The organism is Rhizobium sp. BK650, from assembly GCF_014195325.1.
GTDB lineage: Bacteria > Pseudomonadota > Alphaproteobacteria > Rhizobiales > Rhizobiaceae > Rhizobium.
Window position 1 is genome coordinate 167,642 of sequence record NZ_JACIBK010000007.1, and the last position, 54,459, is coordinate 222,100.

Below are 54,459 nucleotides of genomic sequence, written 5' to 3' on the forward strand. Positions count from 1 at the left end.
ATGAGTGTTGCGTTGGCAAGACCGCAAGGTGGTCGCTTTTATATTGTCGCCGCGATCATCGTCGCCGGCTTGCAGACACTTATCCTTGGTTACAGCATCCAGAGCCGCGCGTCGATTTTGGCAAATGGTACCGAGGTGCAGCTCAAGACGGCGCCGGTCGATCCGCGCGATTTCCTGCGCGGCGATTATGTGGTGCTGAACTACGACATATCTTCTGTGCCGGTTTCGACAGTGACAGGCGGCATTCCGGCGGAGGCCGGCGAGCAGACCCTTTGGGTTCGCCTCAAACGCCAGCCAGACGGCTTCTGGAGTATTGTCGAATCGTCGTTCGAGGAATTGCCGGCGGTTGCGGATACGGTCGTTCTGCGCAGCCTGCCTTTCTACAGCTACGGTCCCAACAACGGTGAAACCATACGCGTCGAATACGGAATCGAGCGCTATTATGTCCCGGAGGGCGAGGGCAAGCCGCTGGAGGAGGCCCGCAATGATGGTACCGTTTCGATCGCCGTCAAGGTTTCACCCTCAGGTGCCGCGCAGATCCGCAGCCTGATGGTGGACGGCAAGCCGGCCTATGAGGAACCGCTCTACTGAGAGGCAAGGCAGGTGATGGGAGGGCCCCGCTTTGGCCCGCAAATCCCTGTCATTTACCGTTCATTTTTCCTTTGCCTGTTCTAAATCGGGTGATATAGAGACGCCGCGCTCCGGAAGGCCTCATGCGCAGGCATATGCATGCGGTTTTGGGAACGCGGGTATGGTGAAATTGGTAGACACGCCAGATTTAGGTTCTGGTGCCGCAAGGCGTGGGAGTTCAAGTCTCTCTACCCGCACCAGACTGCCTTGCAGGGCGGGAGGACTGGAACTTAGTTGTCCCTGATACCCGGAAGCGAGTGCGGTTCCGTCTCGGACGGAACGAAGAGGAATTGAGAAAAAGCCACGCGCGGCAGTTGGCCGGCGTCGTGCTCACGGAAACGAACGGCGTCTGGGCACGGCCGCCACGGAAATGAAGGTAGGAAGACATGCAGGTTATCGAAACGCTCGCTGAAGGGCTGAAGCGCGAAATCAAGGTCGTTATCCCGGCCAAAGACATGGAAAGCAAGCTGAACGAACGCCTTGCCGACGTAAAGGACAAGGTTCGCATCAACGGCTTCCGTCCAGGCAAGGTTCCGCCCGCTCACCTCAAGAAGGTCTATGGCAAGTCCATCATGGCCGATCTCGTCAACGAGATCGTTCGCGACCAGCCGACCCAGATCCTGTCCAGCCGTGGCGAAAAGTCTGCTACGCAGCCGGAAATCAACATGACGGAAGACAAGGACGAGGCGGAAAAGATCCTCGCCGCCCAGCAGGATTTCGAATTCACGCTGTCCTACGAAGTTCTCCCGCCGATCGAACTGAAGTCCAACAAGGGCATCAAGGTCACGCGCGAAGTCGTCGATATCTCCGACGACGAAGTCAACGAGCAGGTTCTGAAGGTCGCTGAAAGCGCCCGCGACTACGCCGAGAAGAAGGGCAAGGCTGCCAACGGCGACCGCGTCAAGATGGACTATGTCGGCAAGGTTGACGGCGTTGCCTTCGACGGCGGCACCGATCAGGACGCTGAACTGGTTCTCGGTTCCGGCCGTTTCATCCCGGGCTTCGAAGACCAGCTCGTCGGCGTCAAGGCCGGCGACGAGAAGACCATCACCGTGACCTTCCCAGCCGACTATCCGGCGAAGAACCTCGCCGGCAAGGAAGCCACCTTCGACGTCACCGTCAAGGAAGTTGCCGCTCCGACTAACGTCGAGATCAACGACGAACTTGCCAAGAAGCTCGGCCTCGAATCTGCCGATCGTCTGAAGGAAATCGTCCGCGGTCAGATCGAATCCCAATACGGTTCGCTGACGCGCCAGAAGCTGAAGCGCCAGATCCTCGACCAGCTCGACGAGATGTACAAGTTCGATACCCCGTCCAAGCTCGTCGAAGCCGAATATAACGGCATCTGGAACCAGGTCAGCAACGACCTCGCCCAGTCCGGCAAGACCTTCGAAGATGAAGACACGACCGAAGAACAGGCACGCGAAGAATACCAGAAGCTCGCCGAGCGCCGCGTTCGCCTCGGCCTCGTTCTCTCCGAAATCGGCGAAAAGGCCGGCGTCGAAGTGTCCGAGGACGAAATGCAGCGCGCGATTTATGAGCAACTGCGCCAGTACCCGGGCCAAGAAAAGCAGATCCTCGAGTTCTTCCGCAGCCAGCCGGGTGCCGCCGCTTCGATCCGCGCTCCGATCTTCGAAGAAAAGGTCATCGATCACCTGCTGACCGAAATCGACGTCACCGACAAGAAGGTAACGAAGGAGGAACTGCTCGCCGACGAGGAAGGCGAGTCTTCCGAAAAGGCCGGCACCAAGAAGGCTGCTCCGAAGAAGAAGCCTGCTGCCAAGACCGAAGCTTCAGCAGACGCCGCTGAAGGCGAAGAAGCTGCACCGAAGAAGAAGGCCGCTCCGAAGAAGAAGGCTTCCGAAGACAGCGCCGAATAATCGGCCTTCAGGATTGAATAAAAAGCCCTGTCGCTCGCGACAGGGCTTTTTTGTTGACCCTTTGAAATCAGACCGGCGATCTGCCGGTCAGATGGCTTTGCGGGCGTGAGTCAGTTCGGCAACTTTCTTGATATGGCTGACGGCAGCAGTACCGCCGGCGGTCTTGGTGAAGAGGTCGAGAACATCCTCATCATCGTCACCAACCGGCGTCAGGGCCTTGTCCATGTAGGACTTGGCATCGGCTTTGCGCGCAATCAAGAAGGCCGAAACGCTGAGATTGATGATCGTGCCGACAAGCGAGATGTGCTTGCGAATGGTGTCGAAGGCAAAACGTGGCCAGAACAGCAGCGGATGCTCGCTCTTCAGGCCAGGGCGCCGCTCCGAGGGATGCTTCAGGCGCAGAAGGCCGCTCTGCAACGGATGAACGTTTTCAAGCGGCACGGTGGTCGCAAACGAGACCAGAACCTTGACGAGACTGCTCAGCTTGATGCCGGTTGCCGCGCCGCGGCGCAGCAGTGTCTTCATATGCTCAGGCGAATAGTAGAGCGACCAGGCCTCTTGGTAGATACTCTCCCATTCATGCTTGCTCATCTTCGGATGCGCGGTGCAGACATGTTCGACGTCGTAGATATTGAGATCGGCATCCATCTCGACCCCCTTCCTCCAGAGAACCTGATGGTCCTCGGAGCCGGGAAGGGGCGTCAGAACGAAGAACTCGATGACGTCGAGCGGCAGCTCTTCCTGAATGATCTTGATATCGCGGCGGATCGATTCCGGTGTGTCGGACGGGAAACCGAGAATGTAACCGGCCAGCGTCATGATGCCCTGCGCTTTCCAGGCCAGCAGCATCTTGCGGTACTCGGTGATCTTGTTCTGGTTCTTCTTGGCAGCGGTCAGATTGTCCGGATTGACGTTTTCGAGGCCGATGAACACACGCGTGACGCCGGCTCGTTTCGATTTTTCAATGAAATTCGGGATTTTGTGGCAAAGCGTATCGACCTGGATCATCAGGCCGAGCGGAATACCGTCCTTTTCCCGGAGCTCGATCAGCCGGTCGAAGATCGCTTCCCAATCCTTGTTCCGGGCGAAATTATCGTCGGTGATGAAGAATTTATGGATGCCTTGTGCCCAGTTCATGCGCACCAGCTTCTCGACATCGTCGGCTGAGCGGAAGCGGGATTTGCGGCCCTGCACATTGATGATCGTGCAGAATGAGCACTGATAGGGACAACCGCGGCCTGCGTCGAAACTCGTGCTGAGGCCGAGCGTGCGCTGAATATTGTCCTTCGGCAAGAAGGGCACCGGCGTGCCGCCTATCCCCGGAAGATCGTTCATGAAATTATAGAGCGGTTTCAATTCACCGGCGGCCGCATCGCGCAGCACCAGTTCCAGCCGTCCCTCGGCTTCACCGGCAAACATCGAAACGCCCATCTTGCGGCATTCCTCGAGGCCGATCGCGTCGCCGTCGAGCATCGACAGGCAGCCCGAGATATGAAAACCACCCATCGAGACGGGCAATCCGGCATCTCGGAACGGGCGGGCAATATCGAGCGCGCGGGGGTACTGGTTGGACTGAACGCCGACGAGGGCGACCATCCCGAAGTCACCATGGCGCTTGAACTGCGAGAGCAGCGCTGCAAAATCGATGCGAGTATTGGTCTCGTCGATAACGGTGATGTCGATCGCAGTATCGGCGCCGAGGATTTGCCGCTCGGCACAATCGGCGGCAATCCCGTAGATGGCTGCCAGTGAATTGGAGGGAATCATCGCCCGCCACCAGCGGATCACATAGCCGTCATCGTCATAGTGCGATGGTTTTATCAGGATGAGCTGAAACCGCTTGCGAGCAGCCGCTGAAATATCGGACAAATATCCATCTTTCGTTATGGTCTGCGTACCGGGGCACTGCAGACCGGTCTAAGACATCGATCTCATGCTGTTGAAAGCGTGCACCCTACTTGGGAAGGCGATAAGGAAAACGCAATAGAACGAAACCGGATGCAGCCCGGCCGGAGCTTACCAATATCTTTTGACATAGGATATAGGTAGTTGACGCAGGGGGTACTCAACCGCCGGCAACACGCCGAGGGACTTGTTGCTTTCACATAAGCATTCAATATCAACAACTAAGTGTTTGAAAGCCGAAAGGAGAGGGGGCAATCCCCTCTCTTACTCAGAGTTCCGACTTTATGTCGCCCATGCGGTTCCATGCATCGAGGCCGGCTATCTTGTAGGCTTCGGCAAGCGTCGGATAGTTGAACGTATTCTCGACGAAATATTCGACGGTACCCTTGAGGTTAAGCACGGCCTGGCCGATGTGGACGAGCTCGGTTGCACCTTCGCCGACGATGTGCACGCCGAGAAGGCGGCGTGTCTTCAGCGAGAAGATCAGTTTCAGGAGACCGGTATCCAGGCCCATGATGTGACCGCGCGAGGTTTCGCGAAAACGGGCAATACCGCATTCATAGGGAATGCCGCGCTCCTTCATTTCCTCTTCCGTCAGTCCGCAGGTCGAAATTTCTGGCACGGCATAGATGCCGTAGGGGAAGTATTTCTGCGGCTCTTTGGCGACAGCGCCGATTGCGACGCGCGCGGCAATGCGGCCCTGTTCCATCGAGGTCGAGGCAAGGCTCGGGAAGCCGACGACGTCGCCGGCGGCATAGATATTGGGAACGGAGGTCTGGAAGGTTTCGGGATTGACCTTCAGTCGGCCTCGGCTGTCGGGTTCGATGCCGACTGCCTGCAAGTTCAGCATATCGGTGGCGCCCATTCGGCCGGCGGCGAAGAGCACCATGTCGGTCACTAAATGGCGGCCATTGTCGAGCGTCAACTGCACCTTGCCGCTATCAAGCCGTTCGACCTTCTCGGCCTTTGTGCCAAGCAGCAGCTTCATGTTGCGGTCGCGCAGCTGATAGGTGAAATCCTCGACGATTTCCTTGTCGATGAAGTCGAGCATGGTCGACTTCGGATCGATCACGGTCACGGCCGTATCGAGTGCGGAAAAGATCGTTGCATATTCGATGCCGATGACGCCGGCGCCGATGACCACCATCGTGCGGGGCAGTTCTTCGATATCGAGCAACTCGTCGCTGTCGAGCACGGTCTTGTTGTCGAAGGGCATGTAATCCGGCCGGAAGGGCTTGGTACCGACAGCAAGAAGAATGCTGACGCCGGTTACCGTCATCGTCTCGCCGTCATCCTTGATCACTTGCAGCGTATTGGCATCGACGAAACTTGCCTTGCCTCGGATGTGCTGGACGCGGTTCCGGGCGAACTGATGCTCCAGCACTTCGACTTCATGATTGAGCGTTATCAGCAGGCGGCGGCGCAGGTCTTCGGCGCTGATTTCCTGCTTCACGCGGTAGCTGCGTCCGTAGAAGCCACGTTCACGCCAGCCGGAAAGATTGAGTGCGGTTTCGCGCAGCGTCTTCGAAGGGATCGTGCCGGTATGGACGGACACACCGCCGACGCGTTTTCCTGCCTCGATAACCAGCACTTTCTTGCCGAGCTTTGCAGCCTGGATTGCGCCGCGGCGCCCTGCCGGGCCGCTGCCCACTACCACGAGATCGTACTGGAACATCCTTTAGCCCCGAGCTGGAATTGGAATCATATTGCGACGCGAAATGTCGCGCGTTCATCGGTAGCCGGTCAATGTTACAGTTTGTATTCCGATGAAGTTTTACGAGTTCGAAAAGCCAAATAGTGGCTCAAGTCTTTCGAAGGTCTCGTCCATTGCATAGGCGCCGATAAAGAACAGCGACAGATGGCCGTAGGTCAGCGAAATCTGCGATTCTGCGGCCATCTCGCCCTCTTTGGCAACGCCGGCGACGTAAATGGCGGAAGCGAGCCCCGTCCGGTCGGCGCCGGCTTTGCAATGGATGAGCAGCGGCTTCGGCGCTGCCGCCATGATCGCCATCAGCTGCCGACCTTCGTCGATGGAGAGTTCCTTGGTCGCCGACATGCGGAAATCGATATGCTGGACATTGAGGCCCTTCGCCGCCGCGACCTCGTTGTCGTACCAAGCCGCACCGGTATCGTCGCCACGCAGGTTCAGCACAGACTTGATGCCATACTCCTTGACGAGTTCGCCGAGCTTTGCGGGAGAGGGCTGGGCGGACCGGTAGACCTCGCCCTCGACGACAGCGTGTACGTTCGTTGAGAGCTGCAGATATCCAAGATAGGCGCCCGTCACCACAAGCAGCAGAAGCGTCAGCCGTATCAACGCTCGGAGGGTTGGCGGCCTGTATAAACGACCCGGAGAAGAGCCCATTATTTGTCCCGTACGATTGCCTGCTATTCAGCTTCGAGAACGCAAAAAATGGCTTTTTCAAGCCTTAGCCGGATTTCTTATATCAGACTTGGGCCGCCGAGGCTCCCTCATCTGCCGTCGTCGCCAAAAATGAGAGTCGACATACACGTTGAGGGGGAATAATACGTCGTAGATCTGCAACGATTGAGAGCTACTTTCACAAGGCATTCCTTGGGGGGGAACAAGTGGCGGCCATGTCGCGCAATCTGCAGGAGGCGGTCCGCAAAGCGGAATGGCGCGCACGCAATCTCGGCGGTGATCTTGCCATTCTAGCGGCCTCGGTTCGTTCTGCTCCGCCCAATGCTGTGGCCAGCGACGACGAGAAACACCAGCGCCGTGATTTCCTCGATGCCCTCTATGGCTCCGCCGGCGATGCCGAGAAGGCCTATGAACGCATCATCGTCGGCAACGAACTGCAGGACGCGAGCTATCTCGTGCGCGGCGCCATCGCAGCGCGCGCCGTCTTGCGCATCGTGCTCCGCGGACCGAGCGGTGCCCCGATCGGTTACGGCACCGGTTTCCTCATCGGCGATGGCGTGCTGCTTACCAATCATCATGTGATCGAGGGGCAGGAAACAGCCCGCAATGCAGAGGCAGAAGCGTTTTACGAGCGGTCGGCGATGGGCGACGACCTTACGCCGTGGCGCTTCAGGTTGCAGCCTGAGGTCCTGTTCTATACATCCGAAGCTCTCGATTTCACCCTGGTCGCAGTGTCCGAGCGCGACCGCAGCGGTGCCTTTTCCCGTTCCGCACTCGGATGGCTGCCGCTGCTCGGCCAGCCTGGCAAGGCGCTTGAGGGCGAATGGCTGACCATAATCCAGCACCCGGAGGGCGAGCGCAAACAGATCTGCGTCCGTGAGAACCAGCTGATCAAGCGCGACACGGATGTACTTTGGTACTCGACCGATACGCTCGGCGGCTCGTCCGGATCGCCGGTCTTCAACAACGACTGGCTGGTTGTGGCGCTGCATCACGCCGGTCAGCCCGAAACGCGCAACGGTAAATGGCAGACGGTCGATGCCCGGGATTATAACCCGGCGACCGACGGCGAGGATCGCATCAAATGGATCGCCAACGAAGGCATTCGGGCCTCTCGTATCGTCGAGACGCTGCGCGCGGATCCGAAGATTGCCACCCATCGCCTCGTCGCCCCCATCGTCGCTACCGAAGTGCAGGACGTCGACGTGCGCCTGCCGGTGCGCTTTACAGCGGGGCAGGTGCTTCCCAACCTGCTTGCCCCCGATGCGCCGGGCATGCCGACAGTGCCGCCATTGACAGCAATGGTTACAGCATCTGCGTCCTCCGGTGGCGGCCCACTTGCCGCCGCCGTCGCCATGCCAAGACAATTTCATCCGAACCAGCATCAGTCAGATCCCGGGGAGACCAGCATGGCCAAGCATCTCACGCTCAATCTGCTCGTCGATGACGACGGCACCGTTTCCCTCCTTCAGGGCGGAGCCACGGAGGCGGCGCTCCTGTCAGGCGAAAGCGCTGCCGCCAAGGTGAAAAAGAACGTGATCGACGCTCCCGTCAATCCTCAGGACGATTGGGCTAAGGCCAAGGGATATCGTCCGGATTTTCTGGGTACCGGCGATCTGAGGGTGAATTTGCCGAAGGTGAGCCAGACCCAGCTGATCGCACCGTTGCGCAACGCCTATGGCGAGACGTTCAGCGATGCTGAGCGTGCTGCTGGCGTCCTCAATTATGACGGCTACAGCGTGGTCATGAACAAGGAGCGCCGTTTCGCCATCTTCTCGGCCGCCAATGTCAGCTGGAACATGCGGCCCGGGATCACCGGACGCACGGACCAGTGGCTCTATGACGATCGTATTGACCGCGCCCACCAGATCGACAACAGCTACTATCGCAGCAACAAGTTTGACCGCGGCCACCTTACGCGCCGCGAGGACATGGAATGGGGTGACAATCCGATTGAGGCGGTACGCCGCGCGAACGGCACCTGCACCTGGACCAACTGCACGCCCCAGCACTCGATCTTCAATCAGGACAAGAGCCCCGATCCGGCTGTTCATCTCTGGCAGGGCTTGGAGCGCTACATTCTAGAGGAGCGGGTCGAGCAGGGGCAGTTCAGTGCGCAGGTGATTACCGGTCCTGTCTTCGGAGTCGGCGATCCCGTCTATCGCGACATTGCCTATCCGCTCGAATTCTGGAAGGTGGTCGTGGCGATCGCACAGGGAGGAACGCTCTTCGCGACGGCCTATGTGCTGAGCCAGAAGGCGGTGATCGACCAATTCGGGCTTGAGGTGGCGCCTGTCGAACCTTTTGGCGCCTACGCTACCTACCAGCGACCGATTTCTGCGATCGAAGATCTGGCCGGATTGCAGTTCACCTATGGCAACGACAAGCCGCTTCGTGACCTCGATCCGCTGGCGACCGCCCGAGGTCGCACACAGAGCGGCCGCCGGCGGGTTGCCACGACGGAGGCCTTCGGTTCGTCTGGGGACGATGCGCTGACCAGGTTCGAGGACATCGTTCTGTTCTGACGGATGACCGCTCCTTGCCAGGGGATCGCAATCCGGTCCCGAACACATCGGATAGAGCGGTTAGTGTAGCCGGGATGCCAATCAGATCAGACGCAGCCCTTTGAGGCTCGCCTGTCCGTCTTTGCCGATGATGATGTGGTCATGAATCGCAATGCCGAGTGGCTTTGCTGCCTCGATGATCATCTTTGTCATGTCGATATCGGCGCGCGACGGCGTCGGGTCACCCGATGGATGATTGTGCACCAGAATCAACGCCGTTGCCGAAAGTTCCAGCGCCCGCTTCACTACCTCGCGTGGGTAGACGGGTGTGTGATCGACTGTTCCACGCCCCTGCACCTCGTCAGCAATCAGCACGTTGCGCTTGTCGAGGAAGAGAATACGAAACTGCTCGCGCGTCTCATGCGCCATGGCGGCGTGGCAATATTGGATAACCGACGACCAGGAGGGAAGCACCTGCTTGTTCCTGAGCTCACTCTTCAATGTACGGTGAGAAATTGCCGATATCAGTTTCAGGTCGAGCGCCACTGCCTCCCCGACGCCCTTTACTTCCCGCAGCAGCGCCGTCGGTGCGCCGAACACGCCCGATAGCGACCCGAAGCGCTCGATCAGTGCCTTGGCAATCGGTTTCGTATCGCGGCGCGGGATCAGTCGGAAAAGCAGAAGTTCCAGAATTTCGTAATCGGCAAGCGCCGTATCGCCTTGTTCGCGAAAGCGATCGCGCAACCTCTCGCGGTGGCCGTGATAATGCTCTTCCTTCGCAGGTTGCGCGGGCAGAGCGCTCTTTTTGCCAGTGGCTGACTGTACGAAAAACGTGCGTTCGTCGATGATAACGTCATCATCCACGCCGAAAGGCAATTCGTCGCCGGTCTGTGGAACGGGACCTCTCGCCATTGATGATGTCACCCGTTGAGCGGCGGCAGGCCCGGTCGGTCGAGGCCGGCGGGCGAAAGGGTGAAGATCTCGCAGCCGTTGGCGGTGACACCGACCGTGTGTTCGTACTGTGCCGAGAGCGAGCGGTCGCGCGTTACGGCCGTCCAGCCATCCGCCAGCACTTTCACATGCGGGCGTCCGAGATTGATCATCGGCTCGATGGTGAAGATCATGCCTTCGCGCATTTCCGGCCCTTCATTAGCCCGGCCGTAATGCAGGATATTCGGCGAATCGTGGAAGAGGCGGCCGACACCATGGCCGCAGAAGTCGCGCACGACAGAGCAGCGCTCGGCTTCCGCATAGGTCTGGATCGCTTCGCCGATCGCGCCGGTACGTGCGCCGGGGTGGACGGCAGCAATGCCGCGCATCAGCGATTCGTAGGTCACTTCCAGCAGCCGTTCGGCAGCACGCTTGATCTGGCCGACCGGATACATCCGGCTCGAATCCCCATGCCAGCCGTCGACGACGAAGGTCACATCGATATTGACGATATCCCCCTCGCGCAGCGGTTTGTCATCGGGAATGCCGTGGCAGACCACATGGTTGATCGAGGTACACGTCGACTTTGTATAGCCCCGATAGTTCAGCGTCGCCGGATAGGCGCCATGATCCATGCCGAATTCGAAAACGAAGCGATCGATTTCGCTGGTCGCGAGGCCGGGCTCGACGACATCGGCAAGCGCATCAAGGCAGCGCGCCGTCAGCTGGCACGCATTGCGCATCCCCTCGAATGCTTCAGGACCATAAAGCCTGATGGCGCCGGTATTTTTCGGCGGCGCGGTTGCAGCTTCGATATAATTCACCATTGCAAGGCCTTAGCAGAAATTGTCGTCTCTTTTCATAATGCAGCTATGCCGGGTTCGTCCATCGCGATCAACCGCATGGGCAAGATTTCTCGGACGCGTTGTACCGGGTGAAGAAATGCCGCCGGGCCGCCCACCAGCGTCAGCAGAGTAGTGGACTATCAATATCCACAGTCTTCTCAATTAGATAGGATTGAAGGCGGAAAATTCCACTGTTACTCACCGATTGGTGACAGACCGGGGTTGACCGAATGCTGAATGAAACTGCCGTGGCCGTGCTCGAACAGTCGAGTGCCACCGAGCCTGAAAAGCGTATCCGTGACAGAAGCGCCACTGAGCGCGCCATCCTGAAGGCGGCCAAGAACCTGTTGGCCGAAGAGGGTTTCCAGAATTTCGGCATTAATGCCGTCGCCCGCCGGGCCGGCTGCGACAAGCAGCTCATCTATCGGTATTATGGCGGTCTCGACGGTCTCGTCGAGGCGATCGGCACCGATCTTGGCAACTGGGTCAAGGACCGCATCCCCGAGGATGCCGGTGGCATGTTCCTCTTGACCTACGGCGACCTGATGGAACGGCTGGCGCTGCTTTTCCTGGAAGCGCTACGCGACGATCCGCTGATGCGCCGGGTTGTTGCCTGGGAAGTTTCCGAAAATACCGAGCAGGTGAAGCGTCTTTCAGAAGCGCGTTCGAAGTCTCTCGGCCAATGGCTCGACCGCATGCGTGGGTCGCTGACGCCGCCGAAGGGAATCGATGTCGCGGCGGTCAATGCGCTGATCTTCGCATCTATCCAGCATCTCGTGCTTGCCGCTGCAGCCGGTGGCCAATGTGCAGGTCTGGTGCTGAAGAACAACAAGGACTGGGAAAAGGCAGCGATCGCGCTGAAGCGGCTAGTGCGCGGCGTCTACGGCTAAATCATCCACAGGCGACGTTCGGGTGTTAACCTTAACAATTGGTTTACGTTGCGTGACGCCGGTTAACTCGCCAGTGTGATCCACATTAGAAATGTAACGAGTGTGGATCCGAGTTCAGTCATGGGAACCAGAGCAGCCAGAGCCGCGGTGCTTGTCGCGGCGATGATGTTTTTCGCCGTTTTGGCACTGGATATTGCCGTGCCCACGCTCGTGCTCTGCATCATGGCGTCGTCCGTCTGGCTCGTGTCTTTTGATACGCCGGTCCTGCGTAAGCGCGAAGGAGAAGCCGCATGAAGTGGTTTCTGATCTTCTGGGCCGGTCCGATTGTCTTCCTGGCGGGATGGTACTGGCTTTCCTATTATGATCTGAACTTCGGCATCTTCATGCTGACCCGGCAGGTTCACGACCTGACCTTCCAGATTTACGGCAAGGTGCTCGGCCTGCCGCCTCAGGAAATCCCGCCGCTTGTCGCGCGCGCCATTGCCGTCGACAGCCTTGTCGTCTTCGCCATCATGGGCTTCCGCAAGCGCCATCAGATTTCGGCATGGTGGAAGGCGCGTCACGCTTCTGTGTCGTCAACCGATCTGGCGAGCAAGGAAAGCCTGTCAAGCACTCCCTGAAGAATGAAGCTCGCCGCTGCCGAATCGATGCGTTCTGCGCGTTTTGCCCGCGAAACATCCATCTCCAGCAGAGCCCGTTCGGCTGCGACCGTCGATAGCCGCTCATCCCAATAGATAAAAGGAAGAGCGGTCTTCTGCTCCATGTTGCGCACGAAGGCGCGTGTGGCCTGTACGCGTGGCCCTGCCGATCCATCCATATTCATCGGCAAACCGATCACGAAGGCCGCTACCTTTTCTTTCGTGGCGAAGGCCAGCAGGGTCTCGGCATCGATGGTGAATTTCTCGCGCCTGATCACCGGACGCGGCGTCGCGAAGCGGCGTCCGAGATCGGACATGGCGAGCCCGATCGTCTTCGTGCCAAGATCAAGGCCGGCAATTGCCTGTCCGGGCGCGAGCGTTCCGGCCAGTTCTTCGATCGTCAGCACCGTCATTGCCGTGTTATCCCGTCAAGAGAAATTGAAGCTTCCGCCGCTTTTCTTTGCAGCCATATCGGCTATTTCCTAGAGCAATTCCAGGAAAAGTGCGAAACGGTTTTCCGGTCACAATTGCCCAACGCTTTCCTGGCCTCCGACATCGCCTTTGCATCACGTAATAAAGGAGACTTTTCATGAAGATCACCTGGCTCGGCCATTCTGCTTTCCGCATCGAAACGAAAGCCGCCAAAATTCTGATCGATCCTTTCCTGACCTATAATTCTGCCTTTGCTGGTCAGGACATCAAGGACGTGACCAACGGCATCACCCACATCCTGCTGACGCACGGTCATGGCGATCATGTCGGTGATACGGTGCAGATCGCCAAGGACACCGGCGCCGTCGTTCTCGCCAATGCCGATCTCGCTTCCTGGCTCGGCACCAAGGGCGTGGAAAAGCTCGAAATGGGCAATACCGGAGGCACCGTCTCGCTCGGCAGCTTCACTGCGACCTTCACCAATGCACTGCATTCCTCCGCCCAGACCACGGAAGACGGCGTTTCCCATTCGCTCGGCAGCGCGAACGGCCTGATGCTGCATTTCGACGACGAGCCGAGCCTTTTCCATATGGGCGACACGGATATCTTCTCCGATATGGCACTGATCAACGAGCTGCATCAGCCGGATATCGGCATCGTGCCGATCGGCGACCGCTTCACCATGGGCGGTGCAGTGGCGGCTCTCGCTTGCCAGCGCTACTTCAACTTCAAGACGGCCATTCCCTGCCACTACGGCACCTTCCCGATCATCGACCAGACGCCGGAAAAATTCGTTGCCGGCATGGAAGCGTCGAAGACCGACGTGAAGGCGCCCAAGCCTGGCGAAAGCCTGTCGCTTTGATGCATAAGCGCTAAAATCCCGGTAAGTTTGAGGGCGGGAATTCTGCATTGCCGAAAAGGCAAACCCGTTGCACAGGACGGACATGGTCTTTATAGCGATAGGAAAATTCCTATCCGGAGAATGCCATGTCCGTCGACCTCGCCACCGTTAAGCGCGTTGCGCGCCTTGCCCGTATTGCCGTCTCGGAAGAAGAGGCAAATCGCATGGTTGGCGAATTGAATGGTATTCTCGGCTTCGTCGAGCAGCTTTCCGAGGTGAATATCGAGGGCGTCGAGGCGATGACCTCGGTAACGCCCATGGACATGAAGAAGCGCGCCGATGTCGTCGATGACGGCAACAAGGCAGCCGATATCGTTGCCAATGCCCCGGTGAGCGACCACAATTTCTTCCTGGTGCCGAAAGTCGTCGAATAAGGCTTTGACCGCCTCTTTCCGACACTGTTGCCATTTCCAGATTTGAAGCGAAAACACGATGAGCGAACTTACCAGCCTGACCATTGCCGAAGCCCGCCATAAGCTGCGCGCCAAGGAGATCACCGCGACAGAGCTGACCGAAGCCTACATTTCGGCGGTCGACGCGGCTAATGGCCATCTCAACGCCTATATCAAGGTCACGCCGGATCTCGCCCGTGTCATGGCGAAGAACTCCGACGAGCGCATTGCAGCCGGCAAGGCAGGCGATCTTGAAGGCATTCCACTGGGCATCAAGGACCTGTTTGCAACCGTCGGCGTGCACACCCAGGCCTGCAGCCATATTCTCGACGGTTTCGAGCCGCGATATGAATCGACGGTTACCCAGAACCTCTGGGACGACGGCGCAGTGATGCTCGGCAAGCTGAACATGGACGAGTTCGCGATGGGCTCTTCCAATGAGACCTCACACTACGGCGCCGTCATCAACCCCTGGCGTGCCGCAGGTTCCAACCAGCAACTCGTTCCCGGCGGTTCGTCCGGCGGTTCGGCTGCAGCCGTTGCCGCCCATCTCTGCGCCGGTGCGACCGCCACCGATACTGGTGGCTCGATCCGCCAGCCGGCCGCCTTCACCGGCACGGTCGGCATCAAGCCGACCTACGGCCGCTGCTCGCGCTGGGGCACGGTTGCCTTCGCTTCCTCGCTCGATCAGGCCGGTCCGATCGCTCGCGACGTTCGCGACGCCGCGATCCTCTTGAAGTCGATGGCAAGCGTCGACGCCAAGGATACGACCTCGGTCGATCTGCCGGTTCCGGATTATGAAGCTGCCATCGGCCAGTCGCTGAAGGGCATGAAGATCGGCATTCCGAACGAATACCGCGTCGATGGCATGCCGGATGAGATCGAAGCCATCTGGCAGCAGGGCATCGCCTGGCTGAAGGATGCGGGCGCAGAAATCGTCAATATATCGCTGCCGCACACGAAGTATGCGCTGCCGGCCTATTACATCGTGGCGCCCGCAGAAGCCTCCTCGAACCTCGCCCGCTATGACGGTGTGCGCTACGGACTGCGCGTCGACGGTAAGGACATCGTCGACATGTACGAGAAGACGCGTGCCGCCGGCTTCGGCAAGGAAGTCAAGCGCCGTATCATGATCGGCACCTATGTTCTGTCCGCCGGTTACTACGACGCCTATTACCTGCGCGCCCAGAAGGTTCGCACGCTGATCAAACGCGACTTCGAACTCGCCTTCGATGCCGGCGTCGACGCTATCCTGACGCCCGCCACACCGTCCTCGGCCTTCGGCGTAGCCGACGAGAACCTCGCTGCCGATCCAGTAAAGATGTATCTGAACGACATCTTCACGGTGACGGTCAACATGGCCGGCCTGCCGGGCATTGCCGTTCCCGCCGGCCTCGACCATAAGGGCTTGCCGCTCGGCCTGCAGCTCATCGGCAAGGCTTTCGACGAAGAAACCCTCTTCAAGACTGCCCACGTCATCGAACAGGCCGCGGGCAAATTCTCGCCGGCCAAGTGGTGGTAACAAGCCTAAGATCCGAAGATTGCCGACGCTGACCACAGGATGGTCGGCGTTGTCGGTTCTGCCGGTAAGGCGTCATCAATCTTCGCGATTGAAGAAAAGCAGCCGCCATCTCGGATTTCGAGGCGGCGCCTGTTATAGAAGGACGATTGCGGGGAGGGCCTTATGCCGAAACGGGATCTTGCGCGGTTGATCGAGGCTTTTGATCGCCTCGCTGCCAAAGGCTTCAAAATAGGTGCGGAGTGGGAGGCAGTTCATGATATCTGCCAGAACCACGAGGGTGAACAGCCTTTCGACTGGGGGCATGCACTCTGTCATCGTATCGAAGGCGACGACTGGAACGCCGGCTACTGGTATCGCCGTGCCGGTAAGACTATCGGCGCCGGCACGATCGCCGAGGAGTGGATGGCGACGCGCGCAGAGCTTTCGGAAAGGCTTTAATCCGTCACGGCCGCGCGACAACTTCGTCACGCGGCCATGGTCTTGTGAGGCTATCTGTTATCGAGCTGCGACCTGACCAGTTTCAGCCCTCTGTCCGTGATCCGATAAGGCTGGCCGGCGGAAGATTTGATCGCCTTCAGCCGTTTCAGCTTACGAAAAAGCTCCAGACCGAAGCCGGGATAGACCCAGCCGTCGCGGGTGAAGCAGTTCACAGTTTCGATCTTCTTATTGTCGTCGCGGGTAATTTCGACACGGCCGCCCTGGGCCATAAGGTGCAGGATGCGCTGCTCTGCGCGCGAGATGTCCATTGCTGTTGATCCGGAAACGCGCCTTCACGAAGGCGCACAAAAACGATCTGGCGTTCGGGCTTAGCCGATACGCCGCGGCTTCGTTTTTCGGGTCCATGCGCGCGAGCCTGTGCTTGCGGGCAGGGACCGTTACCGGGACTCAGACAGGTTAGACATAAAACACCTCTGGCGCGTCTTTTATCAGCAACCACAATCCGGTCAAGCCGGACGAGGCTTACGGCGAAAGGCCGATCGAAATGCTTTCCTCTTTTATCTCATTGGAGGGACTGGAAAATTACCCGACTCAATGGTCTACTCCCTGTTGTAGAGCGGAGGTGCCATTGATCCACATTCGCAATGCCCGCGAAGGCGAAACGGAACTCTTGAGCGAGATCGGCTTACGAGCGTGGCAACGAGCGATGGCATTGATCGGCGAATCGGACGCCATGACGGATGGAGCCCGCAACGCCTTCCGGACTTTTGTGGATAACAATTGGCTGACCATCACTGTCGTCGAACAGAACGGACAGGTTGCCGGTTGGGCGGCGCGCGAGGGGCTGGACGAGACGATTTCCGACTTCTGGATCGACCCGAGCTTCAACCGACAGGGGCTAGGCACCGCTTTGCTGGAGCGTATCGAGGCCGATATTTTTGAGCGGGGCTTCGAGGAGGCGGCAATGCAGACCCACTCGGGAAATTCCGAAGCAATCGCCTTCTTTCAGAAGCACGGCTACTCGATCCACTGGCTCTCGGTCGCCTATAATCCGAAGCTCGATCGTGACGTACCGTCCGTCGGGCTCACCAAACATCTCGGCCCGCAGGAGTCGGAAGGTTACGGCCCCGGTTTCTAGACCGCTGAAGCCTTGCACCGGCAGGCCATTTCCTTTACCTCACCAGTTGAAAAGAACAGCCTTCGAAGAGCATCTCATGACCATTGTCGACGTTCGCACGCCTGATCCGAAACGTTATATCCCCGGCGCCACCGGCGATTGGGAAGTCATCATCGGCATGGAAGTCCATGCCCAGGTGCTCTCCAATTCCAAGCTGTTTTCCGGCGCTTCGACGGAATTCGGTCGGCCGCAGAATTCGAACGTGTCGCTCGTCGATGCCGCCATGCCCGGCATGCTGCCTGTCATCAACGAGGAATGCGTCAAGCAAGCTGTGCGCACCGGTCTCGGCCTGAAGGCTCTGATCAACAAGCGCTCGGTCTTCGACCGCAAGAACTATTTCTACCCGGACCTGCCGCAGGGTTATCAGATCTCCCAGTTCAAGGATCCGATCGTCGGCGAGGGCAAGATCGTCATCTCGCTCGGTCCGGACCGTCAGGGCCAGTTCGAGGATATCGAGATCGGCATCGAGCGCCTGCACCTGGAGCAGGACGCCGGCAAGTCGCTGCACGACCAGCACGCAACCATGTCCTATGTGGATCTCAACCGTTCCGGCGTGGCGTTGATGGAGATCGTCTCCAAGCCGGATATGCGCACCTCCGATGAGGCCAAGGCTTACATGACGAAGCTGCGCTCGATCGTGCGCTACCTCGGCACCTGCGACGGCAACATGGACGAGGGCTCCATGCGCGCCGACGTCAACGTCTCGGTGCGCCGTCCGGGCGAGCCCTTCGGCACGCGCTGCGAAATAAAGAACGTCAACTCCATCCGCTTTATCGGCCAGGCAATCGAATATGAAGCCCGCCGGCAGATTGGTATTCTCGAAGATGGCGGCACGATCGATCAGGAAACCCGCCTGTTCGATGCGAACAAGGGTGAGACGCGTTCCATGCGCACGAAGGAAGATGCGCATGACTATCGCTATTTCCCTGATCCGGACCTGCTGCCGCTCGAATTTGACGATGCCTTCATCAGTGACCTGGCCAAGCATCTGCCGGAACTGCCGGACGACAAGAAAGAGCGTTTCGTTCGCGAGCTCGGTCTCTCGATCTACGACGCTTCCGTACTGGTTTCGGAAAAGGCGATTGCCGACTATTTCGAAGCCGTTGCCGAAGGCCGCGACGGCAAGGCGGCTGCCAACTGGGTTATCAACGATCTGCTCGGTGCGCTGAACCGCATCGGAAAGGGTATCGAAGAAACGCCGGTTTCCCCGGCTCAGCTTGGCGCCATCATCGACCTCATAAAGGCCGAAACCATCTCCGGCAAGATCGCCAAGGACGTCTTCGAAATCATCCTCAACGAGGGTGGCGATCCAAATGAGATCGTTGAAAGCCGCGGTCTGAAGCAGGTGACGGATACAGGCGCGATCGAAAAGGCCGTCGATGAGATCATCGCTGCCAACCCGGACCAAGTCGCCAAGGTTAAGGCCAAGCCGACGCTTGCCGGCTGGTTCGTCGGTCAGGTCATGAAGGCGACCGGCGGCAAGGCCAATCCGCAGGCCGTGCAGGCCCTCGTCAAGGCAAAGCTCGGCATTGAGGAATAAGCCAAAGGGCGCTGCCGAAACGTGCGAAGCGGTTTTCGGTAGTCGGATGCCGTAAGGAGAGGGTCTTGGTTTATTTCGTCCGTACGGCCAGCGAGCGGGATCTGGAGAAGGTCCGCTCGTTGCTGGTCGAGAGCTTCCACGCGGCCTATGACGCGAGCCACGGCGTTGCAAAGGTCAACGAACTCGTTGCCCATCTCTTTTCACCAGCTGCGCTGAAGGCGCGGCTGGTGAAGAAGAATGCCGAATTCCTGGTCGCCGATGACGGCCGGAATATTGGTGGCGTCGGTTATGCAGCAATGTCATCCGAGATGACGAAGACCGTCATGCTGCATCTCCTCTACGTGAAACCGGATCTGCAGCGTCAGGGCATCGGTCGCGATATCTTCGCCGAACTCGAAACCTGCTTTCCCGATGCCGAGATCATGCGGCTCGAGGTCGAGGTTCAGAACCAGGAAGCCGCCCATTTCTACACACGGCTCGGTTTCGTCGAAGCCGGCCGCAACGAGAACAGCAGCGCCGGTCAGTCCGGCATTCCGACGCTGGTCTTCGAAAAGGCCCTTGAGCTCCACTGACATGGCATCGGACGACATCATCATTCGGCAAGCGCGCGAATCTGATCTGCCGGCTTTGATAGCCATGTTTGCTGCCGATCCACTCGGCGGCCATGGGGATACGACCGATCCGGAGGCCTATCCGGATTATCTCAGCGCCTTTGCGACGATCGCAGCCTCGCCCGACCACACGCTTTACGTCGCCGAATGGAATGGCGATGTCGTCGGCACCTTCCAAACGGTGATCACCACTTCGCTCAACGGACGCGGGTCATCCGCCATGATCATCGAGGCGGTTCAGACGCGGGCCGACCTGCGCGGGCAGGGGATCGGTTCGCGGATGATTGAATTTGCGATTGCCGAGGCGAAAAGTCACGGCGTGCGGCTCGTCCAGCTGACATCGAATGCGGTGCGCAAGAATGCCCATCGTTTCTATGAAAGGCTAGGATTTAAGCCGTCGCATCTCGGCTTCAAGATGGCTTTGAAATGACCGCAGTTTGGGTGGGAATCACTGGACAATTCGGCTTGGCGGCGGCATAAGCGAAAAAGCCTATCTGCTTTCGTCCGCGTCCTGCGGCCACGAGGAAAAGACATGATCAAGTTCCTGCTGCACACCTTCACCTGGTGGAACAATTATACTTTCGGCACGCTGTTCGCCCTTCGCGGCTTCAAGCGCGTTGGTGAAGATGAGTTCGGCAACGTCTATTACGAAGGCGGTCTTTCTTCTTACGGCCTGCCCAAGCGCTGGGTGATATATAAGGGGTACGCGGAAGCTTCTGCCATCCCTCCAGGCTGGCACGGCTGGATGCATCACCGCACCGACGTTCCGCCGTCCAAGGAAAACTACGTTGCAAAAGAGTGGCAGAAACCGCACCGCGCCAACCCCACTGGCTCGCCGCAGGCTTACCGTCCGCCGGGCTCTCTGGCTGCGACCGGCGAACGTCCGCGCGTGACCGGCGACTACGACGCCTGGACGCCAGGCAACTGAGATCAAGGCATCTGAGGGCGGGCTCTGCCCCGCGCTTTGGCCACAATTGACCTTTACCCGCAGGTTAGCCGCAATGGTTGCGGTCGTGAATCTGATATGTGCTGGAGACGGGTAGTATGAAGCTTTCCCTGCGAAACATGGTCCTGCCGGCTGCGGGAGCTGTATCGCTATTGGCGCTGTCCGCCGGGCTTCTTTCCAATCAGGCTCAGGCCGCCCGCATTGACAATCCTGTCGCCGTCTTCTCAGGTCTCGACAAGATCACCGGCCGCATCACCACCTTCGACGTCTATGTCAATGAAACGGTTCAGTTCGGCGCCCTGCAGGTCACGCCGAAGGCCTGCTATTCTCGCGATCAGTCGGAAGCCCAGAAGATTGACGGTTTCGTCGAAGTCGATGAGATCACGCTGGACCGCAAGATCCGCCGCATCTTCACCGGCTGGATGTTTGCCGACAGCCCTGGCCTCAACGCCGTCGAGCATCCGATCTATGACGTCTGGCTGAAGGACTGCAAGCAGAACTCTGATGTCCCGCCACCGGATAGCGCCGGCGCGAAGTAAATGTCTTTTCTGACGAAATGAGAGTTGCCTAGAATTCCAGATGCGGCGATTCCATCGCTGCTGCCAGCAGCAGCGCATAGTCGGCCTTGGGCACGTCGATCGCTCCGAACGTCTTCAGATGCTCTGTGGTGAACTGCGTATCGAGCAGCGTGAAGTGTTTCTGCCGTAAACGTTCCACCAGATGCACGAGGCAGATTTTAGAAGCGTCAGTCCGCCGCGAGAACATGCTTTCCCCGAAAAAAGCGGAGCCGAGCGACACGCCATAGAGCCCGCCAACAAGTTCATCGCCATCCCATGCTTCGACAGAGTGAGCATGTCCCATGCGATGCAGGGCGGAGTAGAGCGTTTTGATCGTCTCGTTGATCCAAGTATTGGGGCGATCGGATGTCTCTTGAGCACAAGCAATAATGACAGAATCGAAATCGCTGTTGAAGCGGATGTCGAAGGGCTTCCGCCGGATCGTCTTTCGAAGGCTTTTGGAGACGTGGAAACGCTCATCGAGCGGCAGGACGCCGCGAACATCAGGTTCGACCCAGAAGATTTCCGGGTCGTCGGCGGATTCCGCCATCGGAAACAAGCCGATGGAATAGGCGCGCAGGAGGATTTCCGGGGTAATGCCTGGTGATTTCCTGCGCGCTCCTGCCATTCCTGTCCTATGCTGCGGGTTTGCTGTTCGCGAGATACTTTTCCAACCAATGGATATCATAATCGCCATTGGCGATATCCTGGTTGGAAACGAGATCCTGGAACAGTGGCAGTGTCGTCTTGATCCCGTCAACGACAAATTCGTCAAGCGCGCGGCGCAGACGCATCATGCATTCGACGCGCGTGCGTCCATGCACGATCAGCTTGCCGATGAGGCTGTCGTAATAGGGCGGGATCTTGTAGCCCTGATAGGCGCCGGAATCGATGCGCACACCAAGACCGCCTGGCGCGTGGAAATGCGTGATTGTGCCGGGCGAGGGCACAAAGGTGCGTGCGTCCTCGGCATTGATGCGGCATTCGATGGCGTGCCCTTGAAAATGCACCTCATCCTGCGTCACCGAAAGTCCGGCCCCCGAAGCGACGCGAATCTGCTCATGCACGAGGTCGATACCGGTGATGGCCTCCGTCACCGGATGTTCTACCTGCAGGCGGGTGTTCATCTCGATGAAGTAGAATTCGCCATTTTCGTAGAGGAATTCGATCGTGCCGGCACCGCGATATTTCAATTTTTTCATGGCGTCGGCGCAGATCTGGCCGATCTTCATGCGCTGCTCGACATTGAGGGCAGGGGAATTGGCTTCCTCCCAGACCTTCTGGTGCCGGCGCTGCAGCGAGCAGTCGCGTTCACCGAGATGGACCGCATTGCCTTCGCCATCGCCAAACACTTGGATTTCGATGTGGCGTGGCTTTTCCAGATACTTTTCCATGTAGACGGCATCATTGCCGAAGGCAGCCGCCGCTTCGGTGCGTGCCGTCGACCATGCTTCGATCAGATCGGCTTCAGTCTTGGCGACCTTCATGCCGCGTCCGCCGCCGCCGGCCGTTGCCTTGATCAGCACCGGATAGCCGATATAGGCAGCCGTCTTCAGAGCATCCTCTTCGGTCTTCACTTCGCCGTCCGAGCCGGGAACGACAGGGATGCCGAGCTCTTGTGCCGTCGTCTTGGCGGTGATCTTGTCGCCCATGATGCGGATATGCTCCGCCGTCGGACCGATGAAGGTGATGCCGTGAGCTTCAAGAATATCGGCGAATTTGGCGTTTTCCGACAGGAAGCCATAGCCCGGATGGACGGCATCCGCGCCGGTGATCTCACAGGCTGCGACTATCTGATGGATGTTGAGATAGCTCTCGCGCGACGGCGGGGGACCGATGCACACACTTTCATCGGCAAGGCGCACATGCATGGCATCTGCATCGGCCGTCGAATGCACGGCCACGCTTGCAATACCGAGCTCCTTGCAGGCGCGCAGCACGCGAAGGGCGATCTCGCCGCGGTTGGCTATGAGGATCTTCGAGATCATGGCTGAAGCCTTATTCGATGACGACGAGCGGCTGGCCGTATTCGACGGGCGAGCCGTCTTCGACGAGGATTTCCGTGACCTTGCCGGACTTCGGCGAGGGGATCTGGTTCATCGTCTTCATCGCTTCGATGATGAGCAGCGTCTGTCCTTCCTTAACCGTGGCGCCGAGTTCGATGAACGCCCGCGCGCCCGGGGCCGGAGCCATATAGGCGGTGCCGACCATCGGCGCGTTCACCGTATTCGCCGGGTTGCGGCCTGTCGCAGCGGGAGCAGCGGCGGCCGCTACCGGGGCTGCTGCAGCTGCAGCCGGCGCTGCATAGGCAGGCGCTGCGATCGGCGCCTGGATAAACTGGGTGGTGCCTGCGCGCGAAACGCGGATACGCAGATCTTCCTGCTCGACTTCGATCTCGGTCAGATCCGTGTCCTTGAGGATATTTGCGAGATCGCGGATCAGTGCCTGATCGATACCGGATTTCTTTTCAGCCATGAGTGTTGCCCTGTCTTCTTCTTATGCCGTGATGTTCTTCAGCGCGTGGAGCGCCAGGATGTAGCTGTGAGGCCCGAAGCCGCAGATTACGCCCTTGCACGCCGGCGCGATCATCGACTTGTGACGAAATTCTTCCCGCGCATGCACGTTGGATATGTGCAGCTCGATGACGGGAATGGAAATGGCGCGGATCGCATCGTGCAGCGCGACCGACGTATGCGTATAGGCGCCCGCATTGATGGCAACGCCGACGGCCTTTTCATCCGCCTCATGGAACCAGTCCACCAGCGTACCTTCGTGATTGCTCTGGCGGAAATCGATGTCGAACCCGAGTTCGCGGCCTGCAGCCTTGCAGTCCGCCTCAATGTCCTTGAGCGTCTTGCCGCCATAGATGCTAGGTTCTCGCTTGCCCAGCATATTCAGGTTGGGCCCGTTAAGGACAAAAATCGTTTGCGTCATCGAATGTTCCGTTTGGCGCACCGGCTCTTGATCCTCTCCGGATCAGGCAACCGTTACGCGGTTCACTGTATTCATCGCGTCCTGTGCAGCCTTTCGGCGGCAAAGGCACTGGAATGCGCGAGCGCCACCTATAGACTCCACGCGGGCTTATTGAAAGCCCTTACAGAATCGGCAGGGGACGTCGCGCCACATTTGTCCACATGGCTGAAACGCTGCGATTCAGGCGAATTGATGGGCACTCGCCGAAGCGGTCGTGCACGCGGTTCGAACAGCGACGCTCCGCGCTTCAGCGCACCGCTTCCGCGTGCTAAGGAGAACGGATGAGACTGCTCGTGGTGGAGGACAATAGGGATCTTGCGGCCTGGCTGGGTAAAGCCCTGCGGCAGGCACAGTATGCGATCGATCTCGCTCATGACGGCGAGGACGCCGAGCATATGCTGAAGGTGGCTGAATACTCCGCGATGATCCTCGATCTTTCGCTGCCGAAGCTTGACGGGCTGACGCTGTTGAAAAGGCTGAGGCAATCAGGCAGCAAGTTGCCGGTCATTATCCTGACGGCGAATGCGAGCCTGGACGGCCGTGTCAGTGGTTTGGACAGCGGCGCTGACGACTACCTCGCAAAGCCTTTCGAGATTGCGGAGCTCGAAGCAAGGATCCGTGCGGTCGTACGCCGCGGGCAGGACCGGGCATCGTCCGAGATCGTCATCGGCGATCTACTTTTCTCGGGAGGTGCGCGGCAGTTTTTTCTCGCCGGCGAGCTTTTGCAATTGACGCCGCGAGAGTATGGCGTCCTTGAACAGCTTGTCATGAAGGCAGGCACCACCGTTTCCAAAGCCGCTTTGTCCGAAAGCGTGTTTGGTTTCGACGACGAGGCCGACCCGAGCGCCATTGAGATATATGTCCATAGGCTTCGGAAAAAGCTTGAAGGGAGCTCGGTTCAGATCGCGACTTTGCGCGGGCTTGGTTACTTGCTCAGACATGTCCAGTAGCTTGCTCCAGAAGGTCGGCGCGACCGTTGTTAAACTCAGCAAAAGTCTTCGGGTGCAGCTGCTCTGCTGGATTCTGCTTACCTTGTTCGGGGCAATTGGTTTCAATCTCTACAACAGCTTCTGGACGGCGGATGCGACGGCAAAGCTCGTGACAGATCGAACGCTCCTGGCGTCAGCCCGCGCGATTGCCGAGGCTGTCCGGGTCGACGAGGGTGGTAACACTCAGGTGGATGTACCACCTGCTGCGCTCGAAATGTTCGATACCGGCTTTGGCGACCGTGTCTTCTATCAGGTCATAACGCCATGGGGCAGCCTGGTGAGCGGCTTTCCCGACATGCCGTTGCCAGCTGTCCAGCGTGTCGGCGAGGATCGAATATTCCGCGGCGCCAGCGTCCGTATTATGATGCTCGACCATCCGGTCGTCGGCCTGCCGGGCGATGGCGCAATCTCTGTTACCGTCGCGGTAACGCACAACAGCCAGTACGCCATGCGACGGCAGCTCTGGCTTTCGGATTTTTTCAAACAGTTCATCCTCGTCTTCGTGGCGAGCCTCGTCACCATCATCGGTCTTCAAAGGGGGCTTGCCCCAGCCCTCAGGTTGAGGGACGCGGTGCGCGAACGCGGCCGCAATCGCCTCGATCCCCTGCCGCCCGAGATGGTTCAGACCGAGCTCCAACCACTGGTCCACGCGCTGAACGATCATATGGAGCGCGTCCAGAACCAGATGGCGGCGCAACGCCGCTTCGTGTCGAATGCCGCTCATCAGCTGCGTACACCTCTCGCGCTGATTTCGACGCAGGCAAGCGTTGCCGCGCGTGAGAAGGATGCCGATCGCCGTGATGAGGCGCTTGTCGCCCTGCGCGATAGCACCAGGCAGATTTCGCGCCTTGCAAGCCAGCTTCTAACCTTGTCGCGCGCTGAGCCAGGAAGCCGCCGGCCGCGGGCTGACGCGATCGATTTGAGCAGGGCGGCTCGCGAAATCCTCGAGGTGCATGCCGAGCAGGCGCTCAGGCGCGACATCGATGTCGGCCTCGAAGCAGACGGTCCTGTTGTCGTGGAAGGCGATGGGACTATGTTGCGCGAAATGCTGGTCAACCTCATCGACAACGCGATCCGGTATACCCTTCCGAATGGTCGGGTTACCGTTGCGGTGAGACGGGCGGACGGGCAGGCCATCGTCACGGTCGAGGACAACGGACCGGGCATCCCGGAGGCGGAGCGCGCGCAGGTCTTCGAGCGGTTCTATCGGATCATCGGGACAGAAGCCGAGGGGAGCGGCCTCGGTCTTTCGATCGTTCGAGAAGTTGTCGATGGTGCTGGTGGCAATGTCACCCTCTCAGAAGTCGAGGGCGGCGGCCTCGTCGTTACCGTACGACTCCCGATCAAATGAAGCCAAGCCTGAAAGCCAACCTCGTCAGAAATGAAAGAAGGCCGCGCAACCACTAGCCCGGCCTTCGCTTCGATCCGTCTTGGGAGGACGACGATCGTCTTACTGCGTATCAAGGTGCTGTTGCGGGCGCCATTTCGCAAGGCGGTTCTCGATGAGCGTCATGATGAACTCGGCACAGAGTGTGACGACCATGACGAGCAGGATCGCCGCGAACATGCCGGCGGCGTCGAACGTGCCCTTGGCGATTGAGATCAGCTGGCCGATGCCGAAGCGGGCACCAACGAATTCACCGACGATCGCGCCGATGATGGCGAAACCGAAGGAGACATGCAGGCTCGCAAAGATCCAGCTCATTGCCGAGGGAATGACGACCGTGCGCGTGACCTGCCAGTCCGAAGCGCCGAGAATACGTGCATTGGCGATCATGTTGCGGTCGGCTTCTCGCACGCCCTGGAAGGCGTTCGCAAAGACGACGAAGAAGACCATGATGAAGGCGAGCGCCACCTTGGACGGCAGGCCGAGGCCCATGATCATGATGAAGATCGGCGCAAGCACGACGCGCGGGATCGAGTTGATGGCTTTGATGTAGACGGAGAAGATATCCGACAGGAAACGGTTGCGGCCGAGGCCGATGCCGACGAAGACGCCGGTGATCGAACCCGCAAAGAAGCCGATCAGCGCCTCTTCCATCGTCACCCAGAGGTTATACCAGAGCGACCCTTCGGTAGTGCCTTCCGTCGCCCATTCGTAAAGGCGTTGAAGCACGCCGCTCGGGCTGGAGTAAAAGAACGGGTCGATCCACTGCATGTTGGAAGAGAGCTCCCACATGCCGATGACGAAGACGAGGATAGCGATCTGCCAGAAGCGCACGAGTATGTTGCGCCGGCGTATCGCCTTCATTGCGGAGGCTTCGATCTCGGCATCCGAGGTGCCCGGGCGAAACAGGGTGGCCGAACCGCCCTCGAAAGTCGTGTGTGCCATGATTTCCTCCCGTCAGGCCGCTTCGCTCGCGCGGCGGTAGCTGGTTTCGACCTCTTCGCGCAGGTCCTCCCAAATCGTCTTGCAGTAGTCGATGAAGCTCTGCTCGTAGCGGATCTCCGAGACGACGCGCGGACGGGGAAGAGCGATCGGGTAGACAGACTTGACCGTGGCGGGGCCAGCGGTGAGCACATAAACCTTGTCAGCAAGCGCCACGGCTTCTTCGAGGTCGTGGGTGACGAAGACGACGGAGGCCTTGCGTTCGGCCCACAGCTTCAACAGTTCTTCATGCATGACCGTGCGGGTCTGGACGTCGAGCGCCGAGAAGGGCTCGTCCATCAGCAGGATTTCCGGCTCGTTGATGAAGGTCTGCGCCAGCGAGACGCGCTTGCGCATGCCGCCCGACAGCTGATGGGGGTAGTGATGGAGGAACTTCGAAAGACCGACGCGGGCGAGCCAGTCACGGGCGCTTTTTTCAGCCTCGGTGCGCGACTTGCCGCGAAACAACGGGCCGGCCATGACGTTCTCGATGACGTTCTTCCAGGGGAAGAGCGCGTCGGTCTGGAAGGCAAAGCCGACACGTGGGTCGATGCCGGTGATCGGTCCACCCATCAGGCGAACTTCGCCGGCCGAGGGGCGGGCGAGGCCCGTCACGAGGTTGAGCGTCGTCGATTTGCCACAGCCGGTCGGGCCGACGACGGCGACGAACTCGCCGCGGGCAACCGTCATGTTGAAATCACGCAAGGCCGTCAGCGACTTGCCGGTCGGCGAGACGAAACGACGGCTGACATTGATCAACTCGATCGCCGGAATCTGGTTATTGTCCTGTTGCATGGTGAAACCTGAGGCGTGCTTTCAGGGCGTGCACGCGATGCCCATGATCGAACGGACGCCGCTTCCGATCTGAGTCGGAAGCGGCGCGACGGCCTTACTTGACGTTTTTGACGAATTCCGTCGTATAGGTCTTGGAAAGGTCGATCTTCTTGCCCTTGACGTTCTTGGAGAATTCCGAGAGCACGGCAAGCACGGTCTTGGGACCGTCTTCCGGCATGACGCCATCTGGCGTGAACATGCCCTTGCCTTCGTCGAGAGCCTTGATGTAGCCGTCCTTGTCACCGACGTAAAAATCTTTCGGCATCTTGTCGGCAATATCGGCGGCAGAATGCGTGTTGATGTATTTCAGCGTCTTGACGAAGGCGTTGGCGAGTTTCTGGGCTTCGTCCTTATGCACGTCGACCCAGGCAGTTTCCATGTAGAGCGAGGCAGCCGGATAGGTGCCGCCGAGTGCCTTGCGAGTTGCTTCCACTGTGCGCATGTCGACGAGAACGCTTGCCTCGCCGGTCTTGACTAGGCGCGAGATCGTCGGCTCGGTCGTCATGCCGGCCTGGATCTGGTCCTGTTGCATCGCTGCGATGAAGGTACCGCCGGCGCCCACCGGAACGGTGACGACGTCGCCCGGCTGCAGGCCGGCCTTGGACGCCATGAAGAGGGTGAGGAAGTTGGTGGACGAGCCGAGACCGGTGACGCCGAGGGCCTTGCCCTTGAAATCGGCCGGCGACTTGATCTCCGGATGCTTGCTCGAAACCATCTCGACTTCGCCCGGTGCCTGGCTGAACTGGACGATGGATTCGACGAACTTGCCCTTGGCCTGCAGGTCAACGCAATGGTCGTAGAAGCCGACGACGCCTTGGACGGCGCCGGCCAGAAGCTGGTTTTCGGCATCGACGCCGGCCGCTTCGTTCAGCAGCTCGACGTCGAGCCCTTCGTCCTTGAAGTAGCCGAGCGATTCTGCGAGCTTGGCAGGCAGGTATATCTGCTTCTCATAGCCGCCGACCATGATGGTGATCTTGTCGGCTGCGTTTGCACTGCTCGCAACAAAGGATGACGCGGCAAGAAGAGCGGAAAAAGCGACGGTGTGAAAAAGGCTGCGTGAAGAACGCATTGAAATCTCCTCCTTATAGTCCAAATGCATCGTCGTCTCGTCACCTTGACCGTGTCTCCTCCACGATGCTGTCCTTTTCTATGAGGTTGAAGCTTTCAACTAGCTTTCAGGCGATTACTTGTCTGCCCCCAACTGAGCCGTCGACCGAACACCTCGGCCAGCTGAGACAAGCCAAGGTATTTCGCCCGCAGAACGTGAGTTCCGCGCAATAACGTTCGAGAGGTCATAAGTACGAATCGAATTGGGTCACCGGGCGCCAGAAGTTTCAGGCTCCGCGCCAATCAGGTGGTTAGCAGCTCGTCTTGCCGCAGGCCCGCATGTTCTTTACCTTCTCTTCGAGATCGTCGAGACCAACGGCGCCCGGCACCATTTCGTTGCCGATCACATAGGACGGTGTACCGCTGATACCGAGATTGGCTGCAAGCTGATAGGTCGCCTGGACAATGTCATCGTTCGGGCTCTTTTTCATCTCGGCGCGGATCTTATCTTCGCTGACGCCGAGAGAAGAGGCAACCTGTATTGCGGTGTCTTCGGAGGCGCGGCCATCGCTGCCGAGCAGCGCTACGTGGAAATCGCCGTATTTTTCCGGCGCAAGCCGGCGGAAAGCATCCGCCACGCGGTGCGCGGCGACTGAATCCGGACCGAGGATCGGGAATTCCTTCAGCACGAAGCGTACATTCTTGTCCTGCTTCAACAGCGTCTGCATGTCAGGCAGGGCGTGACGGCAATAGGTACAGTTATAATCGAAGAATTCGACGACGGTGACGTCGCCCTTGGGATTGCCGAGCGACACGTCATTCTTGGAATCGAAGATGCCGTCATTGTTGTTCTCGATCGCCATAGTGGCCTTCACCTGCTGGGCCATTTGCTGCTTCTTCTGCAGTGCGTCCTGGACGTCGAGCATGATCTCCGGATTTTCGATCAGGTACTGTTTGATGAATTCTCCCAGTTCCTTCTTCTGCTGGTCGTCGAATGCAAACGCCTGAGCCGGAAGGACGATGGAAGCTGCAAGCGCCAGCACGGTGAGCGTTTTGGAGAAGAAGGTCATGGTATCCTCGTCGTCGGCCGATGGGTTTTCGAAGCGGAAAATACCATCGCCGGGTTAATGGGCTGGGATGCGTCGCATCAAAGTACGGCGCGTCGGGCCGCCATCAAACAGGAATTTTCCTCCGATCTGAGCCCTCGCGGGATTGTGATGAGCCGATTATTGCGGCAATTGTCTGGCCGTTAGTTTGAGCCAGGCAGGAAGTGATCGTGTTTTCCATCTCGAAACGCAGTGAAGTCGAACCATTCCACGCCATGGATGTTTTGGCTGAAGCGACGAAACGACGGGCAACCGGTCACCCCGTCATTTCCATGGCCGTCGGCCAACCCTCGCATCCTGCACCTCAAGCAGCCCTTGAAGCCGCCCGCGCAGCACTCGTCGCAGGACGGCTGGGTTATACGGATGCACTCGGCACAGCGCAGCTCAAACAAGCGCTCGCCCGGCACTATCATGATCGCCACGGTCTTGTGATTGATCCTGCGCGTATCGCTATAACGACTGGCTCGTCGGCGGCGTTCAATCTCGCCTTTCTGTCACTTTTCGATGCTGGAGATGCGGTTGCGATCGCCCGGCCGGGCTACCCCGCCTACCGCAACATCCTCGGTGCGCTTGGTCTTAATGTCGTGGAAGTGCCGGTCACATCAGAAACGCATTTCACGTTGACGCCAGAAAGCCTCGAAACGATACAAGCGGAAAAGGGTGTCAAGCTGAAGGGCGTGCTCCTTGCAAGCCCTGCAAACCCGACCGGTACTGTGACCGGCCGCGAAGGTCTGAAAGCGCTTGCAGCCTATTGCGACGCCAACGACATCGCCTTCATTTCGGATGAGATCTATCACGGCCTGACTTTTGCCGGGGAAGAGACGAGCGCGCTGGAGCTGACGGACCAGGCAATCGTTATCAACTCCTTCTCCAAATATTATTGCATGACCGGCTGGCGCATCGGCTGGATGGTGCTGCCCGAGCGGCTGGTGCGCCCGATCGAGCGCGTCGCCCAGAGCCTCTATATCTCACCGCCGGAACTTTCGCAGATCGCCGCCACCGCCGCTCTCGGTGCAAGCGACGAGCTCGATGGCGTCAAGGCAAGTTATGCCGCCAACCGTGAACTGCTCCTCGGCCGCCTGCCGAAGATCGGCCTTGCGACCGCCTCGCCCATGGACGGCGCATTTTACGCTTACGTGGATGTTTCGCGCTTCACCAATGACAGCATGGATTTCGCACGGCGGATGCTGGTCGAGATCAATGTCGCCGCCACCCCCGGCCTCGATTTCGACCCGGTCGAAGGACCGCGCACCCTGCGCATGTCCTATGCTGGCTCGGAGGCCGAGATCGCCGAGGCGCTGGAGCGCATGGGCGGCTGGCTGAAATAGCCGGAATTTAGTTCCGATATTCCGGCGCTTGCCGGTCGAGAACGCGCCTGACGCTTTCGAGATGCCGTCGCGCACTTTCCGGATCGCCTTCACGCATCTGCCTCGCCGCCTGTTCGGCGATATCGGTCGGCACGGGGATCAGCGGCCGCCCGGTGCTCATCGCCTTGAGCTGAACCTCTGCGGCACGCTCCAGATAGTAGAGGTCGTCCCAGGCTTCGGCGATATTTGGTGCGCAGACCATGACGCCATGGTTCTTCATGAACAGGATGTCCTTGTCGCCGAGCACGGCGGCAATCCTGTCGCCTTCGCGTTCATCGAGCGCCAGTCCGTTATAGTTCTCGTCGACAGCGACGCGGCCGTAAAATTTCAGCGCCGTCTGTCCGGCCCAGACGAAGGGATCACCCTCGACCATGCTGAGCGCTGTGGCATTTGGCATGTGCGTATGGAAGGCAGCACCGACCCGCGGCGACATCTTGTGCAGGCGGGCATGGATGAAGAAAGCGGTTGCTTCCGGCACACCATCTCCGGCGACGACATTACCTTCGAAATCGCAGATCAGCAGCGACGAGGCGGTGGCCTCCTGAAAGGCCCAGCCAAGCCTGTTGACCAGGAAGAGATCGGGATGGCCTGGCACGACGGCGGAGAAATGATTGCAGATACCCTCCTCGAGCCCAAGCTGCGCCGCCATTCTAAGGCACGCCGCCAGATCGACACGCGCCTGCCAGATTTCTTCCGTATTGAGCGGCAGATTACGCAATATCGCCGGCTGCCCCTTCGCCAGGTTCAGTTCATGAGCCATGTCTTGTCTCCAATCGCATCAATTACATCCAGCCGTTTGCGACAAATAGGCCAGGGACCTTGTCGAGCGTCGGCACGATCTCGTTCGGGCGGTAATCGCTGAGCGGCTTCCGTCCCGTGCCCCGATCGACCCAGATCGTACGAAAACCGAGTTCGCGCGCCGCGGCAAGGTCAAGATGCGGGCTGGCGCAGATATGCACGAGATCATCGATTCCGATACCGAGCGTCTTCCAGGCATGCCGAAAGATCTGCGGCGATGGTTTGTAGGCCTCGGCTTGTTCCGCTGTGATTACCCGGTCAACGAAGCCGTCGAGTTGAGCAACATTGCCCCCAATGATCGCGTCGTCCGTATTAGAAATAATGGCAATGCGGAAACCAGCAGCTTTCAGCCTGCCGAGCGTTTCAACGACTTCTGGAAAGGGAGGCATGCGGCCGATCGAGGATGTCAAAAGATCGGCGTCAGCGGGATCGAACGGCAACCCGAACTCCTTCATGGCCAGCTCGAGCGCAAGCGCCGTCACTTGTTTGAATGATCGGTGTGGTTTCTGCTCTTCCAGTTGGTGCTCATGACGATCATAGGCGGCGATGAAGGCGGCCTGGTCGATATCGCGACCTTTGGGCGACAGGATCGCATCCATGGCCGCAAGCAGCCCTTCATCCCATTGGATCAGCGTGCCGTAGCAATCGAAGGTCAGCCATGTCGGCCGGTTTCCGGAAAGTGTCATCTCTGGTCTCCATGATTTGCCGCATGTTGACAAAGATCAGGGTCATTGAGAAATTAAATGTCAAAATCATCATCAGTGGGAAATCGAATGAGCTTCGCCTTCGACCTCGATCTTCTTCGCACTTTTGCAGCCGTGATCGACGCCGGCGGCTTTACGCGTGCGGCAGAGCGCATTCACCTGACGCAGTCCACCGTCAGCCAGCAGATCAAGAAGCTCGAGGTCAATATCGGGCACAACCTGCTTCTGCGGGACAAGTCGACGGGTGGCATCCAGACCACGGAGGAGGGCGAAGTTTTCTTGAGCTATGCACGACGTCTATTGGCAACGGCAGAAGAGGCGATGGACGTCATGCGAAGGCCCTCTGCACCCAAGACGGTCAGACTTGGTGTTCCCGAGGACTTCGCCGGCCGCAGGCTCATCGATCTTCTCTCCGGTTTTTCCGCGGCTTCACCGCATATAAGGCTCGATACCGTCAGCGGATGGAGCGCCGAGCTTCGCCGTCTCCTTGACGCAGGCGAAATCGACCTGGCGCTGATCAAGCGGGAACCGGGCGATGGCGCCTGTCTGGTGAGCTGGAAGGAAGATCTGGTCTGGGTCGAGAGCATGAGCCGGCCGGTCAAGGATGAGACAGTGCCGCTCGCGGTTTTTCCTGTTGGATGCATCTATCGGGAACGGGCGATCCGTTTCATCGAGCGCAGCGGTCGGCGCTGGCGCATTGCCTATACAAGCCAGGGGTTGATGGGCGTGCAGGCTGCGGTCGCTTCCGGTCTCGGCATCAGCCTGCTGCCGTCAGACGCCGTTCTGCCTGAACATCGTCAGCTTGGAGCGGAAGACGGCTTCGATCCGCAGCCGGCCTCAGAACTTGCACTCGTCAAAGGAAAGTTGCGCCTCTCAACCGAGAGCCGGTCGCTTGCCGATTTCCTCTCCGCCAATCTTTAGGTGCGCGAGGAGAAGAGCGAAGCGAGTGTCGAAGCCGGCTTGTTGTTCATCCGCGGCACGACGACGAGCTGTCTTATGTCGCCGCGTTGATAGGCGGCGAGAAAGCGCTTGTAATCCTTGAAAGATATGCAGCCGTTGGAATCGCCGTTCCGGCCGAGCATATAGGTATGCGCCAGCAGACCGACGCGGTTGAAGATCGCACCCGAACCTTGCACCGGCGTCAGGCGAATGGCTGCCACCCCATGGAAAAGGGCTTCGCGCATTGTCAGGTTATAAGTATGTGGCGGCGTCGGTCCGCGCATCTTCTGATCAATATAGCGCGGGTTGTCGCGCATCTTACCAAGACCGGAATGGGCCTCCAGCCGCTCGCCGTTCGGCAGGTAGACCGTAGCTCTTTCAATGTCGTATATCGCGACCCCGGCGCGCAGGCGCGGCGAGAAGACGGGTTTGTCGTAGCGCTGCACTGCGTCGTCTTGATCATCTTCGATCGGCGAATTCGGCTTGGCGTAGGCGAGCACCGGTTCGGCGACGCGCGGCGTACCCTTGGTGGCCTGAGCCGGTTTGCCGACGAGGCCATCGGGCCGCGCCATCGGCAGCGGGACGGAATCTTCATTGGGTGCAAGAACCAGATCGAAAGGCTGTGGATCACCGTCCGCCTCGGCGACTTCCAGCTCTGCCGGCTTGTCGGCGGCAGCACGATTGACCGGCGTCGGCTCGACGGGAGCAGGCATCACGCGGGGCCCGGCTTCGGCACGGGCGATCATAGCCGGCATTTCGGCAGCAGCAACGGTTTCTTTCGACGGAATGATGATCCGATCGGCATCCTCGTCGTTGGACGCAGCAGAAGCGATTTCGACGACGGGTGCCGGCGCCGTGACTGCATCTTCCTTGTCGAGACGCGGATTGTCGGAGACGACAACCGGCTGAAGTTGCGCAACGGCAACAGGAAGGCGATTGATTTTCGCAAGTGCCAATTCTGCATTGGAGGCCGCAGATGTCTTTTCGGCGTGCGACTGGATCAACTGTGCCGTCAAAGGCACAACAGGCTTGGCATCGAATGCCGCAAGGCGTGAGGCCTTGTTCACGTGGATGAGGCGTTCACGCGCAACTGCAGAACGGGCTGCCTTTGGCGCAGTCGTAACTTGAGCGATCTCCTTTTGTGAGGAGAATGGCATCGACACGGATTGCATTGTTGCAACGGTGCCGATAAGCCACGTGGAAGTCAAAAGTCCGGCGATTGCGATGCCGGTGAGAAAACCGCGAGATCTGCCCGAACGAACAGCGGATCCGCCAAAAGGGGCGACGTTATTGAACGTCCCTACTGCAAACGCCATACTCTACTCGTCTTCCAAAACTCGCTGTGCAGGCCGGCAACACTGACTACTGATTTAGGCCGGAGCCGCTAACTGCCCAAAAAGGCCGAATTTTGGCCTTACCGCGACATGCGACCTTTCTTAAGGATGACGAACTATGGTTTCCAATTGGTTTACAGGCACGGTGTTCAGCTTCGATTGTCGCGTAAAGAGCCGTAATATTTTAGGAAGGGCTATTTTTCAAAGGCGTTCAGTTGCTCGCTATCGCCGCCTGATGGGAGAAAATTCGATCGCCAAGAGTTTTTCCGAGGTCAGCTTCGAGCCATCACATAACTGCCGGGAGCTTCTTCGATGGCATTGAGCGATGCGCCGCCGGGCTTGCGGGCCGCAACGCGTTCATCGGCCTGCGCTTCGATCCAGGCATGCCAGTGCGGCCACCAGGAACCTGACGTTTCCTTGGCTTTGGCAAGCCACGCATCATAATCACCCTTGGCAGGACCGCCGGTCCAGAACTGGTACTTGTGCTTGTCGGGAGGGTTGACGACGCCGGCAATATGGCCCGACCCGGCAACGACGAACTGCACCTTCCCGCCGAAGAACTGGCTGCCGAGGAAGACCGACTTTGCCGGCGCAATATGATCTTCGCGCGTCGCCAGATTGTAGATCGGAATTTTGATGTCCTTCAGAGATACCGTCTTGCCATCAAGAACCATCTCATCCTTGGTCAGTGCATTCCTGAGATAGCAGTTGCGCAGGTAGAAGGCATGGTTGGCAGCCGCCATCCGCGTCGAATCGGCATTCCAGAACAAGAGGTCGAAGGGCAGGGGTTCCTGACCCTTCAGGTAGTTGTTGACGAAATAGGGCCAGATGAGTTCGCTCGCCCTCAGCATATTGAAGGCGGTCGACATGCGCGAGCCGTCGAGATAGCCGAGTTCCTGCATATGTGCTTCCAGCGCCTGGAGTTGCTCCTCATCGACAAAGACCTTTAGGTCGCCGGCATGGGTGAAATCGACCTGCGTGGTAAAAAGCGTCGCGCTCTTGATGCGCTTGTTCTTTTCCTTGGCATGCAGCGCCAACGTGGCGGCAAGCAGCGTACCGCCGACGCAATAGCCGATGGCGTTGACGTCCTTTTCACCGGTCGCTTTCTCCACGGTCTCCAGCGCGAAATCGATGCCTTCCCTTGCGTACGCTGTCCAGTCTTTCAGCGCATGGCGGCTATCCGGATTGACCCAAGATATGACAAAGACGGTATGCCCTTTGTCCACACACCATTTGATGAAGGATTTCTGTGGATTGAGGTCGAGGATGTAGAATTTGTTGATCCATGGCGGGCAAATCAGCAACGGCCGTTTGAGCACGGTTTCCGTCGATGCTTCGTACTGGATGATCTGGCAGATCTCGTTCTGGGCGATCACCTTGCCTGGCGTCAGAGCCATGTCGCGGCCGACGGCAAATTTGGTCATGTCGGTCTGGCGCAGCCGCAGTTCGCCGTGCCCGACGATAATATCCTCGGTCAGCATCTTCATGCCGCGCACAAGGTTTTCGCCGCTGGTCGCAATCGTCTCGCGGTAGACCTGCGGATTGGTGACCACGAAATTTGTCGGTGAGAGAGCTGCCGTTATCTGCTTCACATAGAAGCCGGCCTTGTGCTTCGTGTGTTCGTCCAGCCCTTCTGTCTCGGTAACCAGCTTTTCAGCCCAGTCGGCAGTAACGAAATAGACTTGCTTCAAAAAATCGAAGAAGGGGTTCTTCTGCCAGTCCTCATCGGCGAAACGCTTGTCCTTGCGCTCGATCTCCTGTTCGGCCGTCTCGCCCTGCATGCGCTGCACCGATCGCATCCAGATGCCGAAGAACGAGGTCATCAGCTGCGTCTGCGCCTCGAAGGTGCGGCGCGGATCGGAGATCCAGAATTCCGTGACCTTCGAGAGTGTCTTCAGCATGTCGGCGACCGGTTCAACGACCGTGTCGGAGATTTCGCCGCGCTCGCGTGGGGCCAACCATGCCGAAGCAGCCTTGCCGAGATTTTCCAGCGCACGGGCCAAATTGAGCGCCATGGCCTCGGGATCCTTCAGCATATAGGGATCGAGATCCTTGGCGTCGAAATCCAGCTTGGCACCATTCTCCCGCTTGCTGTCGGTCACGCATTTCCTCCGGCGGCAGTACCCATTGTTTGTTCGTTGTACATCTGCCGCGATGAAGAAAACAAGTTCCGTGGGCCGGCTCTCATGCTATTGCTTTGTCGCTGCGACGAATTTAACAGTCGAAGCAGGCAGGATTGGATCATCAGGCATGACGACGACAGGCATTGGGCATATCGCGACCTTCACCCGCACCGCAGCAATCTGCGCGGCGGCCGCGGCCATCGCCTTTACGCTCGCCGGATGCAACAAGACGGCCGAGGAGAAGAAGGCCTTCGCCCAACGCATGGCAGCGCCGACCGCAGTTGTTATGCCAGCGTCCAAGGGCGAACCCGTCGAAGGTGGTCTCAACAAGGCGCCGGATGGATATCCGACGTTCGGCGCTCCGCTGACCGCCGCCAATGTGCAGATGAACGACGAACAGGCGGCCGAACTGCAACATCAGTTGACCGCCCTTGGTGCCAAGCGCCAAACGGGCGCCATTACGGAAGCGGAGTATCAACGCCGCGTTGCCGAGATGCGGAAGCTGGCTGCCGAACACGGGGCACAAACGCTCTCCGAAATCTCCAAATAAGCCTTGCCTTTAAGGCGATTTGGACGCAAAGCCTTCCGGATAGATCGGAAGGTGCAATTTTCCCGATAATGCGCTTCATGCGCGGCTTCTCCGTCAAAGATTTGCCGCGCAGTAAGTTGAAGAGGAATACGGCGCTGCGAGTCTGAAGCTCGTATCGCAGATGCCGGGAGACGGAACGAGCTTCGACAGCGGCCGGGTGCCGCATTTCCATGGGGAAAGAGATGGAAGAGTTTCACAAAGTCCGGCGTTTGCCGCCTTACGTTTTCGAACAGGTCAACCGTTTGAAAGCGAGCGCGCGAGCGGGCGGGGCCGATATCATCGATCTCGGCATGGGAAACCCCGACCTTCCGACCCCTCAGGCGATCGTCGACAAGCTTTGCGAAGTCGTCCAGGATCCGCGCACGCACCGCTACTCGTCGTCTAAGGGCATTCCCGGTCTGCGCCGCGCTCAGGCTGCTTACTACGCCCGCCGATTCGGCGTGAAGCTCAATCCCGATACGCAGGTGGTCGCCACTCTGGGCTCCAAGGAAGGCTTTGCCAACATGGCGCAGGCGATCACCGCGCCAGGTGACGTCATCCTCTGCCCGAACCCCACCTATCCGATCCATGCCTTCGGCTTCCTGATGGCCGGCGGCGTGATCCGCTCCATGTCGGTCGAGCCGGACGAGAGCTTCTTCCCGCCGCTCGAACGCGCCGTGCGCCACTCGATACCGAAGCCTCTGGCGCTGATTCTGAACTACCCGTCGAACCCGACGGCCTTCGTGGCAACTCTCGACTTCTACAAGGAAGTCGTGGCCTTCGCGAAGAAGCACGACATCATCGTGCTTTCGGATCTTGCCTATTCGGAAATCTATTTCGATGGGGAGCCGCCACCGTCGGTTCTGCAGGTTCCGGGCGCGATGGATGTGACGGTCGAGTTCACCTCCATGTCCAAGACTTTCTCCATGCCTGGCTGGCGCATGGGCTTTGCGGTTGGCAACGAGCGGCTGATCGCGGCGCTGACGCGTGTGAAGTCCTATCTCGATTATGGCGCCTTCACGCCGATCCAGGTTGCGGCGACCCATGCTCTTAACGGTGACGGCTCCGACATTGCTGAAGTGCGCAACGTCTATAAGCGGCGCCGGGACGTCATGGTCGAAAGCTTCGGCAAGGCCGGTTTCGAAGTGCCGCCGCCGGCCGCCACTATGTTTGCCTGGGCGAAGATTCCGGAAAAGTTCCGTCATCTCGGCTCGCTGGAATTCTCGAAGCTCCTGGTCGAGAAGGCTGACGTCGCCGTTGCCCCCGGTATTGGCTTTGGTGAACAGGGCGACGACTACGTTCGCCTGGCGCTTGTCGAGAACGAGCACCGCATCCGCCAGGCTGCGCGCAACATCAAGAAGTTCATGTCGACGGCAGATGAGACGATGCACAACGTCATCTCGCTCAACGCCCACCGTTAATTCCAACCTTGAAGACAGCCGCAGCAGCTGCGGCTGTCTGTCATCAGACGTTTCAGGATCGATCCATGGCAGATGCCCTCAAAATCGGCATTGCGGGCTTGGGTACCGTTGGTGCCTCGCTTGTTCGCATCATCAAGCAGAAAAGCAACGAACTTGCAGTGACCTGCGGCCGTCCGATTACGATTACGGCAGTTTCGGCGCGCGACCGCGCGAAGGACCGTGGCATCGATCTGGCTGGCATCACCTGGTACGAGCGTCCGGAAGAACTGGCCGAAAAAGCCGATATCGACGTGTTCGTCGAGCTGATCGGCGGTGCCGAAGGTGCTGCAAATAGGGCCGTTCGCACTGCTCTTGCTCGGGGTCTCCATGTGGTGACCGCCAATAAAGCTCTGCTTGCCTATCACGGTGTCGAGTTTGCGACGATTGCAGAGGAGAAGGGCTCGCTTCTGAACTTCGAAGCGGCCGTTGCCGGTGGCATCCCCGTCATCAAGGCGCTGCGTGAATCGCTGACGGGCAACACGATCTCGCGCGTCTACGGCATCATGAACGGCACCTGCAACTACATCCTTACCAAGATGGAGAAGGAAGGGCTGTCCTTTGCCGATTGCCTCAAGGAAGCCCAGCGCCTCGGTTATGCCGAAGCCGATCCGGCTTTCGACATCGAAGGCAATGACACCGCCCATAAGCTGTCGATCCTGACGACGCTTGCCTTCGGCAACAGAATTGCCGCCGACGATATCTATCTCGAGGGCATTACCAACATTTCGATCGAGGATATCCGTGCCGCCGCCGATCTCGGCTACCGCATCAAGCTGCTCGGCGTTGCCCAGCGCACGGAGACCGGTATTGAACAGCGCGTTCACCCGACCATGGTGCCTGTCGATTCCGTCATCGCTCAGGTCGATGGCGTCACGAACGCGGTCGCGATCGAATCCGATATTCTCGGTGAACTCCTGATGGTCGGCCCCGGCGCCGGCGGCAACGCCACGGCATCCTCCGTGCTTGGCGATATCGCCGACATCGCCAAGAGCCAGCCGGGCGCCCAGCGTGTTCCCGCCCTCGGCCATCCGGCGAAGTCGCTGGAGCCTTATCGCAAGGCGCAGATCCAGAGCCACGAGGGCGGCTATTTCATCCGCCTGACCGTTCTCGACCGCACCGGCGTTTTCGCGAGTGTCGCGACACGCATGGCGGAAAACCACATTTCGCTGGAATCGATCGTCCAGCGGTCCAAGCAGCATCTGGCGCCCTCGCATCATCAGACGATCATCCTTGTTACCCATGCGACGATGGAGGATTCGGTGCGCAAAGCAGTCGCTGCAATCAAGGAAGAAGGCTACCTCGTCGGAGAACCTCAGGTGATTCGTATAGAGCGTCCAAAGGAAGAATCCTGACTCGTTGCGCGAGTTTGTGATGGTTCAACCCGTCCGGGGACACTCGGGCGGGTTTTTTGTTATTAATCAAAGCTTTTCGCCGAATCTATATTAACAGATATGTAGATATAGATATAATCAACCTGGGAGCCTTGGAGTCGCGGGTTGAGGAACATCGAGCATACGCATGATCATATCCAGACGGAGATAGAGCCCCTTCGGGGAGACTTGCCGAAATCCGATCCGATGGCGCCTGACGCAGCCCTCGAGTGCGAGGCGCCGCGGGGGCGAAACTGGGCAACACTGCTGATCCTGCTGTCGATCCTCTTTGTCCAGCTGCTTGTTATTGGCTTGGTTATCCGGGCGATTTTCTGGTAATCCACAGGCCTGAAATCAACCGCTTTGCTATCCGTTCCGCATCTGTAAAAAGAGCAGATGATGAAAGCGGAGTTTGGCATGGCAGATCAGGTCGATCCGGTACCGCGTGCCTTTCTGGGGGTCGAAAGATCCGTTCTCGACAATCGCTGGGTTTCACGCCTCGATCAGGCGGGGCAGAACCGCGCGCTTGCCATGTCGCAGATGCACGGCCTGCCGGATTTGATCGCCCGAGTCCTTGCCGGACGCGGCGTGACAGTGGATGAGGCCGTTGAATTTCTCGATCCGACGATCCGCAGCCTCATGCCCGATCCTCACAAGCTGACCGACTGCGAAAAAGCCGCCAGACGCCTTGCGGAAGCGATCCGTAATGGCGAGCCTGTCGCGATCTTTGGTGACTATGACGTCGATGGTGCTGCTTCCTCAGCGCTGATGTACCGATTCCTCACCCATTTCGGCGTCAAGGCGCGTATTTACATCCCCGACCGCATCTTCGAAGGTTATGGGCCTAATCCGACTGCTATCAATCAGCTGATCGACGACGGCGCGGGCCTGATCGTGACTGTCGACTGCGGCTCCACCAGTCACGAGGCGCTGGCGGCCGCCGCGGACCGTGGCATCGATGTCGTTGTTATCGATCACCATCAGGTGACGCACGAGCTGCCGCGCTGCCATTCCCTTGTCAATCCAAACCGCGAAGACGATCTTTCCGGGCTAGGGCATCTTTGTGCTGCGGGTGTCGTCTTCATGGTGCTTGTGGCAACGTTGCGCCTGCTGCGCGAGGCCGGAGACAAACGCATCCTCGCGATCGATCTCCTTCAGTGGCTGGATATCGTGGCACTCGCCACTGTCTGCGATGTCGTCCCGCTTAAGGGCCTCAACCGTGCCTATGTGGTCAAGGGCCTGGTCGCCGCACGTCACCAGAGCAATGCCGGTCTTGCGGCGCTGTTCCGCAAGGCGGGGCTGGCAGGGCCGGTGACACCCTATCATTTCGGCTTCCTGATCGGCCCGCGCATCAATGCCGGTGGGCGTATCGGGGATGCGGCACTCGGAAGCCGCCTGCTCACGCTAGATGACGCAGTGCAGGCCGAAGACATCGCCCAGCGTCTGGACGAACTCAACCGTGAGCGGCAGGTCATGGAAGCCATCATGCTGCAGGAAGCTGAGGCCGAAGCCCTAGCGGAATATGGAGACGGCGAGGGAGCTTCCGTCATCGTCACCGCGCACGAGAAATGGCATCCCGGCATTGTCGGCCTGATTGCCGCGCGCCTGAAGGAGAAGTTCAAACGTCCGGCCTTCGCCATCGCGTTCGATCCGTCAGGCAGGGGCACAGGTTCAGGCCGCTCGATCAATGGCTTCGACATGGGCAGGATGGTGCGTGCCGCGGTCGATGAAGGGTTGCTCGTCAAGGGCGGCGGCCATGCCATGGCGGCCGGCCTGACCGTTGAGCGCAGCAAACTTGGCTTGCTGCGGGCCTTCTTCACCGAGAAGGCGCAGAAGACGGTGGCGGCCCTCGTCGCCAACGAGACGCTGAAGATTGATGGCGCGATCGCCGCAAGCGGTGCAACGATCGAGCTCATCGATCGTCTGGAAACAGCGGGTCCCTATGGTTCGGGGCACCCGCAGCCCGTCTTTGCCGTGCCAGCGCATCGCGTGCGTGATTCTCGTCTCGTCGGTGAGCGGCATGTTAAGGTGACGCTTGAAGCCATGGATGGCTCACGCCTCGACGGTATCGCCTTCAGGGCTGCCGAAACCCCGCTTGGCAACTTGCTTCTCAATTCCCGCGGCGCCACCCTGCATGTCGCAGGCTCGCTCGGAGCCGAGCATTATCAGGGCTCGCGCCGCATCCAATTGCGCATTAATGATGGTGTCCCGGCCAAGTGATTTGGCGAGGAATTCTCGGGCGGAAGAGGTTAAGCGGGCCGCGACCGGGAAGGGGTATTTTTCTGCGAAGGCCTGTAGGCCCACTACTTCTGCCCATCGGCTCGCATGGCATGAACAATCAGTGCGGCAACGGCAACTCTTTGAAAAGACAGAAAGATATTGAAGGAGAGTGGCACGCCCTAGGGGAGTCGAACCCCTCTTTACAGAATGAAAATCTGTCGTCCTAACCGATAGACGAAGGGCGCGTGCTGTGGTGGCGCCCTTATAGTCAGCACCTTTGTGCGCCGCAAGCGGCAAACTGAGAAATTTTTGTAGGATTATGCAGTTTTTTTCCGAGGTTGTGGAAAAGCGGAAGAGGACCGCCTTGTTGCCCTTACACAGTGTCGTCAGCGGCTGACCTTGGTACGCCCTAGGGGAGTCGAACCCCTCTTTACAGAATGAGAATCTGTCGTCCTAACCGATAGACGAAGGGCGCAGGCTTTAGCTCAGATAGGAACGGGAAGCGCGTTCCGCAAGCTGCCGATAAACGTCTGATTGGATGAGAAGGAGTGGCACGCCCTAGGGGAGTCGAACCCCTCTTTACAGAATGAAAATCTGTCGTCCTAACCGATAGACGAAGGGCGCGTGCTGTGGTGGCGCCCTTATAGTCAGGCACTTCCGATCCCGCAAGCGGCAAATTCGAAATTTTTCAAAAAAATGACAGTCCGTTCCCACTTGTGGAAAATAAAGATTATTGCAGCCGAATCAAAGGGCTGAAACGACCGCTGAAAGTCGGAGATCGACCGTTTCCCTTGCGTGATGCTGTTCCAGGGTTGAGGGTTATATGGCCCTTGCTGAAGCAATCGGCGCGCTCTTGCGGCCACAGCTCCAGTTCCAGTCGCGAGCATTGCCGGTGTCCAAATGGACCGAATCCGTATGGCAATAGGTGCCGACACCGCCACGGTTCGGCAATGATCGAATATATTCGGCGATATCCCATTTGCTGATGCCGTCGATCTGGATATCTGCTGCTTCGCAGCTTTTGTGCATCGATTCCTCGGCGCCGCCGACTTCCCGATTATGTTGCGGATCGCGATAGCCCGATGTCACGACGACCGGCTTGCCGAAATGAGTCTCGACAGTTTTGATGACTCGCATGAGGTCGGGCTTGAAGCAGCCGACCTGGACGCTGTCATTTTGCACATGCAGGCCGTTCGGCGCGACGCGCGTCATGCCGGGCAGGGATGCCTTTTGCAGGAGTCCGGAAAGGCTACTTAGCAGATTCTGCTTCGGCGCGCTGTAGAGCGCATTCATCGTCGATCCCGGAATGCTTTCGCCAGTAAGCGAAGCGGTCTCTGCGGGCGCAACCTTCGTGCTGGTATTCTGCGACGATTGCTGCGGCAGCATTTGGCCTTGCTGCGCCTCTGGCGGCGCGCTGAACACGCTTGACCTCGGGCCAGCGTTTTGCGGTGCGTAAGCATTTACGCCCTGCGGCTGGACGATCGTGGAGGTCGAGTTATTTTGCAGCGGCGCCTGATGATCGGAAAAGATGCTCATCGCCTGCGCATTGATTCGCGTCGACTGCATGACAAGCCCGCCGATATTGGCCGGCTGTTGCGGTTGCATAGCCGGATCGACGGGTGCGGCAACAGGAGCCGCATTCGGATTCTGTGCTGCGACCTGTGGAGCGACACCGGAGACATTCGTCAGCATCGGATCGCGATAGGGCTGTTTCGACGCGGTGGAGGATGTGGCGGGCATTGCTGCTGCCAGGCGCGGCGCTGGCTGTCCTGCTGCTGAAGGCGTGGCTACGGCGGCCGAATCAATTGTCTTCTTGTCGGAAACGCAGCCGGAAAGCGCAAGAGCAGTGCTGGCAATCAGCAAGGCGCCGAGAGCCTGCCGACTTGAAGAGGCAATCCGCTTGTTGTTTCTGGTCAACCGAGAAATCTCCGGTGAATGCGGAAGGCGCAACAAAGCGCGCTTCCGTTACGATGGAGCCGGAGAATGCCTCGTGAAGCTTGCCTGCAGCTTGGCTTACCAGGTGCCGGTATTGCCCATGGAAAGCCAGGGTTCAGCCGGGGCCAGTTTTTCGCCTTTCTGCAGAATCTCGATCGAGATGCCATCGGGCGAGCGGACGAAGGCCATATTGCCGTCGCGTGGTGGACGGTTAATCGTAATACCGTTGTCCATCAACTTCTGACAGATCGCGTAGATATCATCCACCTCATAGGCGAGGTGACCGAAATTGCGTCCTCCAGTATAATCTTCCGTGTCCCAGTTGTAGGTGAGTTCGAGGCAGGGAGTCTTTTCGCTACGGGCACGGTCGATATCGTCCCGAGCGGCCAGGAAAACGAGCGTGTAGCGGCCCTTTTCGTTATCATGGCGGCGGATTTCCTCGAGACCGAACAGGGTGGAGTAAAAATGGAGGGAGGCGTCGAGATCTTTGACGCGCACCATGGTGTGGAGATAACGCATTTTGTTTCCTCTCTCTTTTCAGGCTAGCCCGTCTGGGTAACAGACGCCAGTTTCGGGCAAGTCATCGCTATAAAATGTACAGTTGGGAATAACCGAAAACTAGGACTTGCGCTTATCCGTTACCAAGATGTTAATCTTGATTTCAAGAATCAGTTAACCGTAACAGTGTGACGCGTATTGAGGGGCTGGCGACATGGCTGACAGGATTTCACCGAATGGCTTCACCGACCTTGAAGAGTTGTCGGCGGAACCGGTCGACCTCGTTGAGATCACCGGCGTGGTGAAATGGTTCGACGTGGCCAAGGGATTTGGCTTCATCGTTCCTGACAACGGCATGCAGGATGTCTTGCTGCATGTGACCTGCCTGCGTCGCGATGGCTACCAGACCATCCTCGAAGGTACCCGCATCGTCGCTCTCATTCAGCGTCGCGAGCGAGGCTACCAGGCCTTCAAGATCCTCTCCATGGATCAGTCGACCGCAGTTCATCCTTCGCAGCTGCCACCGGTTCGCACCCATGTGCAGGTCACGGCAACGAGCGGCCTCGAGCGCGCCTTGGTGAAGTGGTTCAATCGGACGAAGGGCTTCGGCTTCCTGACGCGCGGCGAGGGAACGGAAGACATTTTCGTGCACATGGAGACGCTCCGCCGTTTCGGCCTGACCGAGTTGCGCCCCGGACAAGTGGTGCTGGTGCGTTTCGGCGACGGCGAAAAGGGCCTAATGGCTGCTGAGATTCATCCGGATGTTCCTAGCCCAGTCGGCCGGTCTCACTGATGCGCTGCCTATTCTCGGTTGATATGATGAGAAGCGCCGTCATGGCGCTTTTTTTCATAGTCGCCCTGCCTGCATTTGCGCAGCAGGACATACATTTCGATAGAGAGCCGCTAATCATACAGACAGCTGCGGGCAAGAGATTACACTTTACCGTGGAGATCGCTGCCACCGATGATCAGCGCGCATACGGCCTGATGTATCGTAAGGCAATGGCAGAAGACGCTGGCATGATCTTCGACTTCGGCGTATCGCGGCGCGTCACCATGTGGATGGAAAATACCGTCCTGCCGCTCGATATGCTCTTTGCCGACGATCGCGGCGTCATCACCCATATCAAGGAAGACGCTACGCCCTATTCCCGCGACATCATCGATTCGATGGGTGGAGTCCGGTATGTGGTCGAGGTGAACGCCGGCACTGCCCGCAAGCTCAATATCCGCCCCGGCGATCGCATCATTAGCGCTACGACAACGAAAAAGACGAAGTAAGCCTGTGAAAACTGCCTGCCAAGGTGGATTTATGGGGTTGCTAGGGCAGGGGGAAGCGTGTATTTCCGCTGCCATCAAAGGCTCGGAGTGTAGCGCAGTCTGGTAGCGCATCTGGTTTGGGACCAGAGGGTCGGGAGTTCGAATCTCTCCACTCCGACCATTATCTTCCCGGTATATTTCGCAGATTGAAAATGGCATCAGGGCTTGACGTTGCCTGTGCCCACAGGGATGATCGTCTGCTCAGGAAGCTCATTTCCGAAAGACAGCCATTCACGTCGCAAACACGCCTGCAGAGGCGTGGCGTGATCAGCCGTGGGCAAGCAGGCCGAGATATTGAGCATAACTGATCGCCGCGTAGAAAAACGCAGTGATGCTTGCTCCGATCATGATGGCATGGAATTCTGCAGAAGATCTCATGGCTCGCACCCGTGTCACAACGGTTGGTCGACACCCTAGTCGCCTATGCCGGTCATAACAATTAGAAGGCAATCACAACATGCAACAATCCGAAACATTTCGCATTGTGTGGAAGGATTGCCCGCTCTATCCACACCCGGCTGCGAAAGGGCTGCGCCTCACGCGCTCTGCAGACAATAACGCGCAATGCGGCATTCGGTTTCCCTTATCCGCCGACGCTGCCTGTGTGGTGCTTTTTTCTTGAAAAAGCGGGGATTCGCGGATAAGCAAAATTCACTTTCTGCTGCCATCTTTGGTGTGGAAGTGAGCCTTATCCAAGGCTGAATATATGACAGGCGGGCGCTGCCCGTATATCGGAGGCACTGCAGCAATGTCTGCTAAGATCTATCGTCCGGCCAAGACCGCAATGCAGTCCGGCAAGGCAAAGACCCATCTCTGGGTGCTGGAATTCGATCAGGAGCAGCCGCGCAAGATCGACCCGATCATGGGCTACACGTCCTCGGGCGACACGCGCCAGCAGGTGAAGCTGACTTTCGAAACGCAGGAGCTCGCCGAAGCCTATGCCAAGCGCAACGGCATCGAATACCGCGTGATCCCGCCGAAGGATCCCGCACGCCAGGTCGTCGCTTATCCGGATAATTTCCGTTATACCCGTACCCAGCCCTGGACACACTGATCCGTCCGCGGTTCGAGATAGAAATGCTGATGTCGCGGTCTCGCGATATGCAGACGGCCCCTTAGCTCAACTGGATAGAGCAGCTGCCTTCTAAGCAGCAGGTCGCAGGTTCGAGTCCTGCAGGGGTCGCCATTCTTACTGTGTCCGACCCGGAGACATAGGTAACAGTTTGTCCCTAAGACATGGGTGACAAGCTCGTGCCGAACGCGCCCAAGGTCGTGCCCTGAGGCGCGCTGAAGTTCACTTCCAACTCGTCAGAGACTGAAGCGCAAGGTCGAGCTTTCGAAGCAGATCGCGAACTGGCTTGCAATCGGGATAGGAGGAGGCGATCAGCCCCTTCGCTTCCTCCAAACGTTTGATGTGAAGGTTGCGGCCGGCAATACCATACTCATTATCGGGCACAATATTGCGCTCGTGATAGTAGAGTTCAAAAAATACATCGTTCGGCAGAGCGTCGTGATCATATTCAAGCTGGACCCAATTATCCAGTTCTGAACGAACGGAGGCGAGCCTGTTGATGATTCCGGCTCGCTGCCGGGTCGCACTGATAACATCCTTCAACAATTGGCCGACACGCTGATGCGTGGCGACAGCCATTTTTGCATTCGGCCGCCGGCCAGAGGCCATCACCATCCGGTACGCCACGGCATTATTGCCTGTCGTCCGGGGGCCGCGCATCTTTTTCGCTTTCTGAGCTTTTTCTTTTGCGTCCAGTACCTCTCCAGGTGACCGAAACAATTCGCCATCGGTCGTGGTCACCCGTTTGCAATTTTCCGGCACAACAGGGGCAGGCATGCATGACAGCGCCAAAAGAACTGGTCCAAGTGGCAAACCTTTCTGCCCATCCGAAACCAGATAAAGCTCACTCCCGCCTTCCGGATAGTACATGCCAGCCCAGAGCGGCTTGGCAATTTCCCGGCGATTGCCGACAGACCATGCATCGCGCTCCTGCTGCCGATCTTTTACCGCTGCCGCGTAGGGTTCATCGACGAAGAGGTAGCGCTTTTCGATGGGGTCGTACCAGCTGCTGCCATGATCTCTTCCAGGGAGGTCGCGTCCAAAGTCAGCCCTGATGGGCGTGGTTTTCGAGGATGGCCTAAGTCCGGTACAAGCCATGAATTGCAACGTACGCGCCGCTCTACACGCGAGCGCAATAGCTGAATTCGCGCCCTCTGTACTCATATGGCAGCTGATCAGGTCGGACGCCCAGCGCGTGAAGTACCTCAGCCCAGCAGCATACTTGTATTGGGGAGCCGCGATTATCTCGTCGAGGGGCTTCGGCAGCGCAACCTCAATGATCTCGTTGCCGCGTGACCTTGTCTTCGGATTTCGCCAATGGACGCTAATAAACGTCGAGAAAATGGGCGGCGGCAGAACAATCGTGGAGGCTTGTAGCGTCCGCCGAGCGTTGGTGTGGCTTGAGAAACCGGCTCGAACCGACGCGCGATCAAGACCCACTGAATGGGCAACGTCGTCTCGCTTGGAAATCGTTTTCGCGAGGCGCTTGATGCCCTCGATTGTGGTAGGCCTGATGTCGTTGATGGACATGTTCTTTTCTCCCGGACTCCTTTTGAAGCGTCACCCGTCGACCACTTCTCGAGCTCGATCAGAAAAACATGAAAGGGTTGAGCTTCTCACAAAGGCAGTGCTGTCAACAGCTTCGCAATTGACGGGCGGCGCGCTCCGAGACCAATTTCGGTAGAGTCGTGGCTGCGGCCGCTGGAGCAACGTTCTTATCATGACTGACGCACAAAGAGCGCAAATGGCTCTCGACGCCTGCGTCCATAGGCCCGTCGACTCTCACGTCAAGAGTCGATCCGTTTGAGGCAATCAAATTCGAAGAATTAGCTGGATACGGAGGCTTTGACTCCGAACGTATGCGTCGGGGTACGTCGTATTCAAGAGTTTGAGTTTTCCTGAACTGAGCCGCCGGCCTCTGCTCGCGGCGAATGACGATGTTGGTAACGGAATAAAGGGCTGGCCACGCGTCGTTATAGTTGCAGGCGCGGCCAACCCTACGTCTCTGATCTTGCTGACTTAGCTTGCGGGCGTCAGCGTCATGGACGTGCCGGTCGCGGCAACGTTGACGCCGAGCTGGCCTGTAACGCTGATGACCTGCAGGTGGATCGATCCGGAGGTGCCGCCAAAGAGCACATTAGTGCCGATGCCGCCGACCAGCGTGGCTTCGGCAGTTGCGCCCTGGTAGAGGCCGGCCAGTGAGCCGCGATGATAGCCGGCTGTCGGTGCAAAGACCGCCCAGAGCAGGCGACCGCGTGTGGTGAAGCCGAGATCAACCCCGAACTTACGCAGAGCTCCGCTGTAGTGCTCAGGCGCTTCGCTATTGCTTGTCGGCTGGAATACGCAATCGATCTGCTTGGAGGAACCGAGCACATACCCGACGCCGCCGCCGATGTCGCAAGCGAGGTAGCCGATTTTGACGCCCCCGCTCACATCAGGCTCGACAGCGGGACTCCTCCGCACCAGATCCGCGGCACTGGCGCTCATGACAAATGCCTGAAGCAACGAGGCTGCTGCGATTGTCGTCGCAATCATCTTTTTCATTTCCGTCTCCTTTGAATATCGCATGAAGGATATAGCGTCGGCTTTGTCATAACCAAGGCGGGAAAGTCTTTGTGCTCGTTTTGGTTCCGAATGTTGCCGGTGCCACGCTGCCGCAGCCATTTCCTATGGAACCCCGTCGGCCTCTGTCGGTTGTTCGAAAATCCACTTTCAAACAACGGAGATGATCATGAGCAAGACGAATGCAGACGATATCCGCAAGAAAGCCGAGCGCCAGGTAGAAAATACCAGTGCCGGAGGACATCTCGGCGGGACCTATTTCGGTCAGCAACCCGACGGGAAAACTGCCTCATCCAGCAGTACGGAAGCTCGGAAATCCCGTCCGAATGACGGTAACAATTGATTTGGGAAAAGACGACGATCTTGCGGTCGGCCAAGAGCAACGGCCGCCCTCACCTGAGGGGGATGTCTCGTTTTGGAACCAGTTTGCGAGGAATGTTAGAAAATTCTAACTATCTTGTTCTTTCAGGCGGATTCCGGAAACATTCACAACTTCACCGCGTTTAATTCGCGCGGGCATGCCGATGGCTTGCCCGCGCGATCGAAGGTACGCGCGTTCCTCGGTTTATCGCCGGACACATTTCCGGCATCGCAAAACGGAGGAAGTCATGAAGTGCATATATCAAAGGCGGTCGCTTCCGTTCCTCACCTCGGCTTGCATCGCCCTTTCAATGCCGGTGGCTAGTACGCAAGCGCTTGATCTCGACGTTTCAGCCAATCTTGGAGGCATAAGTGCGGATGTCGGCGCGTCGACGAGATCAAGCGGTGTCAACGCCGGCGTTGATGCTTCTGTCGGTGGTGCCAGCAGCGTAAACGCGAATGCGAACGCTGCTGAAGGTGGCAGCGGCATCACTGCTGACGCGGACGCCAATATTGGCGGCAGCAGCGGCGTCAATACCAACGTCAATGCCCGAGCTCTCGGTCGTTCGGGCGCAGGCGCAAACGTCGATGCCCGTATTGGCGGCAGTGGCAATGCCACTGGTCCCACATTGTTCGGAGCAAACGGCTTGAACCTCTCACTTGGTCTTGGTGGCGCCAGCGGCGGTGGCACCGGTACCGGTGCTGATGGTACTGAAACAGGAGGCAGAAGCGCTCCATCGGCCGTGGTGGAGCGTTTCAAGGAAATGTCCGTCAATGATCGGCAGAAGATGTTGGTCCGTTGCCGGGATATTTCCCTTTCCAGTGGCTATGATTCTGGTCTTGCAGGCTTGTGCGCGCTGCTTCGCTCCACTGCTTCCCGCTAGAATTCATAAAAACCCGCCGGTGATCAGTTCATTGCTCCGGCGGGTTCTAAACGTGAGGTCCGCCTTGATCAGTGCAGGATCTGGCTGAGGAACAGCTTGGTGCGCTCGTGCTGGGGATTGTCGAAGAATTCGGCCGGGGAATTCTGCTCGACTATCTGGCCCTGGTCCATGAAGATCACGCGGTTCGCAACCTGGCGCGCAAAGCCCATTTCGTGGGTGACGCAGAGCATGGTCATGCCTTCTTCGGCAAGGCCTACCATCGTGTCCAGCACTTCCTTGATCATTTCTGGATCCAGCGCTGAGGTCGGCTCATCGAATAGCATGATCTTCGGGTTCATGCAGAGCGAGCGAGCAATCGCCACGCGCTGCTGCTGGCCGCCCGAAAGCTGGCCCGGATACTTGTTCGCCTGCTCAGGGATTTTGACTCGCCTCAGGAAGTGCATGGCGATTTCTTCCGCCTGCTTCTTCGGCATTTTTCGCACCCAGATGGGCGCGAGCGTGCAGTTTTCCAAGATCGTCAAATGCGGGAAGAGGTTGAAGTGCTGGAACACCATGCCAACTTCGCGACGCACTTCATCGATTTTCTTCAAGTCGTTGGTGAGTTCCGTGCCATCAACGATGATCTGACCCTTCTGGTGTTCTTCCAGGCGGTTGATGCAGCGGATCATCGTCGACTTGCCGGAACCCGACGGACCGGCAATGACGATGCGCTCGCCCCGCATGACCTTGAGGTTTATATCGCGAAGAACGTGGAAGTCACCGTACCACTTGTTCATGTTGATGATCTCGACGGCCACGTCGGTCGCCGACACGGTCATTTTTTTCGTTTGGGCTTCTGCCATTGCTTGTTCCTCTTTTTATCGTTTGTGGCCGGTGTCGAGATGACGTTCCATAAATGCTGAATAGCGTGACATGCCGAAGCAGAAAAGCCAGAAGGTGAAGCCGGCGAAAATCAGCCCTGTCAGCGGTGTTACGGCCGTTGCCCAGTTCGCATCGGTAAAGAAGAAACGAACGATGCCAAGCAGGTCATACATGCTGATGATCGATACCAGCGACGTATCCTTGAACATGCCGATACAGGTGTTGACGATCCCGGGGATCACCAGCTTGATGGCTTGCGGCAGGATGATCAGCCGCATCTTCTGCCAGTAGCCAAGTCCAAGCGAATCCGCGCCTTCGAACTGGCCTTTTGGAATCGCCTGCAGGCCGCCGCGAATGACCTCAGCCATGTAGGCGGAAGCAAAGAGCGACACTCCGACGATTGCGCGCAGCAGCTTGTCCACCGTCCAGCCCGCCGGCAGGAACAGCGGCAGCATCACGCTTGCCATGAAGAGCACCGTGATCAGCGGCACTCCACGCACGACCTCAATGAAAATAGTGCTCACCATGCGAATAACAGGCATGTGTGAGCGCCTGCCAAGCGCCAGGATAATACCCAGCGGAAAGGAGACCGCGATGCCAACGAAGGAGAGCACCAGCGTCACCATCAGTCCGCCCCAGCGGGGAGTCTCGACGATTTCGAGGCCAAATCCACCATAAAGAAGAACGAAGGAAACGATCGGCAGCACTATGAAGAGCAGGATAGCATTGAGGCCCTTTCGGGGGGCCGAAGGGATCAACATCGGTACCAGCAGGAGTGTGAAGAGAATACCGACGAGGGTAGGCCGCCAACGCTGGTCGAGCGTGTACCCCCCATAGATGATCTGGTCAAATTTTGCGCCGATAAAGGCCCAGCAAGCACCGCTCCACCCATCCGGCTGAATGCCGCCCTGAACTGTCGTTGCACAGAAGGTGCGGTCCGGCCCAGTCCAGACCGCCTGTACGAACAACCAGTTGATGGCATGCGGCAAGGCCCAGGCGAGAAAGGTCACTGCCAGAAGCGTGAGGACGATATCTTTGGGTGTCGCAAGAAGATTGCGGCGTATCCAGGCTCCGGCACCTTTTTCTCCTGAAGGCGGCGGCTCCTGCGCCAGCATGGCGGTTCTGACGAAACTGTTGCTCATCTTATCTCTCCACCAGTGCCATCTTGGCGTTGAACCAGTTCATCAGCAGTGATGTCACGATGCTGATGCTGAGATAGATGACCATCCAGATCAGGATCACCTCGACCGACTGACCGGTCTGGTTCAGTGTGGTGCTGCCGACGGCAACGAGATCGGCAAAGCCGATGGCAATCGCCAGCGACGAGTTCTTGGTGAGGTTCAGATACTGGCTGCTCAGCGGCGGAATGATGATGCGGAAGGCCTGTGGAATGACCACCAGCCGGGTGATTGCAGAGGGATGCAGGCCGAGTGCGGCTGCTGCCTCCGTCTGTCCCTTAGGTACGCCGCGAATGCCCGAGCGCACGATCTCGGCAATGAAGGCAGCCGTATAGAAGGAAAGGGCGAGGAAAAGCGACATGAATTCCGGGCCGACCACGGAACCGCCCGTCAAATTGAACTTGCCGGCGATCGGGAAATCGAAGGAAAGCGGTGCGCCCGCGATAAGGAAGGCTAGGAGCGGCAGGC

57 protein-coding genes and 6 tRNA genes (2 of these 63 only partly in view) are annotated in these 54,459 nt (G+C 58.5%); 34 read left to right on the forward strand and 29 right to left on the reverse strand.

What is annotated here, in order from left to right:
- Positions 1-4: the 3' portion of a DUF2157 domain-containing protein gene (locus FHX15_RS18360; protein WP_184399600.1), read on the forward strand. It extends 1,100 nt beyond the left edge of the window; the window shows 4 of its 1,104 coding nt (coding positions 1,101-1,104); its start codon lies off the left edge, out of view; the stop codon is at positions 2-4.
- Positions 1-591, forward strand: a complete 591-nt coding sequence (locus tag FHX15_RS18365) for a GDYXXLXY domain-containing protein (protein WP_184399602.1) — start codon at positions 1-3, stop codon at positions 589-591. Before FHX15_RS18360 ends, FHX15_RS18365 begins: the two co-directional genes overlap by 4 nt.
- A gap of 154 nt (positions 592-745) precedes the next feature.
- Positions 746-830 (forward strand) — tRNA-Leu (locus tag FHX15_RS18370).
- Positions 831-1,016: 186 nt separating this feature from the next.
- A complete protein-coding gene (gene tig / locus FHX15_RS18375) occupies positions 1,017-2,510 on the forward strand; it encodes a trigger factor (RefSeq protein ID WP_184399604.1) in 1,494 nt (497 codons plus the stop codon).
- A gap of 87 nt (positions 2,511-2,597) precedes the next feature.
- Here the strand turns inward: tig and FHX15_RS18380 are convergent, their stop codons facing one another.
- The 3 genes from FHX15_RS18380 to FHX15_RS18390 form a co-directional block, all read right to left on the reverse strand.
- Complete coding sequence (locus FHX15_RS18380; protein ID WP_409527021.1) at positions 2,598-4,277, reverse strand: B12-binding domain-containing radical SAM protein; 1,680 nt, start codon at positions 4,275-4,277, stop codon at positions 2,598-2,600.
- A gap of 406 nt (positions 4,278-4,683) precedes the next feature.
- Positions 4,684-6,090: a Si-specific NAD(P)(+) transhydrogenase gene (sthA, locus tag FHX15_RS18385; protein ID WP_184399608.1), complete on the reverse strand. Its 1,407-nt coding sequence runs from the start codon at positions 6,088-6,090 to the stop codon at positions 4,684-4,686.
- 99 nt (positions 6,091-6,189) lie between these two features.
- Positions 6,190-6,732, reverse strand: coding sequence for a dual specificity protein phosphatase family protein (locus tag FHX15_RS18390; protein WP_246778990.1), 543 nt, complete (start codon positions 6,730-6,732; stop codon positions 6,190-6,192).
- Between the two features lie 281 nt (positions 6,733-7,013).
- Here FHX15_RS18390 and FHX15_RS18395 point away from each other — a divergent pair, with 281 nt between their 5' ends.
- On the forward strand, positions 7,014-9,323 hold the full coding sequence (locus FHX15_RS18395) for a DNA/RNA non-specific endonuclease (RefSeq protein WP_184399612.1): 2,310 nt from the start codon (positions 7,014-7,016) through the stop codon (positions 9,321-9,323).
- Positions 9,324-9,404: 81 nt separating this feature from the next.
- Here the strand turns inward: FHX15_RS18395 and radC are convergent, their stop codons facing one another.
- A complete protein-coding gene (gene radC, locus FHX15_RS18400) occupies positions 9,405-10,214 on the reverse strand; it encodes a RadC family protein (RefSeq protein WP_184399614.1) in 810 nt (269 codons plus the stop codon).
- Between the two features lie 8 nt (positions 10,215-10,222).
- On the reverse strand, positions 10,223-11,059 hold the full coding sequence (gene map / locus FHX15_RS18405) for a type I methionyl aminopeptidase (RefSeq protein WP_184399616.1): 837 nt from the start codon (positions 11,057-11,059) through the stop codon (positions 10,223-10,225).
- 248 nt (positions 11,060-11,307) lie between these two features.
- Between map and FHX15_RS18410 the strand changes: the two genes are divergently transcribed.
- The 3 genes from FHX15_RS18410 (at position 11,308) to FHX15_RS18420 (ending at position 12,587) form a co-directional block, all read left to right on the forward strand.
- Entirely contained in the window at positions 11,308-11,967 is a 660-nt protein-coding gene (locus FHX15_RS18410; RefSeq protein ID WP_184399617.1) for a TetR/AcrR family transcriptional regulator, read from the forward strand.
- A gap of 120 nt (positions 11,968-12,087) precedes the next feature.
- Positions 12,088-12,261 (forward strand): hypothetical protein, encoded by a 174-nt coding sequence (locus tag FHX15_RS18415; protein ID WP_184399619.1) that lies wholly within the window; start codon positions 12,088-12,090, stop codon positions 12,259-12,261.
- Entirely contained in the window at positions 12,258-12,587 is a 330-nt protein-coding gene (locus tag FHX15_RS18420; protein ID WP_184399621.1) for a DUF6105 family protein, read from the forward strand. Before FHX15_RS18415 ends, FHX15_RS18420 begins: the two co-directional genes overlap by 4 nt.
- Here FHX15_RS18420 and ruvX read toward each other — a convergent pair.
- A complete protein-coding gene (ruvX, locus tag FHX15_RS18425) occupies positions 12,527-13,018 on the reverse strand; it encodes a Holliday junction resolvase RuvX (RefSeq protein ID WP_184399623.1) in 492 nt (163 codons plus the stop codon). The genes FHX15_RS18420 and ruvX overlap by 61 nt on opposite strands.
- Before the next feature lie 176 nt (positions 13,019-13,194).
- Here ruvX and FHX15_RS18430 point away from each other — a divergent pair, with 176 nt between their 5' ends.
- From FHX15_RS18430 to FHX15_RS18445, 4 genes are all read left to right on the forward strand, one after another.
- Complete coding sequence (locus FHX15_RS18430; RefSeq protein WP_184399625.1) at positions 13,195-13,899, forward strand: metal-dependent hydrolase; 705 nt, start codon at positions 13,195-13,197, stop codon at positions 13,897-13,899.
- 125 nt (positions 13,900-14,024) lie between these two features.
- Positions 14,025-14,312: an Asp-tRNA(Asn)/Glu-tRNA(Gln) amidotransferase subunit GatC gene (gatC, locus tag FHX15_RS18435; RefSeq protein WP_184399627.1), complete on the forward strand. Its 288-nt coding sequence runs from the start codon at positions 14,025-14,027 to the stop codon at positions 14,310-14,312.
- 58 nt (positions 14,313-14,370) lie between these two features.
- Entirely contained in the window at positions 14,371-15,852 is a 1,482-nt protein-coding gene (gatA, locus tag FHX15_RS18440) for an Asp-tRNA(Asn)/Glu-tRNA(Gln) amidotransferase subunit GatA (protein WP_184399629.1), read from the forward strand.
- A 162-nt stretch (positions 15,853-16,014) separates the two neighbouring features.
- Positions 16,015-16,290, forward strand: coding sequence for a hypothetical protein (locus FHX15_RS18445; protein ID WP_184399631.1), 276 nt, complete (start codon positions 16,015-16,017; stop codon positions 16,288-16,290).
- Positions 16,291-16,340: 50 nt separating this feature from the next.
- Here the strand turns inward: FHX15_RS18445 and FHX15_RS18450 are convergent, their stop codons facing one another.
- Positions 16,341-16,598, reverse strand: coding sequence for a YjhX family toxin (locus FHX15_RS18450; RefSeq protein WP_184399633.1), 258 nt, complete (start codon positions 16,596-16,598; stop codon positions 16,341-16,343).
- 320 nt (positions 16,599-16,918) lie between these two features.
- On the opposite strand from FHX15_RS18450, the gene FHX15_RS18455 reads away from it, so the two are divergent.
- The 6 genes from FHX15_RS18455 (at position 16,919) to FHX15_RS18480 (ending at position 21,103) form a co-directional block, all read left to right on the forward strand.
- Entirely contained in the window at positions 16,919-17,428 is a 510-nt protein-coding gene (locus tag FHX15_RS18455) for a GNAT family N-acetyltransferase (RefSeq protein ID WP_184399635.1), read from the forward strand.
- Between the two features lie 76 nt (positions 17,429-17,504).
- Positions 17,505-19,007, forward strand: coding sequence for an Asp-tRNA(Asn)/Glu-tRNA(Gln) amidotransferase subunit GatB (gene gatB / locus FHX15_RS18460; RefSeq protein WP_184399637.1), 1,503 nt, complete (start codon positions 17,505-17,507; stop codon positions 19,005-19,007).
- Between the two features lie 65 nt (positions 19,008-19,072).
- Positions 19,073-19,579 (forward strand): GNAT family N-acetyltransferase, encoded by a 507-nt coding sequence (locus tag FHX15_RS18465; RefSeq protein ID WP_184399639.1) that lies wholly within the window; start codon positions 19,073-19,075, stop codon positions 19,577-19,579.
- Position 19,580: 1 nt separating this feature from the next.
- Positions 19,581-20,048 (forward strand): GNAT family N-acetyltransferase, encoded by a 468-nt coding sequence (locus FHX15_RS18470; RefSeq protein WP_184399923.1) that lies wholly within the window; start codon positions 19,581-19,583, stop codon positions 20,046-20,048.
- A 102-nt stretch (positions 20,049-20,150) separates the two neighbouring features.
- Positions 20,151-20,546, forward strand: a complete 396-nt coding sequence (locus FHX15_RS18475; protein ID WP_184399640.1) for an NADH:ubiquinone oxidoreductase subunit NDUFA12 — start codon at positions 20,151-20,153, stop codon at positions 20,544-20,546.
- A 116-nt stretch (positions 20,547-20,662) separates the two neighbouring features.
- Complete coding sequence (locus FHX15_RS18480) at positions 20,663-21,103, forward strand: DUF2155 domain-containing protein (protein ID WP_112545739.1); 441 nt, start codon at positions 20,663-20,665, stop codon at positions 21,101-21,103.
- A 28-nt stretch (positions 21,104-21,131) separates the two neighbouring features.
- Here the strand turns inward: FHX15_RS18480 and aat are convergent, their stop codons facing one another.
- Genes aat through aroQ form a run of 4 tightly spaced genes read right to left on the reverse strand, consistent with a single transcriptional unit; the run spans position 21,132 to position 24,055 of the window.
- Positions 21,132-21,749 carry a leucyl/phenylalanyl-tRNA--protein transferase gene (gene aat, locus FHX15_RS18485; protein ID WP_184399643.1) on the reverse strand — a complete coding sequence of 206 codons (618 nt, stop codon included), beginning with the start codon at positions 21,747-21,749 and terminating at the stop codon, positions 21,132-21,134.
- 7 nt (positions 21,750-21,756) lie between these two features.
- Positions 21,757-23,109 carry an acetyl-CoA carboxylase biotin carboxylase subunit gene (gene accC, locus FHX15_RS18490; RefSeq protein ID WP_184399645.1) on the reverse strand — a complete coding sequence of 451 codons (1,353 nt, stop codon included), beginning with the start codon at positions 23,107-23,109 and terminating at the stop codon, positions 21,757-21,759.
- Positions 23,110-23,119: 10 nt separating this feature from the next.
- Positions 23,120-23,596, reverse strand: coding sequence for an acetyl-CoA carboxylase biotin carboxyl carrier protein (gene accB, locus FHX15_RS18495; RefSeq protein WP_184399647.1), 477 nt, complete (start codon positions 23,594-23,596; stop codon positions 23,120-23,122).
- Positions 23,597-23,617: 21 nt separating this feature from the next.
- Positions 23,618-24,055 carry a type II 3-dehydroquinate dehydratase gene (gene aroQ, locus FHX15_RS18500; protein WP_184399649.1) on the reverse strand — a complete coding sequence of 146 codons (438 nt, stop codon included), beginning with the start codon at positions 24,053-24,055 and terminating at the stop codon, positions 23,618-23,620.
- Between the two features lie 320 nt (positions 24,056-24,375).
- Here aroQ and FHX15_RS18505 point away from each other — a divergent pair, with 320 nt between their 5' ends.
- Both FHX15_RS18505 and FHX15_RS18510 read left to right on the forward strand, forming a co-directional pair.
- On the forward strand, positions 24,376-25,044 hold the full coding sequence (locus tag FHX15_RS18505) for a response regulator (RefSeq protein WP_184399651.1): 669 nt from the start codon (positions 24,376-24,378) through the stop codon (positions 25,042-25,044).
- Entirely contained in the window at positions 25,034-26,434 is a 1,401-nt protein-coding gene (locus tag FHX15_RS18510; RefSeq protein ID WP_184399653.1) for a sensor histidine kinase, read from the forward strand. Before FHX15_RS18505 ends, FHX15_RS18510 begins: the two co-directional genes overlap by 11 nt.
- A 99-nt stretch (positions 26,435-26,533) precedes the next feature.
- On the opposite strand, the gene FHX15_RS18515 is transcribed toward FHX15_RS18510, so the two are convergent.
- The 4 genes from FHX15_RS18515 to FHX15_RS18530 all read right to left on the reverse strand — a co-directional run bounded on the left by FHX15_RS18515 (position 26,534) and on the right by FHX15_RS18530 (position 30,402).
- On the reverse strand, positions 26,534-27,415 hold the full coding sequence (locus FHX15_RS18515; RefSeq protein WP_184399654.1) for an ABC transporter permease: 882 nt from the start codon (positions 27,413-27,415) through the stop codon (positions 26,534-26,536).
- A 12-nt stretch (positions 27,416-27,427) separates the two neighbouring features.
- Entirely contained in the window at positions 27,428-28,246 is an 819-nt protein-coding gene (locus FHX15_RS18520; protein WP_184399656.1) for an ABC transporter ATP-binding protein, read from the reverse strand.
- A 94-nt stretch (positions 28,247-28,340) separates the two neighbouring features.
- Positions 28,341-29,354 (reverse strand): ABC transporter substrate-binding protein, encoded by a 1,014-nt coding sequence (locus FHX15_RS18525; RefSeq protein ID WP_184399658.1) that lies wholly within the window; start codon positions 29,352-29,354, stop codon positions 28,341-28,343.
- A 289-nt stretch (positions 29,355-29,643) separates the two neighbouring features.
- Positions 29,644-30,402 carry a DsbA family protein gene (locus tag FHX15_RS18530; protein ID WP_184399660.1) on the reverse strand — a complete coding sequence of 253 codons (759 nt, stop codon included), beginning with the start codon at positions 30,400-30,402 and terminating at the stop codon, positions 29,644-29,646.
- Positions 30,403-30,608: 206 nt separating this feature from the next.
- On the opposite strand from FHX15_RS18530, the gene FHX15_RS18535 reads away from it, so the two are divergent.
- A complete protein-coding gene (locus tag FHX15_RS18535; protein WP_184399662.1) occupies positions 30,609-31,766 on the forward strand; it encodes a pyridoxal phosphate-dependent aminotransferase in 1,158 nt (385 codons plus the stop codon).
- Positions 31,767-31,773: 7 nt separating this feature from the next.
- Here the strand turns inward: FHX15_RS18535 and FHX15_RS18540 are convergent, their stop codons facing one another.
- On the reverse strand, positions 31,774-32,565 hold the full coding sequence (locus FHX15_RS18540; protein ID WP_184399664.1) for an aldolase: 792 nt from the start codon (positions 32,563-32,565) through the stop codon (positions 31,774-31,776).
- Positions 32,566-32,587: 22 nt separating this feature from the next.
- Entirely contained in the window at positions 32,588-33,289 is a 702-nt protein-coding gene (locus FHX15_RS18545; RefSeq protein WP_184399666.1) for a haloacid dehalogenase type II, read from the reverse strand.
- Positions 33,290-33,376: 87 nt separating this feature from the next.
- Between FHX15_RS18545 and FHX15_RS18550 the strand changes: the two genes are divergently transcribed.
- Positions 33,377-34,228 carry a LysR substrate-binding domain-containing protein gene (locus FHX15_RS18550; RefSeq protein WP_184399668.1) on the forward strand — a complete coding sequence of 284 codons (852 nt, stop codon included), beginning with the start codon at positions 33,377-33,379 and terminating at the stop codon, positions 34,226-34,228.
- Here FHX15_RS18550 and FHX15_RS18555 read toward each other — a convergent pair.
- Positions 34,225-35,562, reverse strand: a complete 1,338-nt coding sequence (locus FHX15_RS18555; protein WP_184399670.1) for a DUF2778 domain-containing protein — start codon at positions 35,560-35,562, stop codon at positions 34,225-34,227. The genes FHX15_RS18550 and FHX15_RS18555 overlap by 4 nt on opposite strands.
- A gap of 290 nt (positions 35,563-35,852) precedes the next feature.
- Complete coding sequence (gene phaC / locus FHX15_RS18560) at positions 35,853-37,682, reverse strand: class I poly(R)-hydroxyalkanoic acid synthase (RefSeq protein WP_184399672.1); 1,830 nt, start codon at positions 37,680-37,682, stop codon at positions 35,853-35,855.
- Positions 37,683-37,830: 148 nt separating this feature from the next.
- Here phaC and FHX15_RS18565 point away from each other — a divergent pair, with 148 nt between their 5' ends.
- From FHX15_RS18565 to recJ, 5 genes are all read left to right on the forward strand, one after another.
- Positions 37,831-38,253, forward strand: coding sequence for a hypothetical protein (locus tag FHX15_RS18565; RefSeq protein ID WP_184399674.1), 423 nt, complete (start codon positions 37,831-37,833; stop codon positions 38,251-38,253).
- Between the two features lie 221 nt (positions 38,254-38,474).
- On the forward strand, positions 38,475-39,692 hold the full coding sequence (locus tag FHX15_RS18570) for an LL-diaminopimelate aminotransferase (RefSeq protein ID WP_132651371.1): 1,218 nt from the start codon (positions 38,475-38,477) through the stop codon (positions 39,690-39,692).
- A 65-nt stretch (positions 39,693-39,757) separates the two neighbouring features.
- Positions 39,758-41,083: a homoserine dehydrogenase gene (locus FHX15_RS18575; protein ID WP_184399676.1), complete on the forward strand. Its 1,326-nt coding sequence runs from the start codon at positions 39,758-39,760 to the stop codon at positions 41,081-41,083.
- 144 nt (positions 41,084-41,227) lie between these two features.
- Positions 41,228-41,440, forward strand: coding sequence for a hypothetical protein (locus FHX15_RS18580; protein ID WP_184399678.1), 213 nt, complete (start codon positions 41,228-41,230; stop codon positions 41,438-41,440).
- A gap of 78 nt (positions 41,441-41,518) precedes the next feature.
- Positions 41,519-43,321, forward strand: coding sequence for a single-stranded-DNA-specific exonuclease RecJ (gene recJ / locus FHX15_RS18585; protein WP_184399679.1), 1,803 nt, complete (start codon positions 41,519-41,521; stop codon positions 43,319-43,321).
- Positions 43,322-43,491: 170 nt separating this feature from the next.
- On the opposite strand, the gene FHX15_RS18590 is transcribed toward recJ, so the two are convergent.
- From FHX15_RS18590 to gloA, 5 genes are all read right to left on the reverse strand, one after another.
- Positions 43,492-43,566: transfer RNA gene (locus FHX15_RS18590), tRNA-Glu, on the reverse strand.
- Positions 43,567-43,721: 155 nt separating this feature from the next.
- Positions 43,722-43,796 (reverse strand) — tRNA-Glu (locus tag FHX15_RS18595).
- 74 nt (positions 43,797-43,870) lie between these two features.
- Positions 43,871-43,945 (reverse strand) — tRNA-Glu (locus tag FHX15_RS18600).
- A gap of 195 nt (positions 43,946-44,140) precedes the next feature.
- Positions 44,141-45,238 (reverse strand): YcbK family protein, encoded by a 1,098-nt coding sequence (locus tag FHX15_RS18605; protein WP_184399681.1) that lies wholly within the window; start codon positions 45,236-45,238, stop codon positions 44,141-44,143.
- A 96-nt stretch (positions 45,239-45,334) separates the two neighbouring features.
- Positions 45,335-45,775, reverse strand: a complete 441-nt coding sequence (gloA, locus tag FHX15_RS18610) for a lactoylglutathione lyase (protein ID WP_184399683.1) — start codon at positions 45,773-45,775, stop codon at positions 45,335-45,337.
- A 193-nt stretch (positions 45,776-45,968) separates the two neighbouring features.
- Between gloA and FHX15_RS18615 the strand changes: the two genes are divergently transcribed.
- The 5 genes from FHX15_RS18615 (at position 45,969) to FHX15_RS18635 (ending at position 48,260) form a co-directional block, all read left to right on the forward strand.
- The gene (locus FHX15_RS18615; protein ID WP_184399684.1) at positions 45,969-46,547 is read left to right on the forward strand and encodes a cold-shock protein; all 579 of its coding nucleotides are present in this window, start codon (positions 45,969-45,971) and stop codon (positions 46,545-46,547) included.
- Positions 46,547-47,035 carry a DUF192 domain-containing protein gene (locus FHX15_RS18620; protein ID WP_184399686.1) on the forward strand — a complete coding sequence of 163 codons (489 nt, stop codon included), beginning with the start codon at positions 46,547-46,549 and terminating at the stop codon, positions 47,033-47,035. Before FHX15_RS18615 ends, FHX15_RS18620 begins: the two co-directional genes overlap by 1 nt.
- Positions 47,036-47,118: 83 nt before the next feature.
- Positions 47,119-47,195 (forward strand) — tRNA-Pro (locus FHX15_RS18625).
- A 627-nt stretch (positions 47,196-47,822) separates the two neighbouring features.
- Positions 47,823-48,128: an ETC complex I subunit gene (locus tag FHX15_RS18630; RefSeq protein WP_184399688.1), complete on the forward strand. Its 306-nt coding sequence runs from the start codon at positions 47,823-47,825 to the stop codon at positions 48,126-48,128.
- A 55-nt stretch (positions 48,129-48,183) separates the two neighbouring features.
- Positions 48,184-48,260 (forward strand) — tRNA-Arg (locus FHX15_RS18635).
- Positions 48,261-48,368: 108 nt separating this feature from the next.
- Here the strand turns inward: FHX15_RS18635 and FHX15_RS18640 are convergent.
- Positions 48,369-49,676 carry a DUF5623 domain-containing protein gene (locus FHX15_RS18640; protein ID WP_184399690.1) on the reverse strand — a complete coding sequence of 436 codons (1,308 nt, stop codon included), beginning with the start codon at positions 49,674-49,676 and terminating at the stop codon, positions 48,369-48,371.
- A gap of 489 nt (positions 49,677-50,165) precedes the next feature.
- Positions 50,166-50,690, reverse strand: a complete 525-nt coding sequence (locus tag FHX15_RS18645) for a DUF992 domain-containing protein (RefSeq protein ID WP_184399692.1) — start codon at positions 50,688-50,690, stop codon at positions 50,166-50,168.
- A 187-nt stretch (positions 50,691-50,877) separates the two neighbouring features.
- On the opposite strand from FHX15_RS18645, the gene FHX15_RS18650 reads away from it, so the two are divergent.
- The gene (locus FHX15_RS18650) at positions 50,878-51,051 is read left to right on the forward strand and encodes a hypothetical protein (protein WP_184399693.1); all 174 of its coding nucleotides are present in this window, start codon (positions 50,878-50,880) and stop codon (positions 51,049-51,051) included.
- A 265-nt stretch (positions 51,052-51,316) separates the two neighbouring features.
- Positions 51,317-51,952 carry a hypothetical protein gene (locus tag FHX15_RS18655; protein ID WP_184399695.1) on the forward strand — a complete coding sequence of 212 codons (636 nt, stop codon included), beginning with the start codon at positions 51,317-51,319 and terminating at the stop codon, positions 51,950-51,952.
- A gap of 68 nt (positions 51,953-52,020) precedes the next feature.
- On the opposite strand, the gene FHX15_RS18660 is transcribed toward FHX15_RS18655, so the two are convergent.
- The 3 genes in view from FHX15_RS18660 to FHX15_RS18670 are tightly spaced (at most 15 nt apart) and all read right to left on the reverse strand, a layout consistent with a single transcriptional unit that may run on beyond the window.
- Positions 52,021-52,794: an amino acid ABC transporter ATP-binding protein gene (locus FHX15_RS18660; RefSeq protein ID WP_184399697.1), complete on the reverse strand. Its 774-nt coding sequence runs from the start codon at positions 52,792-52,794 to the stop codon at positions 52,021-52,023.
- A 15-nt stretch (positions 52,795-52,809) separates the two neighbouring features.
- The gene (locus FHX15_RS18665) at positions 52,810-53,955 is read right to left on the reverse strand and encodes an amino acid ABC transporter permease (RefSeq protein ID WP_184399699.1); all 1,146 of its coding nucleotides are present in this window, start codon (positions 53,953-53,955) and stop codon (positions 52,810-52,812) included.
- Position 53,956: 1 nt separating this feature from the next.
- On the reverse strand, positions 53,957-54,459 hold the 3' end of the coding sequence (locus FHX15_RS18670) for an amino acid ABC transporter permease (protein ID WP_184399701.1). Its footprint extends 700 nt past the window's final position; 503 of the gene's 1,203 nt are visible here — the last part of the coding sequence; the start codon falls outside the window, past its right edge; it ends in the stop codon at positions 53,957-53,959.

What these genes read in the sequence shown, in the direction of transcription:
- gatB (WP_184399637.1), top strand. Translation starts at nt 17,505, where the DNA reads ATGACCATTGTCGACGTTCGCACGCCTGATCCGAAACGTTATATCCCC.
- FHX15_RS18655 (WP_184399695.1), top strand. Translation starts at nt 51,317, where the DNA reads ATGAAGTGCATATATCAAAGGCGGTCGCTTCCGTTCCTCACCTCGGCT.
- aat (WP_184399643.1), bottom strand. Translation starts at nt 21,749, where the DNA reads ATGGCAGGAGCGCGCAGGAAATCACCAGGCATTACCCCGGAAATCCTC.
- gloA (WP_184399683.1), bottom strand. Translation starts at nt 45,775, where the DNA reads ATGCGTTATCTCCACACCATGGTGCGCGTCAAAGATCTCGACGCCTCC.
- FHX15_RS18630 (WP_184399688.1), top strand. Translation starts at nt 47,823, where the DNA reads ATGTCTGCTAAGATCTATCGTCCGGCCAAGACCGCAATGCAGTCCGGC.
- FHX15_RS18620 (WP_184399686.1), top strand. Translation starts at nt 46,547, where the DNA reads ATGCGCTGCCTATTCTCGGTTGATATGATGAGAAGCGCCGTCATGGCG.
- FHX15_RS18415 (WP_184399619.1), top strand. Translation starts at nt 12,088, where the DNA reads ATGGGAACCAGAGCAGCCAGAGCCGCGGTGCTTGTCGCGGCGATGATG.
- FHX15_RS18575 (WP_184399676.1), top strand. Translation starts at nt 39,758, where the DNA reads ATGGCAGATGCCCTCAAAATCGGCATTGCGGGCTTGGGTACCGTTGGT.
- FHX15_RS18570 (WP_132651371.1), top strand. Translation starts at nt 38,475, where the DNA reads ATGGAAGAGTTTCACAAAGTCCGGCGTTTGCCGCCTTACGTTTTCGAA.
- FHX15_RS18565 (WP_184399674.1), top strand. Translation starts at nt 37,831, where the DNA reads ATGACGACGACAGGCATTGGGCATATCGCGACCTTCACCCGCACCGCA.
- FHX15_RS18540 (WP_184399664.1), bottom strand. Translation starts at nt 32,565, where the DNA reads ATGGCTCATGAACTGAACCTGGCGAAGGGGCAGCCGGCGATATTGCGT.
- FHX15_RS18450 (WP_184399633.1), bottom strand. Translation starts at nt 16,598, where the DNA reads ATGGACATCTCGCGCGCAGAGCAGCGCATCCTGCACCTTATGGCCCAG.
- radC (WP_184399614.1), bottom strand. Translation starts at nt 10,214, where the DNA reads ATGGCGAGAGGTCCCGTTCCACAGACCGGCGACGAATTGCCTTTCGGC.
- tig (WP_184399604.1), top strand. Translation starts at nt 1,017, where the DNA reads ATGCAGGTTATCGAAACGCTCGCTGAAGGGCTGAAGCGCGAAATCAAG.
- FHX15_RS18530 (WP_184399660.1), bottom strand. Translation starts at nt 30,402, where the DNA reads ATGACCTTCTTCTCCAAAACGCTCACCGTGCTGGCGCTTGCAGCTTCC.
- FHX15_RS18525 (WP_184399658.1), bottom strand. Translation starts at nt 29,354, where the DNA reads ATGCGTTCTTCACGCAGCCTTTTTCACACCGTCGCTTTTTCCGCTCTT.
- FHX15_RS18520 (WP_184399656.1), bottom strand. Translation starts at nt 28,246, where the DNA reads ATGCAACAGGACAATAACCAGATTCCGGCGATCGAGTTGATCAATGTC.
- FHX15_RS18645 (WP_184399692.1), bottom strand. Translation starts at nt 50,690, where the DNA reads ATGAAAAAGATGATTGCGACGACAATCGCAGCAGCCTCGTTGCTTCAG.
- FHX15_RS18365 (WP_184399602.1), top strand. Translation starts at nt 1, where the DNA reads ATGAGTGTTGCGTTGGCAAGACCGCAAGGTGGTCGCTTTTATATTGTC.
- accC (WP_184399645.1), bottom strand. Translation starts at nt 23,109, where the DNA reads ATGATCTCGAAGATCCTCATAGCCAACCGCGGCGAGATCGCCCTTCGC.
- accB (WP_184399647.1), bottom strand. Translation starts at nt 23,596, where the DNA reads ATGGCTGAAAAGAAATCCGGTATCGATCAGGCACTGATCCGCGATCTC.
- FHX15_RS18505 (WP_184399651.1), top strand. Translation starts at nt 24,376, where the DNA reads ATGAGACTGCTCGTGGTGGAGGACAATAGGGATCTTGCGGCCTGGCTG.
- FHX15_RS18550 (WP_184399668.1), top strand. Translation starts at nt 33,377, where the DNA reads ATGAGCTTCGCCTTCGACCTCGATCTTCTTCGCACTTTTGCAGCCGTG.
- FHX15_RS18395 (WP_184399612.1), top strand. Translation starts at nt 7,014, where the DNA reads ATGTCGCGCAATCTGCAGGAGGCGGTCCGCAAAGCGGAATGGCGCGCA.
- FHX15_RS18650 (WP_184399693.1), top strand. Translation starts at nt 50,878, where the DNA reads ATGAGCAAGACGAATGCAGACGATATCCGCAAGAAAGCCGAGCGCCAG.
- map (WP_184399616.1), bottom strand. Translation starts at nt 11,059, where the DNA reads ATGGTGAATTATATCGAAGCTGCAACCGCGCCGCCGAAAAATACCGGC.
- FHX15_RS18615 (WP_184399684.1), top strand. Translation starts at nt 45,969, where the DNA reads ATGGCTGACAGGATTTCACCGAATGGCTTCACCGACCTTGAAGAGTTG.
- FHX15_RS18380 (WP_409527021.1), bottom strand. Translation starts at nt 4,277, where the DNA reads ATGATTCCCTCCAATTCACTGGCAGCCATCTACGGGATTGCCGCCGAT.
- gatA (WP_184399629.1), top strand. Translation starts at nt 14,371, where the DNA reads ATGAGCGAACTTACCAGCCTGACCATTGCCGAAGCCCGCCATAAGCTG.
- FHX15_RS18470 (WP_184399923.1), top strand. Translation starts at nt 19,581, where the DNA reads ATGGCATCGGACGACATCATCATTCGGCAAGCGCGCGAATCTGATCTG.
- FHX15_RS18480 (WP_112545739.1), top strand. Translation starts at nt 20,663, where the DNA reads ATGAAGCTTTCCCTGCGAAACATGGTCCTGCCGGCTGCGGGAGCTGTA.
- gatC (WP_184399627.1), top strand. Translation starts at nt 14,025, where the DNA reads ATGTCCGTCGACCTCGCCACCGTTAAGCGCGTTGCGCGCCTTGCCCGT.
- FHX15_RS18420 (WP_184399621.1), top strand. Translation starts at nt 12,258, where the DNA reads ATGAAGTGGTTTCTGATCTTCTGGGCCGGTCCGATTGTCTTCCTGGCG.
- FHX15_RS18410 (WP_184399617.1), top strand. Translation starts at nt 11,308, where the DNA reads ATGCTGAATGAAACTGCCGTGGCCGTGCTCGAACAGTCGAGTGCCACC.
- FHX15_RS18660 (WP_184399697.1), bottom strand. Translation starts at nt 52,794, where the DNA reads ATGGCAGAAGCCCAAACGAAAAAAATGACCGTGTCGGCGACCGACGTG.
- FHX15_RS18430 (WP_184399625.1), top strand. Translation starts at nt 13,195, where the DNA reads ATGAAGATCACCTGGCTCGGCCATTCTGCTTTCCGCATCGAAACGAAA.
- recJ (WP_184399679.1), top strand. Translation starts at nt 41,519, where the DNA reads ATGGCAGATCAGGTCGATCCGGTACCGCGTGCCTTTCTGGGGGTCGAA.
- FHX15_RS18445 (WP_184399631.1), top strand. Translation starts at nt 16,015, where the DNA reads ATGCCGAAACGGGATCTTGCGCGGTTGATCGAGGCTTTTGATCGCCTC.
- FHX15_RS18515 (WP_184399654.1), bottom strand. Translation starts at nt 27,415, where the DNA reads ATGGCACACACGACTTTCGAGGGCGGTTCGGCCACCCTGTTTCGCCCG.
- sthA (WP_184399608.1), bottom strand. Translation starts at nt 6,090, where the DNA reads ATGTTCCAGTACGATCTCGTGGTAGTGGGCAGCGGCCCGGCAGGGCGC.
- FHX15_RS18640 (WP_184399690.1), bottom strand. Translation starts at nt 49,676, where the DNA reads ATGTCCATCAACGACATCAGGCCTACCACAATCGAGGGCATCAAGCGC.
- FHX15_RS18510 (WP_184399653.1), top strand. Translation starts at nt 25,034, where the DNA reads ATGTCCAGTAGCTTGCTCCAGAAGGTCGGCGCGACCGTTGTTAAACTC.
- FHX15_RS18555 (WP_184399670.1), bottom strand. Translation starts at nt 35,562, where the DNA reads ATGGCGTTTGCAGTAGGGACGTTCAATAACGTCGCCCCTTTTGGCGGA.
- ruvX (WP_184399623.1), bottom strand. Translation starts at nt 13,018, where the DNA reads ATGACGGTGCTGACGATCGAAGAACTGGCCGGAACGCTCGCGCCCGGA.
- aroQ (WP_184399649.1), bottom strand. Translation starts at nt 24,055, where the DNA reads ATGACGCAAACGATTTTTGTCCTTAACGGGCCCAACCTGAATATGCTG.
- FHX15_RS18545 (WP_184399666.1), bottom strand. Translation starts at nt 33,289, where the DNA reads ATGACACTTTCCGGAAACCGGCCGACATGGCTGACCTTCGATTGCTAC.
- FHX15_RS18475 (WP_184399640.1), top strand. Translation starts at nt 20,151, where the DNA reads ATGATCAAGTTCCTGCTGCACACCTTCACCTGGTGGAACAATTATACT.
- FHX15_RS18665 (WP_184399699.1), bottom strand. Translation starts at nt 53,955, where the DNA reads ATGAGCAACAGTTTCGTCAGAACCGCCATGCTGGCGCAGGAGCCGCCG.